52 protein-coding genes, 1 tRNA gene and 2 pseudogenes (2 of these 55 only partly in view) are annotated in these 57139 nt (G+C 58.6%); 25 read left to right on the top strand and 30 right to left on the bottom strand.

The genetic code is table 11. The features are described from left to right. Positions 1–778, top strand: the 3' portion of a protein-coding gene (gene drt3a, locus B9Z47_RS04525; protein WP_108329984.1) for an antiviral reverse transcriptase Drt3a. 467 nt of this gene lie to the left of the window's left edge; 778 of the gene's 1245 nt are visible here — the last part of the coding sequence; the start codon falls outside the window, past its left edge; the stop codon is at positions 776–778. Then, positions 771–2693, top strand: coding sequence for an antiviral reverse transcriptase Drt3b (gene drt3b / locus B9Z47_RS04520; RefSeq protein ID WP_108329983.1), 1923 nt, complete (start codon positions 771–773; stop codon positions 2691–2693). The genes drt3a and drt3b overlap by 8 nt, the downstream gene beginning before the upstream one ends. Positions 2694–2851: 158 nt before the next feature. Here the strand turns inward: drt3b and B9Z47_RS04515 are convergent. From B9Z47_RS04515 to B9Z47_RS04500, 4 genes and pseudogenes are all read right to left on the bottom strand, one after another. Then, positions 2852–3043, bottom strand: a pseudogene (locus tag B9Z47_RS04515) (DUF3418 domain-containing protein); the annotation flags it as partial. Between the two features lie 15 nt (positions 3044–3058). Beyond that, positions 3059–3400: a DNA-binding transcriptional regulator gene (locus tag B9Z47_RS04510; protein ID WP_108329982.1), complete on the bottom strand. Its 342-nt coding sequence runs from the start codon at positions 3398–3400 to the stop codon at positions 3059–3061. Then, on the bottom strand, positions 3390–3767 hold the full coding sequence (locus B9Z47_RS04505) for a type II toxin-antitoxin system RelE/ParE family toxin (protein ID WP_108329981.1): 378 nt from the start codon (positions 3765–3767) through the stop codon (positions 3390–3392). The genes B9Z47_RS04510 and B9Z47_RS04505 overlap by 11 nt, the downstream gene beginning before the upstream one ends. A gap of 41 nt (positions 3768–3808) precedes the next feature. Further along, positions 3809–3967, bottom strand: a pseudogene (locus B9Z47_RS04500) (DUF3418 domain-containing protein); the annotation flags it as partial. A 79-nt stretch (positions 3968–4046) separates the two neighbouring features. Here B9Z47_RS04500 and B9Z47_RS04495 point away from each other — a divergent pair. Continuing rightward, a complete protein-coding gene (locus B9Z47_RS04495; protein WP_108329979.1) occupies positions 4047–4649 on the top strand; it encodes a type IV toxin-antitoxin system AbiEi family antitoxin domain-containing protein in 603 nt (200 codons plus the stop codon). Next, positions 4646–5479 (top strand): nucleotidyl transferase AbiEii/AbiGii toxin family protein, encoded by an 834-nt coding sequence (locus B9Z47_RS04490; protein ID WP_108329978.1) that lies wholly within the window; start codon positions 4646–4648, stop codon positions 5477–5479. The genes B9Z47_RS04495 and B9Z47_RS04490 overlap by 4 nt, the downstream gene beginning before the upstream one ends. Positions 5480–5510: 31 nt before the next feature. On the opposite strand, the gene B9Z47_RS04485 is transcribed toward B9Z47_RS04490, so the two are convergent. Both B9Z47_RS04485 and B9Z47_RS04480 read right to left on the bottom strand, forming a co-directional pair. Beyond that, positions 5511–7664: a 3-hydroxyacyl-CoA dehydrogenase NAD-binding domain-containing protein gene (locus B9Z47_RS04485; protein WP_108330097.1), complete on the bottom strand. Its 2154-nt coding sequence runs from the start codon at positions 7662–7664 to the stop codon at positions 5511–5513. A gap of 31 nt (positions 7665–7695) precedes the next feature. Further along, positions 7696–8958: an acetyl-CoA C-acetyltransferase gene (locus tag B9Z47_RS04480; protein WP_108329977.1), complete on the bottom strand. Its 1263-nt coding sequence runs from the start codon at positions 8956–8958 to the stop codon at positions 7696–7698. Between the two features lie 68 nt (positions 8959–9026). On the opposite strand from B9Z47_RS04480, the gene B9Z47_RS04475 reads away from it, so the two are divergent. The 8 genes from B9Z47_RS04475 to B9Z47_RS04440 all read left to right on the top strand — a co-directional run bounded on the left by B9Z47_RS04475 (position 9027) and on the right by B9Z47_RS04440 (position 19190). After that, a complete protein-coding gene (locus B9Z47_RS04475; RefSeq protein ID WP_108329976.1) occupies positions 9027–10211 on the top strand; it encodes an acyl-CoA dehydrogenase family protein in 1185 nt (394 codons plus the stop codon). A 170-nt stretch (positions 10212–10381) separates the two neighbouring features. Next, positions 10382–11089, top strand: a complete 708-nt coding sequence (locus tag B9Z47_RS04470) for a TetR/AcrR family transcriptional regulator (RefSeq protein ID WP_108330096.1) — start codon at positions 10382–10384, stop codon at positions 11087–11089. Further along, a complete protein-coding gene (locus B9Z47_RS04465) occupies positions 11086–11979 on the top strand; it encodes an SDR family oxidoreductase (protein ID WP_108329975.1) in 894 nt (297 codons plus the stop codon). The genes B9Z47_RS04470 and B9Z47_RS04465 overlap by 4 nt, the downstream gene beginning before the upstream one ends. Continuing rightward, entirely contained in the window at positions 11976–13598 is a 1623-nt protein-coding gene (locus B9Z47_RS04460) for an acyl-CoA carboxylase subunit beta (protein ID WP_199226245.1), read from the top strand. The genes B9Z47_RS04465 and B9Z47_RS04460 overlap by 4 nt, the downstream gene beginning before the upstream one ends. Positions 13599–14024: 426 nt before the next feature. Next, positions 14025–15215, top strand: a complete 1191-nt coding sequence (locus B9Z47_RS04455) for an acyl-CoA dehydrogenase family protein (protein WP_108329973.1) — start codon at positions 14025–14027, stop codon at positions 15213–15215. After that, positions 15212–16021: an enoyl-CoA hydratase/isomerase family protein gene (locus tag B9Z47_RS04450; protein ID WP_108329972.1), complete on the top strand. Its 810-nt coding sequence runs from the start codon at positions 15212–15214 to the stop codon at positions 16019–16021. The genes B9Z47_RS04455 and B9Z47_RS04450 overlap by 4 nt, the downstream gene beginning before the upstream one ends. Next, a complete protein-coding gene (locus B9Z47_RS04445) occupies positions 16018–18033 on the top strand; it encodes a biotin carboxylase N-terminal domain-containing protein (RefSeq protein ID WP_108329971.1) in 2016 nt (671 codons plus the stop codon). Before B9Z47_RS04450 ends, B9Z47_RS04445 begins: the two co-directional genes overlap by 4 nt. Then, positions 18030–19190 (top strand): acyl-CoA dehydrogenase family protein, encoded by a 1161-nt coding sequence (locus B9Z47_RS04440; protein ID WP_108329970.1) that lies wholly within the window; start codon positions 18030–18032, stop codon positions 19188–19190. The genes B9Z47_RS04445 and B9Z47_RS04440 overlap by 4 nt, the downstream gene beginning before the upstream one ends. A gap of 75 nt (positions 19191–19265) precedes the next feature. Here B9Z47_RS04440 and B9Z47_RS04435 read toward each other — a convergent pair whose 3' ends face one another. Further along, complete coding sequence (locus B9Z47_RS04435) at positions 19266–19553, bottom strand: zf-TFIIB domain-containing protein (protein ID WP_108330095.1); 288 nt, start codon at positions 19551–19553, stop codon at positions 19266–19268. Positions 19554–19764: 211 nt separating this feature from the next. On the opposite strand from B9Z47_RS04435, the gene B9Z47_RS04430 reads away from it, so the two are divergent. After that, complete coding sequence (locus tag B9Z47_RS04430; RefSeq protein ID WP_108329969.1) at positions 19765–20658, top strand: LysR family transcriptional regulator; 894 nt, start codon at positions 19765–19767, stop codon at positions 20656–20658. An 83-nt stretch (positions 20659–20741) separates the two neighbouring features. Here the strand turns inward: B9Z47_RS04430 and B9Z47_RS04425 are convergent, their stop codons facing one another. Continuing rightward, positions 20742–21689: a TerC family protein gene (locus B9Z47_RS04425; RefSeq protein ID WP_108329968.1), complete on the bottom strand. Its 948-nt coding sequence runs from the start codon at positions 21687–21689 to the stop codon at positions 20742–20744. A 226-nt stretch (positions 21690–21915) separates the two neighbouring features. On the opposite strand from B9Z47_RS04425, the gene B9Z47_RS04420 reads away from it, so the two are divergent. After that, complete coding sequence (locus tag B9Z47_RS04420; RefSeq protein WP_108329967.1) at positions 21916–22437, top strand: DUF2062 domain-containing protein; 522 nt, start codon at positions 21916–21918, stop codon at positions 22435–22437. A 91-nt stretch (positions 22438–22528) separates the two neighbouring features. On the opposite strand, the gene B9Z47_RS04415 is transcribed toward B9Z47_RS04420, so the two are convergent. The 6 genes from B9Z47_RS04415 to B9Z47_RS04390 are packed head-to-tail and all read right to left on the bottom strand — an operon-like array spanning position 22529 to position 29200. After that, the gene (locus tag B9Z47_RS04415) at positions 22529–23698 is read right to left on the bottom strand and encodes an ABC transporter substrate-binding protein (RefSeq protein ID WP_108329966.1); all 1170 of its coding nucleotides are present in this window, start codon (positions 23696–23698) and stop codon (positions 22529–22531) included. A gap of 35 nt (positions 23699–23733) precedes the next feature. Next, positions 23734–25590 (bottom strand): long-chain fatty acid--CoA ligase, encoded by a 1857-nt coding sequence (locus B9Z47_RS04410; protein WP_108329965.1) that lies wholly within the window; start codon positions 25588–25590, stop codon positions 23734–23736. 3 nt (positions 25591–25593) lie between these two features. After that, the gene (locus tag B9Z47_RS04405; protein ID WP_108329964.1) at positions 25594–26412 is read right to left on the bottom strand and encodes an ABC transporter ATP-binding protein; all 819 of its coding nucleotides are present in this window, start codon (positions 26410–26412) and stop codon (positions 25594–25596) included. Continuing rightward, on the bottom strand, positions 26409–27242 hold the full coding sequence (locus tag B9Z47_RS04400; protein WP_108329963.1) for an ABC transporter ATP-binding protein: 834 nt from the start codon (positions 27240–27242) through the stop codon (positions 26409–26411). Before B9Z47_RS04400 ends, B9Z47_RS04405 begins: the two co-directional genes overlap by 4 nt. Further along, the gene (locus B9Z47_RS04395; RefSeq protein WP_108329962.1) at positions 27239–28315 is read right to left on the bottom strand and encodes a branched-chain amino acid ABC transporter permease; all 1077 of its coding nucleotides are present in this window, start codon (positions 28313–28315) and stop codon (positions 27239–27241) included. The genes B9Z47_RS04400 and B9Z47_RS04395 overlap by 4 nt, the downstream gene beginning before the upstream one ends. Before the next feature lie 9 nt (positions 28316–28324). Continuing rightward, on the bottom strand, positions 28325–29200 hold the full coding sequence (locus tag B9Z47_RS04390) for a branched-chain amino acid ABC transporter permease (protein ID WP_108330094.1): 876 nt from the start codon (positions 29198–29200) through the stop codon (positions 28325–28327). A 178-nt stretch (positions 29201–29378) separates the two neighbouring features. Here B9Z47_RS04390 and B9Z47_RS04385 point away from each other — a divergent pair, with 178 nt between their 5' ends. Both B9Z47_RS04385 and B9Z47_RS04380 read left to right on the top strand, forming a co-directional pair. Next, positions 29379–30770 (top strand): acyclic terpene utilization AtuA family protein, encoded by a 1392-nt coding sequence (locus B9Z47_RS04385; protein ID WP_108329961.1) that lies wholly within the window; start codon positions 29379–29381, stop codon positions 30768–30770. After that, positions 30767–31168, top strand: a complete 402-nt coding sequence (locus B9Z47_RS04380; protein ID WP_108329960.1) for a hypothetical protein — start codon at positions 30767–30769, stop codon at positions 31166–31168. The genes B9Z47_RS04385 and B9Z47_RS04380 overlap by 4 nt, the downstream gene beginning before the upstream one ends. A 15-nt stretch (positions 31169–31183) precedes the next feature. On the opposite strand, the gene pcaF is transcribed toward B9Z47_RS04380, so the two are convergent. Then, a complete protein-coding gene (gene pcaF / locus B9Z47_RS04375; protein ID WP_108329959.1) occupies positions 31184–32386 on the bottom strand; it encodes a 3-oxoadipyl-CoA thiolase in 1203 nt (400 codons plus the stop codon). A gap of 506 nt (positions 32387–32892) precedes the next feature. Here pcaF and B9Z47_RS04370 point away from each other — a divergent pair. Continuing rightward, positions 32893–33327 (top strand): DUF1841 family protein, encoded by a 435-nt coding sequence (locus B9Z47_RS04370; RefSeq protein ID WP_199226259.1) that lies wholly within the window; start codon positions 32893–32895, stop codon positions 33325–33327. A gap of 79 nt (positions 33328–33406) precedes the next feature. Here B9Z47_RS04370 and B9Z47_RS04365 read toward each other — a convergent pair whose 3' ends face one another. Next, positions 33407–34066 (bottom strand): cytochrome c, encoded by a 660-nt coding sequence (locus B9Z47_RS04365; RefSeq protein WP_108329957.1) that lies wholly within the window; start codon positions 34064–34066, stop codon positions 33407–33409. Positions 34067–34172: 106 nt separating this feature from the next. Here B9Z47_RS04365 and B9Z47_RS04360 point away from each other — a divergent pair, with 106 nt between their 5' ends. The 7 genes from B9Z47_RS04360 (at position 34173) to B9Z47_RS04330 (ending at position 44155) form a co-directional block, all read left to right on the top strand. Further along, entirely contained in the window at positions 34173–35015 is an 843-nt protein-coding gene (locus B9Z47_RS04360) for a MoxR family ATPase (protein WP_108329956.1), read from the top strand. Positions 35016–35024: 9 nt separating this feature from the next. Next, complete coding sequence (locus tag B9Z47_RS04355; RefSeq protein ID WP_108329955.1) at positions 35025–35258, top strand: hypothetical protein; 234 nt, start codon at positions 35025–35027, stop codon at positions 35256–35258. Continuing rightward, positions 35255–35884 (top strand): GNAT family N-acetyltransferase, encoded by a 630-nt coding sequence (locus tag B9Z47_RS04350; protein ID WP_108329954.1) that lies wholly within the window; start codon positions 35255–35257, stop codon positions 35882–35884. The genes B9Z47_RS04355 and B9Z47_RS04350 overlap by 4 nt, the downstream gene beginning before the upstream one ends. Further along, entirely contained in the window at positions 35878–37062 is a 1185-nt protein-coding gene (locus B9Z47_RS04345; protein ID WP_108329953.1) for a VWA domain-containing protein, read from the top strand. The genes B9Z47_RS04350 and B9Z47_RS04345 overlap by 7 nt, the downstream gene beginning before the upstream one ends. Further along, positions 37059–38879 carry an autotransporter assembly complex family protein gene (locus B9Z47_RS04340; RefSeq protein WP_108329952.1) on the top strand — a complete coding sequence of 607 codons (1821 nt, stop codon included), beginning with the start codon at positions 37059–37061 and terminating at the stop codon, positions 38877–38879. Before B9Z47_RS04345 ends, B9Z47_RS04340 begins: the two co-directional genes overlap by 4 nt. Then, complete coding sequence (locus tag B9Z47_RS04335; RefSeq protein WP_108329951.1) at positions 38876–42790, top strand: translocation/assembly module TamB domain-containing protein; 3915 nt, start codon at positions 38876–38878, stop codon at positions 42788–42790. The genes B9Z47_RS04340 and B9Z47_RS04335 overlap by 4 nt, the downstream gene beginning before the upstream one ends. Positions 42791–43162: 372 nt before the next feature. Further along, positions 43163–44155, top strand: coding sequence for a hypothetical protein (locus B9Z47_RS04330; RefSeq protein ID WP_146185751.1), 993 nt, complete (start codon positions 43163–43165; stop codon positions 44153–44155). 16 nt (positions 44156–44171) lie between these two features. Here B9Z47_RS04330 and B9Z47_RS04325 read toward each other — a convergent pair whose 3' ends face one another. Then, positions 44172–46190 (bottom strand): ATP-binding protein, encoded by a 2019-nt coding sequence (locus B9Z47_RS04325; RefSeq protein ID WP_158271614.1) that lies wholly within the window; start codon positions 46188–46190, stop codon positions 44172–44174. 205 nt (positions 46191–46395) lie between these two features. On the opposite strand from B9Z47_RS04325, the gene B9Z47_RS04320 reads away from it, so the two are divergent. Next, positions 46396–46470, top strand: a tRNA-Arg gene (locus B9Z47_RS04320). A 23-nt stretch (positions 46471–46493) separates the two neighbouring features. Here B9Z47_RS04320 and B9Z47_RS04315 read toward each other — a convergent pair. The 13 genes from B9Z47_RS04315 to B9Z47_RS04255 form a co-directional block, all read right to left on the bottom strand. Next, entirely contained in the window at positions 46494–46745 is a 252-nt protein-coding gene (locus B9Z47_RS04315) for a hypothetical protein (RefSeq protein WP_146185750.1), read from the bottom strand. Next, the gene (locus tag B9Z47_RS04310; protein ID WP_108329947.1) at positions 46717–47439 is read right to left on the bottom strand and encodes a cyanophycinase; all 723 of its coding nucleotides are present in this window, start codon (positions 47437–47439) and stop codon (positions 46717–46719) included. The genes B9Z47_RS04315 and B9Z47_RS04310 overlap by 29 nt, the downstream gene beginning before the upstream one ends. 49 nt (positions 47440–47488) lie before the next feature. Beyond that, on the bottom strand, positions 47489–48487 hold the full coding sequence (locus B9Z47_RS04305) for an MBL fold metallo-hydrolase (RefSeq protein WP_233253641.1): 999 nt from the start codon (positions 48485–48487) through the stop codon (positions 47489–47491). Between the two features lie 78 nt (positions 48488–48565). Further along, the gene (soxB, locus tag B9Z47_RS04300) at positions 48566–50302 is read right to left on the bottom strand and encodes a thiosulfohydrolase SoxB (protein ID WP_108329945.1); all 1737 of its coding nucleotides are present in this window, start codon (positions 50300–50302) and stop codon (positions 48566–48568) included. 58 nt (positions 50303–50360) lie between these two features. Next, the gene (gene soxX / locus B9Z47_RS04295; protein ID WP_108329944.1) at positions 50361–51017 is read right to left on the bottom strand and encodes a sulfur oxidation c-type cytochrome SoxX; all 657 of its coding nucleotides are present in this window, start codon (positions 51015–51017) and stop codon (positions 50361–50363) included. Between the two features lie 18 nt (positions 51018–51035). Next, positions 51036–51839 carry a sulfur oxidation c-type cytochrome SoxA gene (gene soxA / locus B9Z47_RS04290; protein ID WP_108329943.1) on the bottom strand — a complete coding sequence of 268 codons (804 nt, stop codon included), beginning with the start codon at positions 51837–51839 and terminating at the stop codon, positions 51036–51038. Positions 51840–51918: 79 nt separating this feature from the next. Beyond that, on the bottom strand, positions 51919–52230 hold the full coding sequence (soxZ, locus tag B9Z47_RS04285; RefSeq protein ID WP_199226244.1) for a thiosulfate oxidation carrier complex protein SoxZ: 312 nt from the start codon (positions 52228–52230) through the stop codon (positions 51919–51921). A gap of 52 nt (positions 52231–52282) precedes the next feature. After that, positions 52283–52738 carry a thiosulfate oxidation carrier protein SoxY gene (gene soxY, locus B9Z47_RS04280; protein WP_108329941.1) on the bottom strand — a complete coding sequence of 152 codons (456 nt, stop codon included), beginning with the start codon at positions 52736–52738 and terminating at the stop codon, positions 52283–52285. A 70-nt stretch (positions 52739–52808) separates the two neighbouring features. After that, positions 52809–53891 carry a c-type cytochrome gene (locus B9Z47_RS04275; protein WP_108329940.1) on the bottom strand — a complete coding sequence of 361 codons (1083 nt, stop codon included), beginning with the start codon at positions 53889–53891 and terminating at the stop codon, positions 52809–52811. Further along, the gene (gene soxC / locus B9Z47_RS04270; protein WP_233253640.1) at positions 53875–55239 is read right to left on the bottom strand and encodes a sulfite dehydrogenase; all 1365 of its coding nucleotides are present in this window, start codon (positions 55237–55239) and stop codon (positions 53875–53877) included. The genes B9Z47_RS04275 and soxC overlap by 17 nt, the downstream gene beginning before the upstream one ends. Then, entirely contained in the window at positions 55236–55565 is a 330-nt protein-coding gene (locus tag B9Z47_RS04265) for a helix-turn-helix transcriptional regulator (RefSeq protein ID WP_108329939.1), read from the bottom strand. Before B9Z47_RS04265 ends, soxC begins: the two co-directional genes overlap by 4 nt. A 131-nt stretch (positions 55566–55696) precedes the next feature. Further along, a complete protein-coding gene (locus tag B9Z47_RS04260; RefSeq protein ID WP_199226243.1) occupies positions 55697–57004 on the bottom strand; it encodes an OmpP1/FadL family transporter in 1308 nt (435 codons plus the stop codon). A gap of 25 nt (positions 57005–57029) precedes the next feature. Further along, positions 57030–57139 carry the 3' portion of a DUF302 domain-containing protein gene (locus tag B9Z47_RS04255; protein WP_108329938.1) on the bottom strand. It continues 463 nt past the right edge of the window, so the window shows 110 of its 573 coding nt (coding positions 464–573); the start codon falls outside the window, past its right edge; the stop codon is at positions 57030–57032.

Raw genomic sequence — 57139 nt, 5'->3', positions numbered from 1 at the left:
CACACAAGGACTTCCTCGTGGAATTTCTCTGAGTCCGGTGCTTGCGGAGCTCGCAATGGAAGATTTTGACAAGGCAGTACGTGGATTGCAAGGTGTTTATCGATACTTTAGATATTCCGATGACATTCTTATTTTTTCTTTTAAATCACCAGAGGAAATTGAGCATGAGTTGTTAAGTCTACTTCCAGCCGGGATGCACTTCAATAAAGCAAAGGAAGACCGAATAGACGTTGATTGCAAAGAAAAAGCAGACCAACAAAAAACGGATTTCGAGTATTTAGGTTATAAATACATTTTTTCTAATTTGGCAATTGGAAAAATGCATCGAATTGTTAAGGTAGAGATTGCGGAAAAAAAGATTTTAAAAATAAAAACCAGAATTTTTTGCGCATTAAAAGCTTACGCTAAAGATCGTAAATTTTCACTTTTACACATGCGGCTTAGATTTTTGGCTGGCAACTTTACGGTTTTACGTCATGGGGCAAGCTCGATAAAAACATCTAAAGATGTAAAATCTGGAATTTATTATAACTACAAATTATGTGGTACATACAAGGGAGGCGATCTTATTCAGTATGAAGGTGCTGAACTTAAAGCATTAGATGCATTTTATAATTCTTTGTTAAAAAATACGACTGGAATGCGCGTTAGTCTTAGCGCCTCGCAACTTACACAGCTTCGTGCCATTTCTTTTTTCAAAGGATTTTCATTAAAGTATTCGGAAAAATTTGATGCAATCGAAGTAACAGAAATCAAGAAAGTTTGGCGTAATGTTTAAGAAAATAAAGAATTCATGGCATTACAGACCACTGCTAACGGAGACCTTGCCGTATGAATTGCCAGTGATATTTGGAAACGAAGGCCTTTACTACGGCCGCAGTAAAAAAATTAGTCCAGATGCGACTACTTTATTGGCAAATATTTTCTCAAAAGCTGATAAGGTCACAATTCCCTACAATTATTCGATAAGGAAAGATAGTTCGCGACAAACATTATTAAGTATGATCCATCCGTTGCTTCAGTTAGAGTTTTGTGATTTCTACGCTCAGTATGAAAATGCAATACTTGATCAATGCCGCAGAAGTCAGTTTTCACTTCGACATCCTGCAGCATTAGCAGCAGTTTATGTTGCAAGAGCAAAAAATAATGAAGTAACCCATAAAGTTGGACAAGTTGAAATCAGATCAAATGAAATAGAAATCGAACTGTCGAAATTAGTTTCTTACTTCTCATATGAGAAGTATTCACTACTCAACAAGTTCTATGAATCAAAAGAATTTGTTCGATTAGAAAAACGCTTTTCTCATTTGAGGCAAATTGACATTTCGAAGTGCTTTTATGGGATCTATACGCATTCATTGACCTGGGCTACCAGAAGTAAAGATTTTGCCAAAAATAATCTTGGAACATACTATTTTGAAGCAGCCTATGACACATTGATGCAACGTGCAAATCACAATGAAACAAATGGGATTGTCGTTGGACCTGAAATCTCCCGTATATTTGCAGAAATAATTCTTCAAGGCATAGATGTTGCTGTCCAATCTCAACTCAGGTTGGAATATAAACTTGTTGAAGGACAAGATTATTCAATTAGACGATATGTTGATGATTTTTCGATTTTCTCCAATACAAATGAAAATTTAACAAAGATAGAAAAAGTTATTCGCCATCACCTTAGCAAGTTCAAACTTTATGTAAATGAATCTAAGGTTAGAAGTTTTGAAAGACCATTTGTTACGTCATTGAGTCAAGCACGGACGGCTCTAAGGGCTTCCATAAGTAACGCGAAACGGACGGTGATGGGAGAAAACTGGGAGCAAGGTGAAAAACTATCCTCTGATGAACGCCATACTATTGGGGGATTACTTAATTCTGTACGTTCAATCGTCCATCAATATGATGTGCAAGTTGGTCACGTCAGTGGAAGCTTGCTTGGTGATTTGCGTTCGCTTGTACGTATGACTAACAGGGAGGTTTCCGATAGTAGTGGCGCTTGGGCCGCTAATTGGAATTACACAATTCAAAGAGTTTTGGAGTGTGCTTTTTATGTTGCTGCTGTTGATTTGCGGGTAAGGACAACGTATGGACTGTGCCAGTTGTTGAGTTTGATTTCCGGCATGCGATCGGCAGTATCTAAAGAATACTGGAACCAAATTGAACACCTTGTTTCAGAGGAGTTAGTACTCCTTTGCAAATTAGCATACAAGGAGAGTGATCAGCATTCTCGCCATGACTCAGTGGAGCTTTTCAACGCTTTAATATGCGGCGCACATAATCTAGGCAATGCATTTTTGAAACTGCCAGATGTTGTCAGAATTCTTGATGAAATTACAGATGGTGATATTACTTACTTCAAATACATTTCGTTAAAATTTTGTTTTCTCAAAGACAAACAATTTTTTTCGAGTCAGTTGCAAAAATTAAATGACAAAGCATTGGCTACAAAATTTGATAAAAATTTAATCCGCCAAAATAGCGAGAGTTTCCACTTTTTTTGCGACATCCTCAGTGCACCAGATTTAAGTACAGCACAAAAAAGAGACCTATATAAAAAAATATTTGGTGGAAATCCATCAAACGCCACACTAGATGAAGTGGCTAAAGTGATTGGATTCGTTGATTGGAATGGAGTAGCTATCGAACATACATTGCGCAGAAGGCAACTTCGCCCTGTGTACGCTGTGGCATAGTATGGATTGGGATGCTTGATTTAGGCAAAGATCGTGCGACTGAGTTGCAACGAAGTCACACTTACGGTTACTGATGTAATTTTTCAGTAAGCGAGCTCGAAAGAGCACACACATGTTGACTAAACAAGCATCCCCCTTCGGGGCCTTCGCTCCTTGAATCAATGATTCAAATGTTCCCAAGCCTTCTCCAACCGCTTGATGCTCACCGGCTGCGGGGTGCGCAGTTCTTGCGCGAAGAAGCGCACGCGCAACTCTTGGGTGCCTTTGCGCTTGGCCACCAAGCGCCAGTAGTGTTGCTCGTGCGGTTTCAGCTCGGTCAGGCGCTGGGCATCGCGGGCAGGGTCAGCTCGTTTTCGTCTAGCGAATCACAACAACGCATCCAACCCCTTGCGGTCCAGCAAGTTCAGCAACTTGAGCGACGGGCCGCTGGGATGTTTTTCACCGATCTCCCATTTGCGCACGGTGGACGCACTCGTGTTGAGCACCGAAGCCATCACCGTCTGACTGAGGTTGTGCTGTTCGCGAAGGGCGCGGATTTGGGCGCTGTCATAAGGCGCAATCGGCTCCATGCACAGCGCGTCGAGCTTTTGCATCTTGCGCTTGTCGATAAAACCCAAACGCTCCAGGTCGGCCGCTGTTTCGTAAACCGTTTCCAACACACGGCTGGAGATTTGGGGTTTAGCCTTGGATTTCGCTTTAGTGCTCATGGCAAATCTCCTGTAATGATCCGTCTTGCGCCGCGACTTCAAGCTGAGCACCGGACAAGTCCAGCAGTTGTTTGGCCAGCCACTGCAAAGCTTCCAGCTCGGTGCTGGTCACATTGGCCTTTTCGTTCTTTTCGAACCCGAACACAAAAAACCAACGGCTGGCCTTGCGCGTCGCCACCAATGTGCGGGTGCCGCCCCGCTTGCCGCGACCCGGCAAAGCAACCCGCTTCTTGAGCACATCACCACCCAAATCGGCATCCACCAAGCCACTGACCATCTCGCTCACGGCCAAGCACAAAGTCTCATCCGTCAGATCGTTTTTACGCATCCATTTGGCAAATTGGCGGGTTTTGAAGACGCGGTGGATAATTTAAATTATGCCACTCAGTGACATAGAAAATTTCCCCCTCAATGATTCAACTGCCCCCAAGCCTTCTTCAGCCGCTTGATGCTAACGGGCTGCGGGGTGCGCAGCTCTTGTGCGAAGAAGCTCACGCGCAACTCTTCCAGTAGCCAGCGGAACTCCAGCATGCGGGCGTCTTGGGCACCTTTGCGATCGGCCACCAAACAGGTCATGAATCGACTTGAAATATTGCATATTGCTGGTATTTATTGACAACTACCGACTTTATGAAATAATTTAGCCATGTCACCCACCCCAGCCTCCCTCACCGATCTTGCCCAAGGCAAGACACTGCTGCGCCCCAGCGATGCTGTGGCGCAGGGCCGCTCGCGTCTGTATCTGGCGCAGCTGGCTCGCCGGGGGCTGATTCACAAGGTCAGTCGCGGGCTGTACGCCCTGCCGCAGCGCCAAGCCTCCGAGTTCGCTGGCTTGGCCGAAGTGGCAAGCAAACACCCGCAAGTATTGGTGTGCCTGCTGTCTGCACTGGCCTTCCACGGACTGACCACTCAAGCACCCTTTGAAGTGTGGGTGGCTGTGGACAACAAAGCCCGCGCACCACAGTTCGATTACCCGCCCCTGCGCGTCGCGCGTTTCAGTGGACCAGCGCTGACCGAGGGCGTGGCGCTACACGACATTGAAGGCGTTTCAGTCAAAGTGACGAGCGTGGCCAAAACCATCGCGGACTGCTTCAAGTTCCGAAACAAAATCGGCCTGGACGTGGCACTGGAAGCGCTGAAAGAAGCATGGCACACCAAGCGGGTCACGATGGATGAGCTTTGGCACTACGGGCAAATTTGCCGCGTGCAAAACGTGATGCGGCCTTACCTCGAAGGGCTGACCGCATGATCAACAAGCCTGCATCGGTCAGGGCCAGACTGCTCAACAAGGCCAAAGCCGACCAGCTGGATTTCTCGCTGGTTTTGACCCGCTACGGCTTGGAACGTCTGCTCTACCGATTGAGTATTTCGTCCAATAAAGACCATTTTTTGCTCAAGGGCGCATTGCTGTTTGACATGTGGTTCGATGTTCCGCATCGGCCCACCCGCGACATCGACCTGCTCGGTTTTGGATTGGCAGAAGAACCCGTTGTACATGAGGTGTTTCGCGAAATTTGCGGTATTAAATGCGATGACGCCATTGTGTTTGACTCAGGCAGCATTCAAGTCACCGAGATTCGCAAGGATGCCAATTACTCGGGGTTGCGCGTCACACTGCAAGGTCAGCTCGATGGTGCACGCTGCCCAGTGCAAGTCGACATTGGCTACGGTGATGCCGTCACACCAGCGCCGGAGCTGGCCGACTATCCGGTGATGCTGGCGGACCTGCCTGCGCCCAGGATCAGGGTCTATCCGCGTTACACCGTGGTGGCCGAGAAGTTCGAAGCCATCGTTTCGTTGGGCATGGCCAACACCCGCCTCAAAGACTACTTTGACCTGTGGGTCTTACTCTCGACCCAAGCGCTCGATCCTGAAATGATGCAAACGGCCATCGCAGCCACGCTTGAACGGCGTCAAACACCCATGCCGACATCGACGCCCATTGGTTTTTCACCAGTCTTTGGTCACGATCCGCAGAAAAGCAAGCAATGGCATGCCTTCCTTCAAAAGAACCAGCTTCAGGCGCCACCGCTCAATTCGGTCATTGAACTGTTGCGCGAAAAGCTGGTTTCTAGATAGCCACAACCATGTTTTGACTGGCATCCAGCCTTCAATAAACCGGCTGGTGCTGCTTCAAGCTGTCAATCACTTCCGGCGTCAGCACAAACCCCGCGCCATACAACGCGGCCAGTTCAGCACAACGCTTGGCAAACGCATCCACGCCCTGGCCATAGATGAACTGCAGCGCGCCACCTGTCCAGGCCGGAAAGCCGATGCCGAAGATCGAGCCGATGTTGCCGTCGTGCACCGAGGTCAGCACGCCTTCTTGCAGGCAGCGGGCGGTTTCCACGGCTTGGCGGTACAGCAGGCGGTCTTTGATGTCTTGCTGGCTGTAGGCCACGTCGGCTATTTCAAAGCGGGTTTTGAGTTCTGGCCACAGCACTTTTTTCTGGCCTGCGGGGTAGTCGTAAAAACCACCGCCTGCGGCGCGGCCGGGGCGCTTGAATTCTTTGACCATGCGCTCGACGAACAACTCACCGGGCGTGGCGGTGTGGGTTTTGCCTTCTTTGGCAAAGTCTTCGCGGGTCTGGTCCAGCACATGCACCGACAGCGACAGCGCCGTTTCGTCCAGCACGGCCAGCGGCCCCACCGGCATGCCCACTTGCATGGCCAGGTTCTCGATCACGGGGGCGGGGATGCCCTCGCCCAGCATGGCCGCGCCTTCCATCACAAAGGTGCCAAAGGTGCGGCTGGTATAAAAGCCACGCGAGTCGTTCACCACAATCGGCAATTTGCCCAAGGCTTGCACATAGTCATAAGCTCGGGCGATGGTTTCGTCGTCGGTCTGTGCGCCGCGAATGATCTCCACCAGCTGCATCTTGTCCACAGGGCTGAAGAAGTGGATGCCCACGAATTTCTCGGGCTTGGCGCTGGCCGTGGCCAAGCCGCTGATCGGCAAGGTGGAGGTGTTGCTGGCAAAGAAACCGCCTTCGGCCAACATCGGCTCGGCCTCTTGTGTCACCTTGGCCTTGAGTTCGCGGTTTTCAAACACGGCCTCAATGATCAGGTCGCAGCCTTTGAGGTCTGCAGCGCTGGCCGTGGGCTGGATCAGTGACAACAAGGCCGCTTGTTTGTCCGCCGCCATGCGGCCTTTTTCCACGCGTTTTTGGGTGCGCTTATGGCTGTAGGCCTTGCCTTTTTCAGCGGCCTCTTGACTCACGTCTTTGAGCACCGTGGCGATGCCCCGGCTGGCTTGTGAATACGCAATGCCCGAGCCCATCATGCCTGCGCCCAAGATGCCCACTTTTTGGGGCTTGTAGCGCGGTGCAGCCTTGGGGCGGCTTTGGCCGCCCTTGATGCTGTTCATGTTGAAGAAGAAGGTGTTGATCATGTTGCGCGCCACCTGGCTGGTCATCAGACCTGCGAGGTAACGGCTTTCGATGCGCATGGCGGTGTCAAAGTCCACCATCGCGCCTTCGACCATGGCGGCCAGCGCCGCTTCGGGCGCGGGGTACAGGCCGCGTGTTTTTTGTTTGAGCACGGCAGGGGCCACGCTCAGCATGCCCGCGATCTTGGGGTTGCTGGGCGTGCCGCCGGGCATTTTGTAGTCCTTGCGGTCCCACAGGTGCTGGGCCGCTTCGGGCTGGCCTTGGCTTGCTGCGATGTACGCCATAGCGCGGGGGCGCAGCTCGTCGTCACTGGCCACGATCTCGTGCACCAGGCCGAGCTTTTGTGCTTCTTCGGGGCCAAAGAGTTTGCTCTCCAGCACATAGGGCTGCGCAGCCAACAGGCCCAGTTGGCGCGTCATTTTGGTGATGCCACCGCCACCAGGAATCAAGCCCAGCGTGACTTCGGGCAGACCGAATTGGGTTTTGGGGTTGGCCGTGGCGATGCGGTAATGGCCGATCAATGCCACTTCCCAGCCGCCGCCCAGCGCCGTGCCGTTGAGGCAGCTGACCACCGGCACGCCCAGCGTCTCGATGGTGCGAAAAGCTTTCTTGATGCCTTCGATCTCGACAAAGACACGCGGGCCGTCCGAGGCTTGCGAGCGCATCACGCCCTTGAGGTCAGCCCCTGCAAAAAAGGTCGACTTGGCCGAGGCCAGGATGATCCCTTTTAAAGATGCCTTGTCTTTGGCCACCTGCTCAGCCGCCTGGGTCAGGTCGGCCTGCCATTGCAGACACATGGTGTTGACCGGCGAGCCTTGCTCGTCAAAAGTGATGGTGGCGATACCGTCCGCCAGTTCGTAGCGCAGTGTTTTCAAAATGATGTTGCTCATGGTGTTCTTTCCCCGGTCAAACGCGTTCAACGATGGTGGCAATGCCCATGCCGCCGCCCACACACAAAGTGGCCATGCCGTAACGCAGTTTGCGGCGGTGCAACTCGTCGATCAGGATGCCCAAAATCATCGCGCCCGTGGCCCCCAACGGGTGGCCCATGGCAATCGCGCCGCCATTGACGTTGACCTTGTCGTGCGACACGCCCATCTCTTGCATGAACTTCATGGGCACGGCGGCAAACGCCTCGTTGATCTCAAACAAATCGATCTGGTCAATCGTCAGCCCCGCCTTGGCCAGCGCCTTGCGAGCAGCCGGCATAGGGCCAGTCAGCATGATGGTCGGGTCAGCCCCGGACAAAGCCACCGACACGATGCGCGCACGCGGCGTGAGGCCGTGGATTTTGCCTGCGGCTTCCGAGCCGATCAGCACCGCCGCTGCGCCGTCCACGATGCCCGACGAGTTGCCTGCATGGTGCACATGGTGAATGCGTTCGACCTGTGGGTAGCGCTGCAAGGCCACCGCGTCAAAGCCCATGGCACCGAGTTGTTCAAACGAGGCTTTCAGGCCACCCAGTGTTTCCACCGTGGTGCTGGGTTTGATGAATTCGTCTTGCGCCAGGATGACCTGACCGAGCTTGTCTTTGACCGGCACCACTGAGCCATCGAAGTAGCCCGCTGCACGCGCGGCCGTGGCACGCTTTTGCGACTCGACCGCAAAGGCGTCCACATCGTGACGGCTGAAGCCGCTCATGGTGGCAATCAGGTCAGCGCCAATGCCTTGCGGCACAAACAGGGTGGCGCTGTTGGTTTCGGGGTCTTGTGCCCAAGCACCGCCGTCCGAGCCAATCGGCACGCGGCTCATGCTTTCCAGGCCACCAGCCACGACCAGGTCTTCCCAGCCGCTGCGCACCTTCATGGCGGCCATGTTGACCGCTTCCAGGCCCGAGGCGCAAAAGCGGTTGAGCTGCACGCCCGAGCAGCGCCAGTCCCAACCCGCAGCCAGTGCCGCCACTTTGGGGATGACTGAGCCTTGTTCACCAATCGGCGAGACCACGCCCATGACCACGTCGTCCACCGCAGCGGTGTCGAACTGGTTGCGGCTTTGCAGCTCGCGCAGCACCCCGCTCAGCAAGCTGATGGGTTTCACTTCGTGCAGGCTGCCGTCTTTCTTGCCTTTGCCACGCGGTGTGCGTATGGCGTCATAAACAAATGCTTCGCTCATGCTGTCTGTCTCCTGGGTGTCATCAGGGGGTTTGCCCTGTGTTGTGGGGTTCGGCATTCAGTATAGACTTTTACCAAGCAAACGCTTTGTATAAATAGCAACCCCCAAGTCCTGAAGGTGACACCATGATTGAACGCACACTCTTTTCCGCCGACCACGAAGCTTTTCGCGACAGCTTTCGCCGCTTCATGGACAAAGAAATCGCCCCCCACCACGACGCCTGGGAAGAGCAGGGCTACGTGGACCGCGCCGTGTGGGACAAAGCCGGTGAAAACGGCTTTTTGTGCATGACCCTGCCCGAGGCCTATGGTGGCTCAGACGCCGACAAGCTGTATTCGGTGGTGCAGATGGAAGAACTCTCACGCGCCGGTTTCAGCGGCATCGGCTACGGCCTGCACAGCGAGATCGTGGCCCCTTACATCCTGCATTACGGCACCGAGGCACAAAAGCAAAAATACCTGCCCAAGCTGGCCAGCGGGGAGATGGTGGGCGCGATTGCCATGAGCGAACCGGCTGCGGGTTCGGACCTGCAGGGCGTGAAAACCACCGCCATGTGGCAAGCAGGCCCCTCCGGTAACGAAGCCGATGGCCACTATGTGATCAACGGCAGCAAGACTTTCATCACCAATGGCTGGCACGCCGATCTGGTGATCCTGGTGGCCAAGACCGACCCCGCTGCCGGGGCCAAGGGCACCAGCTTGTTTTTGATCGAGCGCGGCATGCCCGGCTTTGAAAAAGGCAAGCGCTTGAAGAAGCTGGGCCTCAAAGCGCAAGACACTTCCGAGCTGTTCTTTGACAACGTGAAGGTCAGCGCCGACCAGCTGCTGGGCGGCACGGCCATGCAGGGCAAAGGCTTCATTTGCCTGATGGAGCAACTGCCTTGGGAGCGCCTGCAAATTGCGATTGGCGGCATTGCCGCAGCGCAAGCGGCCATCGACTGGACGGTGCAGTACGTGAAAGACCGCAAGGTGTTTGGCCAGGCCGTGGGCAACTACCAAAACACCCGCTACACCCTGGCCGAGTTGCAGACCGAGGTGCAGGTGGCGCGTGTGTTCGTGGACAAGTGCTCTGAACTCTTGTTGCAAGACAAGCTCGACACGGCCACCGCCAGCATGGCCAAGTACTGGTGCTCGGATTTGCAATGCAAGGTGATGGACGAATGCGTGCAGCTGCACGGCGGCTACGGCTACATGTGGGAATACCCCATCACCCGCGCCTATGCCGACGCCCGCGTGCAACGCATCTACGGCGGCACCAACGAGATCATGAAAGAAGTGATCTCGCGCAGCATGGGTTTGGCTGGGCGCTGAAGCGCGTACACCGTGTCCCACCTCTCAGCTGTCACCCGGGGCCTGACTCTTGCCTTTGTCACCCCGGGCTTGACCCGGGGTCCATCTCCATCTGTCACCCCGGGCTTGACCCGGGGTCAATCCCCTTTCACGCATGGATGCCGGATCAAGTCCGGCATGACATCTCAAAAATGATCAGCTCCCCCACCCTCGCTGAACCCAAACGCGCACGCGGCCGCCCCCGCAAGACCGAGGGCGAGCGCGACGACGGCAACCGCCGCCAGGCCCTGATCTCCGCTGCGGCGCAACTGTTTCACCGCAAAGGTTACGACGCCACCAGCACCCGAGAAATCGCAGCGCTGGTGGGCATGCAGCCGGGCTCGCCGTTTTATCACTTCGGCAACAAACAAGACCTGTTGCTGGCGGTGATGGTCGAAGGCATGAAGCAAGCCAGCCAGCGCCAAGAAGCTGCCCGCGCGGGTCTGTCCGATGACCTGCCCCCACGCGAACAATTGCGCGCACTGATCCGCAACCAGTTCGATGTGCTGCTGGGGCCTGACAGCGATTTCATCCCGGTGATGCTGTACGAATGGCGTTCTCTGAGCACGGAGCAGCGCCAAACCATCACGCAAATCAAAGACGACTACGAAGCCGCCTGGACGCCTGTGCTGCAAGCGCTGCATACCAGTGGCCAGTTGCAGGCCCCGGTGCAGCTGGCGCGCTTGATGATTTTTGGCGCGCTCAACTGGGCGGTGCAGTGGTACCAATCGCCAACTCAAACACCTGTCAAACGTTCAGCCAAAGCAGCAACCCAAACAACACCCAAAAGCCCCGCTCGCGCATCGCTGGACGATTTGACCGATGCCGCACTGGCCTTGTTTTTGAGAGACCCGACATGACAACAACCACACCCTACCGTTCGGTCTTTTCCCCCGGCCTGCTGAGCGGCCAAGTCATCCTGGTCACCGGCGGCGGCTCGGGCATTGGCCGCTGCACCGCACACGAATTGGCCAGCCTGGGCGCGCATGTGGTGCTGGTGGGCCGCAACCCCGACAAACTGACCGCCACCGCGCAAGAGATCACCGGTGACGGTGGGCAAGCCACTTGGCACAGCTGCGACATCCGGCGCGAAGACGATGTGAAAGCCATGGTCGCGCAGGTGGTGCAGCAGCACGGGCGCATTCATGGCTTGGTCAACAACGCGGGCGGGCAATACATCTCGGCCCTGGCCAAGACCAGCGCCAAAGGCTGGCAAGCGGTGATCGACACCAACCTCACGGGTGGCTTTTTAGTGGCGCGTGAGTGTTTCAACCAGAGCATGCAAGCGCACGGCGGCGCGGTGGTCAACATCGTGGCCGACATGTGGGGCTCCATGCCCGGCATGGGCCACAGCGGCGCAGCGCGGGCAGGCATGGTCAGCTTTACTGAAACAGCTGCGCTCGAATGGGCCGCGCAAGGCGTGCGCGTCAACGCCGTGGCTCCAGGCTACATCGCCAGCAGCGGCATGGACCATTACCCACCCGAGGCCGGGCCCATGCTGCGCGAAATGCGCAACACGGTGCCGCAAGGCCGTTTTGGCACCGAGGCCGAGACTTCGGCCGCTATCGTTTTCCTGCTCTCGCCAGCCGCCAGCTTCATCAGCGGCACGGTGCTGCGTGTGGACGGTGCCCGCCCGCAAATGCGCATGGGCTGGCAACAAGGTGTGGCCCAAGCCGATGTGCAAACACGCGATGCGGTCAAACCCTTTGACGGCTTTCACCGCGCCGTCACCCCCAAGGTATTCCAATGACGTTTGAATCCACCTGGAACCCGCACAGCCCCGTGGCCCAGCAGCGGCGCGAAGCCGCGCTGGCCCGTCTGGCGCAGTGGCAAGCCTTGCAAAACCGCGCAGCACTTGCCTCGGCCCAGTCCAAACCCGTGTTTGACAAGCGCGGCCAGTTGCTGCCGCGTGAACGCGTGGCCTTGTTGCTCGACCCGGGTGCGCCCTTCTTGCCGCTGTGCGCCTTGGCGGGCTTCGTGCAAGACACGCCCGACCCTACCAAGTCGGTGCCCGGCGGCGGCATGATCGCGGGCATCGGCTTCATCAGCGGCGTGCGCTGCATGGTTGTGGCCAGCGATTCGGGCATCGAGGCCGGGGCCATTCAGGCGCGGGGCCTGGAAAAGATTTTGCGGGTGCAAGAGTTGGCACTCGAAAACAAACTGCCCTTTGTGCACTTGGTCGAAAGCGCCGGGGCCAATTTGATGCAGTACAAGGTCGAAGGCTTTGTGTTGGGTGGCAGCTTGTTTCGCAACCTGGCTCGCCTGTCGGCTGCGGGCTTGCCGGTGCTCACGGTGCAACACGGCTCGGGCACCGCAGGCGGGGCCTACATGCCGGGCTTAAGTGACACGGTGATCATGGTGCGAGGCCGCTCACGGGCTTTTCTGGCGGGGCCACCTTTGCTCAAAGCCGCTACGGGCGAGGTGGCCACCGAAGAAGAACTGGGCGGGGCCGAGATGCACACCAGTGTGTCGGGTCTGGGCGAATACCTGTGCGAAGACGACCGCCATGCGCTGGGCACGGCGCGAGATGTGGTGGCGCGTTGGGACTGGGCTGCGCGCAGCACGCAACACAAAGACAACAACACGTTCAAGCCCCCGCGCTTTGACGCCGAAGAACTGCTGGGCCTGATGCCCGCCCACCACCGCGAACCCATCGACATGCGCGAAGTCATCTTGCGGCTGGTGGACGACTCGGATTTTCTGGAGTTCAAGCCTTTGTTTGGCGCGGCCACGGTGTGTGCGCAGGCGCGCATCGGCGGCCATGCGGTCGGCATCATCAGCAACAACGGGCCGATTGATGTGGCCGGGGCCAACAAGGCCACGCACTTCATCCAGTGGATGTGCCAGCTGGGCCACCCCATCATTTACTTGCAAAACACCACGGGCTACATGGTGGGCAAAGACAGCGAGCAAGGCGGCATGATCAAACACGGCTCCAAGATGATCCAGGCCGTGACCAGCGCCACCGTGCCGCAGATCACCATCCAGTGCGGTGCCTCGTTTGGTGCGGGCAACTACGGCATGTGCGGCCGGGGTTATGCGCCACGCTTTTTGTTCAGCTGGCCGGGGGCCAAAACGGCGGTGATGGGTGGCGAGCAAGCGGCACGCACCATGCAGATCGTGGCCGAGGCCGGCATGGCCCGCAAAGGCATCACACCCGCCCCCGAGAAGATGCAGGCCCAGTTCGACAAGATCGTGGCCTTGTTTGAAGCGCAGGCCGATGCCTTCTACACCAGCGGCCTGGTGCTGGACGACGGCGTGATCGACCCACGCGACACCCGCAGCGTGCTGTCGTTTTGCCTCGACACCTGTGCCGAGAGTGCAGCCCGCCAACCCCGTGCCATGCCGTTTGGTGTGGCACGGATGTGAGTTGTCCGTCATGACATGCACCTGCACATCTTTGCAATCACTGTGTGACTTGTCAGCTGGACTGCCGCGTCGCAAGCTCCTCGCAGTGACGGTGTTTCGTCATGGTGCTCACTCTTACCGTCCTTGCGACACATCTTCTCGCCATTGCGACACCTTTTTCCGTCATTGCGAGGAGCTTGCGACGTGGCAATCCAGCGGACTCATTGGCACAGCCGGTGCCGCCAGAATGACGAATGACACGCTGGATTGCCGTGCTTCGCTCGCAATGACAGGAAGATCTATCGCAATGACGGGAAGATGTATTGCAATGACGAAAGCTTGTGGACTGCCACACCGCAAGCGCTTCGTGATGACGTCATTTGTATGTCACACATGAACACATCAGCAGCCGACTGAGTCTATCTATCACCAAAAAGGAGACACCCCATGCAATACACCCACGAACACCGCGAGATCCAGAACACGCTCAAGCGTTTCATCGAAGCCGAGATCAACCCCCATGTGGACGAGTGGGAAGCGGCTGAGATTTTCCCGGCGCACGAGGTCTTCAAGAAGATGGGCAACTTGGGGCTCTTGGGTCTGACCAAGCCCGAGGCCTTTGGCGGTGCGGGCCTCGACTACTCTTACAGCCTGGCCATGGCCGAAGCGCTGGGACACATTGACTGCGGCGGCATCCCCATGGCCATTGGCGTGCAGACCGACATGGCCACGCCCGCGCTGGCACGGTTTGGCAGCGACGAATTGCGTGCACAATTTTTGGCCCCGGCGATTGCCGGCGACATGGTGGGCTGTATTGGCGTGAGCGAGCCCGGTGCGGGCAGCGATGTGGCAGGTATCAAAACCGTGGCCCGCAAAGACGGCGACGATTACGTGATCAGCGGTCAGAAGATGTGGATAACCAACAGCTTGCAAGCCGACTGGATGTGCATGCTGGTCAACACGGGTGAAGGGCAGAGCGGAGCGGGCAACAATCCGCACAAAAACAAAAGCTTGGTCATGGTTCCGATGCGTGAAAACGGCAAACTGTTGCCCGGTATCGAGGTGGGCAAGAAGATCAAAAAGATCGGCATGAACAGCAGCGACACCGGTTTGATTTATTTTGACGAAGTGCGCGTGCCCCAGCGCTACCGCATCGGGGTCGAGGGCCAGGGCTTCATCTACCAGATGCAGCAGTTCCAGGAGGAGCGCCTGTGGTGCGCGGCCAGCACGCTGCAGTCGCTGACCAATTGCATCCAGTGGACGGTGGAGTGGGCGCAAGAGCGCAAGCTGTTTGGCAGCACCCTGGCCGACCAGCAGTGGGTGCAGTTCAAGCTGGCCGAACTCAAGGCCGAGGTGGAAAGCCTGCGCGCCCTGACCTACCAGGCCTGCGAACACTACATCGCGGGCGAAGACGTGACCGAGTGGGCCACCATGGCCAAGCTCAAAGCCGGACGCCTCAACCGCACCGTACCCGACACCTGCCTGCAATTCTGGGGCGGCATGGGCTTCACTTGGGAAAACAAAGTCTCGCGCATGTACCGCGATGGCCGCTTGGCCTCGATCGGCGGCGGGGCTGACGAGGTGATGCTGGGCATCCTGGCCAAGATGATGGGCATTGCCAAACGGCCCCAAAAATGAACACGCCCCACCTGCTGATCGAGCGCCAGGGTGCAGTCGAAACCTGGACGCTGAACGACCCGACCACCCGCAACGCCCTGAGCGATGCCATCGTGGACGGCTTGCTGAGCGCCTGTGCGCGGTCTTCTCAAGACAGCTCACTGCGCATCGTGGTGCTGACCGGCGCGGGGGGTGCCTTTTGCGCGGGCGGCAGTTTGGGCGGCTTTGCCAGCCTGATCGGTCAGCCCCTGCAAGACGGACAAACCGACCCGCTGCTGGCCATGAACAAAAGTTTTGGTGACCTGTTGCACGCTCTGAGCGCCCTGCCCCAGTTGCTGGTATGCCTGGTGGATGGCGCGGCCATGGGCGGCGGCTTTGGCCTGGTGTGTTGCGCCGACCATGTGGTAGCCACAGCACGCTCTGTGCTGGGCACACCCGAGGTCACGCTGGGCCTGCCGCCTGCGCAGATCGCGCCATTTGTGTGGCAGCGTTTGGGTGAGAGCGCGGCACGCCAATGCCTGCTGCAAGGGCTGAGCTACACCGCTGCGCATGCGCTGCAATTGGGTCTGGTCAATGAAGTGATCGAGCAGGACAGCGATGAAGCATGGCCAAAAATTCTGAGCCGCCTGCTGCGTGCCGCGCCTGGCGCAGTGGCCAGCACCAAAAAACTGTTGCGCAGCTTGCGCGGCCCTGTGCCCGATTTGCGAGATGCCGCAGCACAGGCCTTTGCGCACAGCTTGCGCAGTCCCGAGGCCGCCCAAGGCTTGGCTGCGTTTGCACGCAAACAGCCAGCACCCTGGACTTTGAGCCAAGAGAAAAATCCATGACCTCAACTCTTCCCGCCCAAGTCAGCCGCCTGCTGATCGCCAACCGGGGCGAGATCGCCCGCCGCGTGATCCGCACCGCACAGCGCATGGGCATCCAGACCGTGGCGGTCTTTTCCGACGCCGACCGCAACGCATTGCATGTGCAGGAAGCCGACACCGCTGTCGCTTTGGGCGGCACGCTGTCGGCCGATTCGTATTTGCGCATCGACAAGCTGCTGCAAGCGGCACGTGACAGTGGTACCGATGCAGTGCATCCGGGCTATGGCTTTTTGAGCGAGAACGCCGAGTTTGCCCAAGCGGTCATCGATGCGGGCCTGACCTGGGTTGGCCCACCGCCAGAGGCCATCCGAGCACTGGGCAGCAAGTCGGCCGCCAAAGCGCTGGCCCTGACACAAGGCGTACCCTGCTTGCCGGGCTACTTTGGAGCAGACCAAAGCGATGCCACCTTTGCAGCGCAAGCTGAGCAGTTGGGCTTGCCACTCATGGTCAAAGCCGTGGCCGGGGGCGGCGGGCGCGGCATGCGGCTGGTGACCGACATGGCGCAGCTGCTGCCCGCGCTGCACAGCGCACGCTCTGAAGCGCTGGCCGGTTTTGGCAACGGCGATTTGCTGATGGAGCGCGCCTTGCTGCGCCCCCGCCACATCGAGGTGCAGATCATGGCCGACACGCACGGCCACTGCATCCACCTGGGAGAGCGCGACTGCTCGGTGCAACGCCGCCACCAAAAGATCATCGAAGAATCGCCCAGCCCGGCCGTGAGCGCTGCACTGCGCGAGCAACTCGGTCAAGCGGCCATCACACTCGCCCAATCGGCGGGCTATGTGGGCGCGGGCACGGTGGAGTTTTTGCTGGATGAGGCGCAGGACAACAAACCGTTCTATTTGATGGAGATGAACACCCGCTTGCAGGTGGAGCACCCGGTGACCGAAATGCTCACGGGACTCGATCTGGTCGAGTGGCAGCTGCGCATCGCATGCGGCGAGCCGCTGCCGCTGGCGCAAGCCGATGTGCGCCTGAAAGGCCACGCCATCGAGGTGCGCCTGTGCGCCGAAGACGAACACTTCACCCCGCAAACCGGCACCGTGCAGCACTTTTTGCCCCCCACCGATGCAGGCTTGCGCTTTGACCATGCCCTGCACACCGGGGCCGAAGTCACACCGCATTACGACGCGATGCTGGGCAAGTTGATCGCGCATGCGCCAACTCGCCGTGAAGCCATTGAACGGCTGTGCACTGGCCTGCAACACACCACGGTGCTGGGCCTGCCCTCCAACCGCGCTTTTCTGGCCGCGTGTTTGCAGCACCCTGTGTTTGCGGCGGGCGATGCGCTGATTCCGTTTCTGGCCGAGCAAGCCGATGCTGTGCGCGAGCGCTTGCAAGCCAGCGCCGATGCGCAAACCGTGGCCGCGCTGGCAGTGCTGTTTGCCCAAAACCCGCCCGCGCAGCACATGGCCAGCCCGTTTGCGCGCCCGGTGCGCATGGGCTTTGAAGGGCTGGCACCTGCCTGGCAAGCAGTGGTGCATGAAATGGGGCAAGGCCAGGTACTTGTGCACCAAGGCGATGCCACACATCAAGTGCGGCTTGAACATGCGCCCCCCGCTCACCCAACCCGCGCCAATCACCGCGAGCTGCACATCGCCCTGAACGGTGTGCGCTGGCAAGCGCATGCAGCATGCACTGGCGGCACACCAGAGCGCTGGCATGTGCAACTGCAAGGTCCGCACAACGCAGAGCTTTGGCTGACCGAGCAAAGCCACAGCGCCCCGGCCCATGGCCCCAACGCGCAAGCCGCCACCCTGCTGCGTGCGCCCTTCAATGGCAAGTTGATCGCGCTGCACGTGCGCGAGGGCGACAGCGTCAAACAGGGCGATGCCTTGCTGGTCATTGAGTCCATGAAACTCGAACACACCCTGACCGCCGCACGCGATGCCGTGGTGCACAGCGTGCCGGTATCGGCAGGCCAGCAAGTGGGCCCGGGCCAAGTGCTGGTGCAATGGAAAGATGCCGCATGAACAACACCAACGCTTTCAGCGCTGAAGACCTGCAAAGTCTGCAAACCACGGTTGCGCGCTTTGCCAAGCAGGCCATCGCCCCGCATGTGCCCGCTTGGGAAGAAGCGGGGCAATTCGACCGCAGCCTCTACACCCAAGCCGCACAGCTGGGCCTGCTGGGCCTGGGCTACCCCGAGCATTTAGGCGGCACGCCCGCGCCCTGGCGCGCACGCAACGCCATGTCGCAAACGCTGGCACGCTACGGCGGCAGTGGCGGCGTGATGGCCAGCCTGTTCTCGCTCAACATCGGCTTGCCGCCGGTCATGGCGCACGGCAGCGCCGAGCTGCAGGCCGAAGTGGTACCGCCTGTGTTGCGCGGCGAACGCATCGCGGCGCTGGCCATCACCGAGCCCGGCGGCGGCTCCGATGTGGCCAGCCTGCGCACCACAGCGCGTGCCGATGGCGCGGACTATGTGATCGATGGTGAAAAAGTCTTCATCACCTCGGGCCTGCGCGCCGACTGGATCACGCTGGCCGTGCGCACCGACCCGGCCAGCAAAGGGGCCAGCGGCATCTCCATGGTCGTGGTGCCCGGCGACACCCCCGGCGTCTCGCGCACGCGCCTGCACAAGATGGGCTGGCACAGCTCCGACACCGCACAGCTGCGCTTTGACGGCGTGCGCGTGCCCCAGCGTTATCGCATCGGCGACGAAGGTGCAGGCTTCAAGATGATCATGGGCAACTTCAACGGCGAGCGCCTGGCCATGTCGGCCATGGCGCTGGGTTTTGCGCAGGCTTGCTTTGACGAAGCGCTGAACTGGGCACGCCAGCGCCAGACCTTTGGCTCGGCCCTGATCGAACGGCAGGCGATCCGCCACAAACTGATGGACATGCAGATGCGCATCTCGTCCACTCAGGCTTGGGTAGACGCGGTCACCCAGCAAGCCGATGCAGGCCAGACCGGTGCCGAGTGGGTGGCCCAGGTGTGCCTGCTCAAAAACCACGCCACGCAAACCATGCAGTTTTGCGCCGATACCGCCGTGCAAATGTTGGGCGGCATGGGCTATATGCGCGGCACCGTGAGTGAGCGGGTTTACCGCGAAGTCAAGGTGATGATGATCGGCGGCGGCGCCGAAGAGATCATGAAAGAACTGGCCGCCAAACAAATGGGCATTTGAACGCCCAGCCCACCGCGCCATCGCACAGCCGCCAGCAGACGCCTGTGAAACAACGGGTGGGTGGGGCGTGCAAACTCAGTCGAAAATTTCGTGCAGCCAGGACTTTTTGCGTTTGTAGCCGTCTCGGTCGCCGTAGCCATAACGCCCTTCCCCGTAAGCTTGCGGGCGCTGCATGCCCGGTGCTGGCTGGGCGGGCTGCTGCGGTATTGCGGGCACAGGGGCGGCCGCCGCAGCGCGGTCCAGCAGTTTGTCCAACTCGCCACGGTCCAGCCAGATGCCCCGGCAAGCAGGGCAGTAATCGATTTCGACGCCTTGGCGTTCGGCCATGACGAGGGGGGTATCGGCACAAGTGGGACATTTCATGGTGATTCCTTTGAATTTGGACAAGCGCAACATGTGAATCAAACCTTCATCCATTCCACCGCACCGTCTGGCAACGCACGCGCTTCAGCCGCGGAGGGCAGGCAGACGCTGCAGCCCACGGAATGCAGGTGAAATGTGGGCTGACTTTACGGCTGCCATGAATCCGTTAAAAGCAGATAATCGCTGACTAACCCTCTCAAAAATTCTGTCCATGCGCACCACGTTCAATTACAAGCACCTGTACTACTTCTGGGTTGTGGCCAAAGAAGGTGGCATCACCCGAGCAGCCGACAAGCTCGACATGGCGGTTCAAACCGTGAGCGCCCAAGTGCGGGAGCTGGAGCGTTCGCTGGGCTATGCCCTGCTCAAACCCGCCGGGCGCGGCCTGGCCTTGACCGATGCAGGACTGGCGGCCATGCAGCAGGCCGATCAGATTTTTCAGTTGGGTGAAAACCTGCCGGCCAAGGTGCGCGATGCGGTGAGCTCACCCACCGTGCGGCTGGCCGCAGGCATCTCGGATGGTTTGCCCAAACTGGTGGTGCGCCGCCTGATGCAGCCCGTGATGGGCGAGCCGCATTTGCGCTTGCTCTGCCACGAGGGGGAGTTCGACGACCTGCTGGGCGACCTGGCCCTGCACCGCCTGGACGTGGTGTTATCGGACCGCCCCGCCCCGAGCAACGCCAACATCAAGCTCTACACCCACGCGCTGGGCTCCTCGCCCGTGTCCTGGTATGGCAGCGCGGCCCTGGTCAAGTCGGCCAAGAAGAAATTTCCGGCCAGCTTGGCTGAGGTGCCGGTGCTGCTGCCCACGGGCCACACCGCCGTGCGCACTCGGCTGGACCATTGGTTTGAGCACCATGCCGTTCAGCCGCGCATCGTGGGCGAGTTTGAAGACAGCGCCTTGCTCAAGACCTTTGGCGAAAGCGGCATGGGGGTCTTTCCGGCCGCCGAATGGGTGCACGACGAACTGCTGGCGCACTACGATGTGCAACGCCTCGGACCTTGCGAAGGGGTGAAGGAAAACTTTTTTGCCATCGGCACCGAAAAGAAAGTGCAGCACCCGCTGGTGCAGCAGCTCTTGCAGGCGAGCGACGCGGCCCATTGAGACGTGCTGATGCACCACACCTCCAGATGTGAAAAAGCTTCCAGGGCTTGGGGCCCCGGAGGCTTGATCACGAACGCTGCGTATCAGGCTTTGGCTGAACGCACACTGAGCAGCATGGTCGTGGCCAGGATGCCGACCACCACGGCCAGCGAGATGCCCACCGGGATCTTGAACACATCGATCAGGCACATCTTGGTGCCGATGAACACCAGGATCACGGCCAGGCCGTAGTTGAGCAGGTGGAACTTGTTGGCCACCGCCGCCAGCAGGAAGTACATGGCACGCAAACCCAGGATCGCGAACACGTTGCTGGTCAGCACGATGAAGGGGTCCGAGGTGATCGCGAAAATCGCCGGGATCGAGTCCACCGCAAAGATCACATCGGTCAGCGCGATCAGGCAGATCACCATGAACAGTGGGGTCGCGATTTTCTTGCCGTTCTCTACCGTCCAGAAGTTTTCACCGTCGTAGTTCTTGCTCACAGGCAGCACCTTGCGCAGCAACTTGAGGGCCGGGTTGTCTTCCAGGTCAGGCTCTTTGCCAGCCGCCCACCACATCTTCACACCCGTGAGGATCAGGAAAGCACCAAACACATAGAGCACCCAGTGGAATTCGGCCAGCAGCCACCCACCCACCAAAATCATGATGGTGCGCAAAACGATGGCGCCGATGATGCCGATCATGAGCACACGCTTCTGGAAATTCGTGGGTACCGCAAAGTAGGTGAAGATCATCAGGAAGACAAAAATGTTGTCCACCGCCAATGATTTTTCGATCAGATAGCCGGTCAGGAACTCCAGCGACTTGGTGTTGGCCAGCTCCACCGATCCGGTCGTGTCCTTGATGGCCCACCAGAACAAGCCGTTGAACAGAAAACTCAGCGCGATCCAGATCAAGGACCAGTTGAGCGCTTCCTTGACACCGATGTCATGGGCGCCCTGCTTTTTGAGCACGACAAAGTCCACGAACAGCGACACCAACACAATGGCCACAAATGTGGCCCAGAGCCACAGGGGGGCAATGGTTTCCATGAAATTCCTCTTTTGTTATCGAAAACACCGATCAGCCGGACCGACCTGCCAACTGCCCAGCACATGAATCCGGACACTTGGCCTGCAGGGCCGTTTGAAGGTCTTTATTTTTACTGAATAAAACTATATTTCTTTCCCAAAAAACAAGAATGTCACACTGAAATTTCTTGCTGTTTTACCCAGGGCCACGCAGGCAACATGCGCCCTTCGACACACTGGATGCGTCATGCCTGTCTTCCACACCTTAAGAGCCTCCATACAAAAAGCCTTGCCCACCCGCGAATCCCTGGCGCAACACGGTTGGCTGCGCCCGGTGGCACACCAGCTGCTGCACCCCCAGTTGTGGCGGCTGCAACATGAGTCGGTGGCACGGGGCGTGGCCATTGGCACCTTCTGGGCCTTCGTGATTCCCCTAGGACAAACCTTTGTCGCTGCGGCCCACTGCACTTGGTGGCGCGGCAATATTCCGGCAGCGGCCGTCATGACCATGCTGACCAACCCACTGACTTTCGGCTTCTGGCTGTGGTTGGCCTACCCCGTCGGCAACTTGTTCCTGGGCGCGCCCATGCCCGTAGTCAATTGGCCTGACACGGGCTGGGCAAGCGGCTTGCAAGAAGTGGGAGGCCCGGTGCTGCTGGGCATGGGCGTTTTCGGGGTGGGCGGCGCCGCACTGGCTTATGGGCTGGTCAAACTCGGCTGGCGTGTGCGTGTGGCGTTCAGACGCCATCGCTCCAACGCGGGCAGATGAAAGCCCTTGGGCATTTGAAGCGCTCAAGCAAAAAACCGCCAGACCCTTTCAGGCGCTGGCGGCTTGTTTCATGCAGCGGGCGCTGCAGGCTTTACTTTTTGTCGCTGAAGTAGGCCGAGGTCACTTTCCAGCGGCCATCGGTGATCTGCGACATGCGCGAGGCGTTGCTGCCCAGTCGCTTGGTCGGGCTGAACGTCATCTCGCCAGTGCCAAAGATATCGGGTGGGATCACCATCGTGTCCATGGCCTTGATGATGCTGTCGGTCGTCACGTTGGCGCCGGATTTTTCAATGGCGCGCAGAAACGAATCGATGGCGTTGTAACCATACACCGAGAACACGGTGGGGTCTTCGTTGAACTTGGTCTTGTACTTGTTGGCCCAGAAACGGATGGGCTGCGAAGCCTCGTCCAGATAAGGGTGCTGGGTCGACATGGTGGCGTAAAAGCCGTTCATGGCGGGGCCACCGAGCTTGTGGATCAGGTCGGTGTAAGCCGCGCTTGAACCTAGGAAAGTGGGGTTGAAGCCCAGACGGCGTGCGGTGGCAATGCCGCCAATGGTTTCACGGATGATGGTGCCCATGACCACGAAATCGCACTTGGACGAGGCCAGTTTTTGCATCTGAGATGCAAAGTCGGTCGCGCCGCGCTTGTAGGTGGTGACTTCGGCAAACTGCATGCCCATGGTCTTGAGACCCGCCTCAGCACCACGGAACACTTCCAGACCGAACTCGTCATCCTGGTGCATGGCGCAGATTTGTTTGGCGTTCTTTTCCTTCACCAGGATCGGCACACCCAGGCGCATCTGGTCGTAATAGGTGGCGGCAAAGGAGTACTTGAGCTTGTGGAAAGGCTCGTACATTTCACGCGCAGCCGTGACGGGGAAGAAGTTGATCACGTTCTTCTGGAACTGCACAGGCATGGCGGCCATGTTTTGCGCGGTGCCGATGTGGCCGATCATGGCAAAAATCTTGTCCTGATTGACCAGCTTTTGCGCCGCCAACACGGCGCGGCGCGGGTCATAAGCCGAGTCTTCCACCAGCAGCTTGAACTTGCGGCCGTTGATGCCACCTTGCTCGTTGGCTTCGTCTACGCGCAGCATCATGCCCAAGCGCACCTGCTTGCCAAAGCCGGCCAGTGGGCCCGACAAATCCTGGATCGAGCCCAGCACGATTTCGTTTTTGGACACGCCCTGCGATTGGGCCATGGCCGCGCCAGCGGTCAGGGCCATCGCCGCAGCAACGAGGCTGATTTTGAATTTCATGGTGCAAGTCTCCTGTTGTGATGATGGTGATGAAATCAGCGGTACATCGCCTCGATCTGGGGCGCGTATTTGTTCTCGACCAGTTTGCGCTTAAGCTTCATGGTCGGGGTCAGTTCTTCGTCTTCGGCGCTCAGTTGCGTGTCGAGCAGCCAGAATTTCTTGATCTGCTCGACGCGGGCAAACTTCTTGTTCACACGGTCCAGCTCGGCCTGGATCAGGGACTGCACCTCGGCGCTGTGCGTCAGGCTGGCGTAGTTGGAGAAAGGCACGTCGTTGTCCTGCGCGTATTTCTCCACGTTTTCCTGGTCGATCATGATGATCACCGTCAAGTAAGGCCGCTTGTCGCCAATCACCACCGCATCGGTGACGTAGGGCGAGAATTTCAGTTCGTTTTCCAGCTCGCTCGGGGTGATGTTCTTGCCCCCGGCTGTGATGATGATGTCTTTCATGCGATCGGTGATGCGGAAAAACCCTTCCTCGTCCACCACGCCCACGTCGCCGGTGTGCAGCCAGCCGTCGGCATCGATGGTCTCGGCGGTTTTTTCGGGCAGGTTCAGGTAACCCATGAACACATTGGGGCCACGCACCAGAATCTCGCTGGTCACCGGGTCCAGACGCATTTCGTTGTACTCGGCGGCCGGGCCAATCGAGCCGGGCTTGATGCGGTCAGCGGGCACACCCGTGGCCGCACCGCAGGTCTCGGTCATGCCCCAAACTTCGAGCATGGGCAAGCCCAGTGCCAAATACCAGCGCACCAGATCCGGGGAAATGGGGGCCGCACCCGTGACCAAAAAGCGAGCACGGTGGATACCGATCATCTTGCGCACGTTGTTGAGGGCCAACAAACGCGCCACATGAAAGCGCAGCTTGAGGCTGGCGGGCACCGGTTTTTGTGCCAACACCAAATCGGCCACCTGCTGACCCACGCCAATCGCCCAACCATACACCGCTTGCTGCAAGCCGCCCGCCTCCTTGAGCGCGATCATCACGCCTGAGTAAAACTTTTCCCACACACGGGGCACGGCCGTGAACACGGTGGGTGCGATTTCGCGCACGTTTTCGGGCACCGTCTCGGGGTTCTCGACAAAGTTGAGTTTGGCCCCGGTGTACATCGAGAAATACTCGCCGCCCATGCGCTCGGCGATGTGACACAGCGGCAAGAAGCACATGCACTCGTCACGCTCGTCCCGTGCAATCAGGGTGTTGTAGCCCCGCACGGTGTAGACCAAGCCGTGGTGGCTGTGCATGCCACCTTTGGGTTTGCCGGTGGTGCCCGAGGTGTAGACCAAGATGGCCAGGTCTTCCGGTTGGCACGCCGCGCTGCGCTGCATGAGCATGTCGGGGTGTTGCTGGGCGTGTTCACGGCCCAGGGCTTGCAGCTGTTTGAGGCTGATGACCATCGGGTCATGGAAGTCGCGCAGGCCGTCCATGTCGAACACCACGATCTTTTGCAACAAGGGCAAGGTGTCGCGCACGGCCAGGGCCTTGTCGAGCTGCTCGTCGTCTTCGACAAACAGCACGCGGGTGCCCGAGTCTTCACACAGGTAGTGCACCTGCTCGGCCGCGTCGGTCGGGTAGATGCCGTTGGACACGCCGCCCGAGCTGAGGGTGGCCAAGTCACACAGCACCCATTCGATGTTGGTGTTGGACAGGATGGAGGCGGTGTGCCGCGCCTCAAAACCCAGCGCCATCAGGCCGTGGCCGATCTCTCGCACGGCTTGCGCGGTCTCGTTCCAGGTCCAGCTGCGCCAGATGCCCAGGTCCTTCTGGCGCATCCAGACATTCGGGCCGCGTGCGGCCACCGCGTTCCAGAAAATGGCGGGGATGGTCTCGCCCGCCATGACGATGTTTTTTTGCGGCGTGATGCCGGAGGTGTCCCAGAGTTGGCTCATGTCTTATCTCCAGGTTTTCTTCTTTTTCCAGCGGCGGTCGGCTCGCACGCCTTCTTCCTTCATGCCCAAGTAAAACTCCTTGATGTCGTCCTTTTCACGCAAACGGGCGCAGCTGTCTTCCATGACGATGCGGCCGTTCTCCAGCACATAACCGTAGTCCGAGGCGTTCAGCGCCATGTTGGCGTTTTGCTCGACCAGCAAGATGGTGGTGCCGCGCTCGCGGTTGATGCGCACCACAATTTCAAAAATCTCTTTGGTCAACTTCGGAGAAAGACCTAGGCTGGGTTCGTCCAGCAAGATCAGGTCCGGGTTGGCCATGAGGGCGCGGCTGATGGCCAACATCTGCTGCTGCCCGCCCGAGAGCAAGCCCGCGTCTTGCGCCGCCCGCTCGTGCAGGATGGGGAAGTAGTTGAACACCGCCTCCATGTCACGGGCCACGCCGTCGCGATCCTTGCGGGTAAAGGCGCCCATGAGCAGGTTGTCGCGAATCGACAGCAGCGGGAACACCTCGCGCCCTTCGGGCACATGCATCAAACCACGCTGCACGATGATGGCCGGGTCTTGTGCGGTGATGCTTTGGCCCTTGAACTCGATCGAGCCCTTGCGCGGGTCGATGATGCCGCTGATGGTTTTGAGAATGGTGGTCTTGCCCGCGCCGTTGGAGCCGAGCACGGTGGCGATCTCGCCCCGGCGCACCTGCAGGCTCACGCCTCGAATCGCCTTGATCGGGCCGTAGGCGCTCTCCACGTTGAGCAGCTTGAGCATCACGTTGTCGGCCACAGGCTCAGCCACCGTGTTCAGGCTTGGGGTCGCTGCGCTCATGCGGCACCTCCTGGTCTGTAGTTTTCGCGGCGCAGGCTGGACACATCGTCCACCGTGCCCAGATAGGCCTCGATGACGGCCGGGTCGCTTTGCACCTGACTGGGCGTGCCGGTGGCGAGCTCTTCACCCTGGCTCATGGCCAGCACGCGGTCGGACACTTTGGAGACCAGGCTCATGTCGTGCTCGACCATGAGCACGGTGATGCCCAATTCATTCTTGATGTCCGAGATCCAGAAGGCCATGTCTTCGGTTTCCTCGACGTTCAGGCCCGACGACGGCTCGTCGAGCAGCAGCAGTTTCGGCTCGGTGCACAAGGCACGCGCCAGCTCGACCACCTTGCGCACACCGTAGGGCAGGCCTGCGACCATCGAGTCGCGGTGGTGTTGCAGGTCCAGAAAGTCGATGACCTCTTCCACTTTTTCACGCGCTTCGATCTCGGCCGCACGGGTTTTGGACGAGAAAAACATCTCACTCCACAACCCTGTTTTGCGGTGCGTGTGGCGGCCGATCAACAGGTTTTGCAGCACGGTGGCGTGCTCGAACAACTCGATGTTCTGAAACGTGCGGGCAATGCCCAACCCCGCGATCTGGTGCGGCGGCTGCTCGGTCAGGCGCAAGGTGCCTTGTGGCCCGGCGTAGTCGATCACGCCCGTGGTGGGGGTGTAAATGCGACTGATCAGATTGAACACGGTGGTCTTGCCCGCGCCGTTGGGGCCGATCAGGGTGAAGACTTCGCCGCGCTTGACGTCGAAGCTGACCTTGTTCACGGCCAAGACGCCGCCAAAGCGCACGCTCAGGTCTTGAGCGGATAAAAGAATGTCTGCGTTCATTTCAGGCGGTCCGATTTCTGGAACGATTTCTGGCGCTTGAACAGGCCACGGCGGTAAAACGGGAACAGCTGGAACCAGGTGCGCACCTTGAGCCAGCGGCCATACAGACCCATGGGCTCAAACAACACAAAGGCGATCAGCACCATGCCGTACACCGTGCCCTGCAGTCCGGCAGCGCCACCAATGGCAGCCGGTAAAAAGTCCTTGCCCAAAGAGATCAGCTGCGGCATGACGATGAGGAAAATCGCACCCAGGAAAGCCCCGTGGATCGAGCCCAGGCCGCCGATCACCACCATGAGCAAGAGGTCAATTGACTGGATGATGCTGAACTGTTCGGGCGAGAGGAACTGGATCTTGTGCGCGTACAAAGCGCCGCCAATGCCCGCCAGTGCAGCCGACAAGGCGAAGGACAAGGTCTTGTAACGCGCCAGGTGGATGCCCATGCTTTGCGCCGAAATTTCGGAGTCGCGGATGGCCACAAAAGCGCGGCCCGTGGACGAACGCAGCAGGTTCACGATGGCCAGCGTGGCACCGACCGCCACGACCAAGCACAGGAAATAAAACGACTCGGTGCTGTCCAGCGTCCAGCTGCCAATGGCAGGATAACCCACCGTCAGGCCCGCATTACCGCCCGTGACGCTTTCCCAGCGGGCCATGCCTTCCTCCACAATGAAGCCAAAGGCCAGTGTGGCCATGCCCAGGTAAATGCCTTTGACGCGCAGCGCAGGCAGGCCCACGATGACGCCTGCGATGGCCGAGAACAAACCCGCGCACACCAGCGCCAGCGGGAACGGCACACCGGCATTGACCATGACGGCCTGGGTGTAGGCCCCCACGCCCAGGAAGGCGGCATGCCCCAGCGAGAACAAACCCGTGAAGCCCGCCAGCAGCATCAGGCCCAGGCCCACCACGGCATAGATCAAGACAAAGGTCAGCTGGGCCAACCAGTATTCAGGCACCACCCAAGGCGCGGTCACGAGAAACAAGCCCAGCAGGCTGTACCAGAACACATGGCCGCCGTGCTTGGCCAGCTTGATGTCCTGGTTGTAGTCGGTTTTGAAGATGAAACGCATGCCGGGGCCTCAGACTTTCTTGCGCAGTTGTTCGCCGAACAAGCCATTGGGCTTGAGCACCAGCATGAGCAAGACCACGATGTAGGGTGCGATGTCCTTGAAGCCTTCGGGCAAATAAAACCCCGACAACGATTCGACAATGCCGATGACCAGGCCCCCCACAATCGCGCCGGGCAGACTGCCAAACCCCCCCACCACCGCAGCGGGAAAAGCCTTCAGGCCAATGAAGCCCATGTTGGCGTGCACAAAGGTGATGGGTGCCAGCAGCAAGCCCGCCACCGCCGCCACCGATGCCGCCAGGCCCCAGACCAGGCCGTTGATCTGCTTGACCGGAATGCCCATGTAGTACGCGGCCAACTGGTTTTGCGAAGCCGCCTGCATGGCGATGCCCAGCTTGCTGTACTTGAACATGGCAAACAGGCCCAGACACAGGATGGCCGTGGCACCAATCACCACCATTTGCTCGGCGGCGATCACCAAACCACCCAGGCGCAAAACCTCACCCGCATAGGGCACGGGCATGGTGTGGGTGTCGGTGCCCACATCCGGGATCATGGTGATCAGGCCGCGCAGCACATAGCCCACACCGATGGTCAGCATGACGATGGAGAAAGCGGGTTGTCCAAGGATGGGGCGAATGACCAGACGCTCCAGAAAAGCCCCGAACACACCCATGGCCACAATGGCGGCAGGCACCGCAATCCAGAACGGAAAGCCCAGCAAGCTCATGGCGGCCAGGCCCGAAAAAGCCCCCACCATCATCAGGTCACCCTGGGCAAAGCTCACCGTTTCGGTGGCTTTGTAAATCAGCACGAAACCCAGGGCGATGAGTCCGTAAATACAACCCTGGGCCACACCGCTGATCAGCAGTTGCAGCAATTGCACGCCTGTCTCCTTTTTGTTTTTTCTGTCTTGCCTCTGTTCGCCAGCGGGTCGCCATGTCCAGGGCCCCCCATCTAAAAAGCATTTGCGAACGACCGTGCGATTGTGCATGTCCTACACGAGACTTTCCCTAGGGGTTGTCCCCCATCCGAAGTCACACACAAGGCTTCAATATCCCTTCATGACACATGCCATTCGCATCGGTTCCGGGCTCGGGTTTTACGGGGACAACTGGGAGCCTGTCGCTGCCAGCATCGAGCGCGGCCAAGTGCAATTCATCGCCAGCGACCACCTGGCCGAGTTGACGCTCGCCATCTTGCAAAAAGACCGCCAGCGCGATCCCGCTTTGGGCTATGCCCGTGATGTGGTGCCCATGCTGCTGCGCCTGTGGCCTTTGATGCAGCCGCGTGGCGTGCGCTTTGTTTGCAACGCGGGCGGTCTGAACCCGATGGGTGCAGCGCAGGCGGTGCGCAAGGCTTTGGCCGCTGCAGGCTGGCACCCGCGCATCGCGGTGGTGAGTGGCGATGACGTGCTGCACCTGCTGCAAGACCCTGCAGCACGTTTTGACCACATGATGAACGGTGCCGACGTGGCCGGCGTGCGCGAGCGCCTGGTGTTTGGCAACGCGTACCTGGGCGCACAGCCCATCGTGGATGCACTGGACCAGGGGGCCGACATCGTGATCACCGGGCGCGTGGCCGATGCGGCGCTGTTTCTGGGGCCGCTGGTGCACGCATTGGGCTGGAAGCTCGCCGATGCGAGCACACCCGAAGACTTCCACCGCCTGGCACAAGGCCTGACGGTGGGGCATTTGCTGGAATGTTCAGGCCAGGGCAGCGGCGGCAATTTTGGCAGCCAAGGCAGTTGGCAAAATATCCCTGACTTGGCGCACATCGGCTACCCCATTGCCGAGGTCTGGCCCGACGGCACGGCCTACATCACCAAAGCCCCGGACACAGGTGGTCTGGTCAACTTTGACACCGTGCGCCAGCAACTGCTGTACGAAGTGCACAACCCGCACGCCTATTTTTCGCCCGATGTGGTGCTGGACATGGGCCAGATCCAACTGCACGACGAAGGACAGCACCGCGTGCGTTTGACCGGTGCCCAAGGCCGCGCGCCCACCGATCAGCTCAAGGTGGTTGCAGGCTTCAAGGAAGGGTTCAAGGCCGAGGTCAGCTGGGGCTTTTCCTGGCCCGATGCGTGGGACAAGCTGCAGGCGGCAAAAAGCATGATCCGCAGCCAATTGCAAGAACGCCAAATGCCTTTTGACGAGCTGTTTGTGGAATACCCCGGACTGAACTCGGCACACGGCCCGCTGGCACCTTTGCCGCCTGCGGCCGAGTTGAACGAACGCGCCGAGATCTGGGTGCGCATGGTGCTGCGCACGCCCTCCAAAGCCGTTGCCGATGGCTTTGGCCGATTGTTCCCCTGGATGGCTTTGAGTGGCCCGGCTTACACCTGCGGTTTTCAGGGCATGAACAGCGCCAGCGAATTGCTGGGCATCTGGCCCACCCTGATCCCACGCCACCGGGTACAGGCCCGCCTGGAAATGCTGGAGCCCAACGCATGAATAACGCCGCTCTTGTGAAGATTCCCCTGGCCCGCATCGCTCACGCCCGCAGTGGCGACAAGGCTGACTGGGTGGACTTTGGCGTGTTCGCCTGGAACGAAGCAGGCTATCGCCTCCTGGAGCGCGAGGTCACTGCCGCGAAGGTGCAGGCGCACTTTGCGCCTTGGCTTCCGGGCCAGGTGGACGCCTGGCGTTTGCCCCACATACTGGCCCTGAAGTTCGTGCTGCACGGCGCTTTGCAAGGCGGCGGTGCACGCAACTTGCGCCTCGATAACCTGGGCAAAGCCATGGGCGCGGCGCTGCTGCGCTTGGAAATCGAAGTCAGTGCCGAAGAACTCGAGCAGGCGCAAAAAAGCCCCCGAAGGGGCTGGTGGCCAGAATTGTCACCCCGGACTTGATCCGGGGTCCATGCCTCAAACGCGCTCGATGATCAGCGCAATGCCCTGGCCCACACCAATGCACATGGTGCACAGCGCATAACGGCCAGCCGTTTGCTGCAGGCGGTTGATGGCCGTGGTGGCCAAGCGGGCACCCGAGGCACCCAGCGGGTGACCCAAGGCAATCGCGCCGCCCCAGGCGTTGACGCGGGCATCGTCATCCTTCAAGCCCAACATGCGCATCACGGCCAGGCCTTGCGCAGCAAAGGCTTCGTTCAACTCGATCACGTCCATGTGGTCAATGGTCAGGCCAGTCTGGGCCAACACCTTGAGGGTGGCAGGCGCGGGGCCAATGCCCATGATGCGCGGGGCCACACCGGCGGTGGCCATGCCCACGATGCGGGCTTTGGGGGTCAAGCCGTTTTTAGCGGCGGTAGCTTCGTCGGCCAAGAGCAAGGCGCAAGCACCGTCGTTCACGCCCGAGGCATTGCCTGCGGTCACGGTACCGTCCGGGCGCACCACACCTTTGAGCTTGGCCAGCGCTTCCAGGCTGGTTTCACGCGGGTGTTCGTCGGTGTCCACCAGAACAGCGTCACCCTTTTTCTGGGGAATGCTCACGCCCACAATTTCACGGGCCAGGTGACCGGCCTTGATCGCGGCCACAGCGCGCAGCTGGCTGTTGTAGGCCATCAAATCCTGTGCTTCACGTTCGATCTTGTAGTCGGTGGCCACGTTCTCGGCGGTCTCGGGCATCGAGTCCACGCCGTACTGGGCTTTCATCAGCTTGTTGACAAAGCGCCAGCCAATGGTGGTGTCGTACACGGCGTTGGCGCGGCTGAAGGCGCTTTCGGCCTTAGGCATGACAAACGGGGCGCGGCTCATGCTTTCGACACCGCCAGCAATCATCAAGCCCGCTTCACCGGCCTTGATAGCACGGGCAGCAGTGCCGATGGCATCCAAACCCGAGCCGCACAAGCGGTTGATGGTGGCACCGGGCACATCGATGGGCAAACCGGCCAGCAAGCTGCTCATGTGGGCCACGTTGCGGTTGTCTTCACCAGCCTGGTTGGCGCAGCCGTACAGCACGTCGGTCACGGCAGCCCAGTCCACATTCGGGTTGCGGGCCATCAAGGCGCGCAGAGGCACAGCGCCCAGGTCGTCGGTACGCACGCTGCTCAAAGCGCCGCCGTAACGGCCAAAGGGGGTACGGATGGCGTCGCAAATGTAGGCTTGGTTCATGTGGCTGGTCTCGTGAGGGTGGAATTTGTGCATTATATTGCACGCTCGACAGGTCGTCTATGCATTTTAGGGGTGGTTCATGGGCTTGGGTAAGGGTTTGACGGAGGCGCTGGCCGGGCCCAGAGAACAACTGTTCGGTGACAAACTGCCTGGTGTCTGTCCGCAAGGCGGGACGGCGGCGCTGGCCGGGCTCAGAGGCGCTTCGCTTTGCCACATCGCCCGACCAGCGCCGCCGTCCCGCCTTGCTCGGTCGATGCTAGGTTCGACTTACGGTTTTAACACCCGCATAAAACACCGCCGATGGCGGTGGACCCCGATGTAGTCGTCCGTCGCGAAACGCCCACGTGAGAGGCCGGGGTGCGGGGCCGGGGCGATGTGGCAAAGCGAAGCGCCTCTGAGCTCCGGCCCCGCACCCCGGCCTCTCACTCCCCCAAGCCACAACACCAACACCAAAGCCCAAATACAAAACCAAGCCCACAAACACATAAGAGACAATCCACCCCATGCTGATACAACCCTCACAAGCCGATGTCCGGCGCTTTTTTTGTGGTGTCTACGCCAAAGCCCGCACGACTGCAACGCTCGAACCCATGGAAATGCTGGTGAGCCAGTGGATAGACGAACACCCCGAATACCATGCCGAACTCGCCGACGTTGAGGCAGCGCTGACCCAGATGCACCAAGTGGACCCGAACCGTGAGAACCCGTTCTTACACCTCTCGATGCACCTGTCCATCAGCGAACAATGCAGCATCGACCAGCCCCGCGGCATCCGCCAAGCGGTGGAATTGCTGACCCACAGACTCAATTCCCTGCACGATGCGCACCACCAGGCCATGGATTGCCTGGGCCGAATGGTGCATGAAAGCCAACGCTCGGGCCGAATGCCCGATGGCGAGGCCTACATCGCCTGCGTGCAGCGCAACGCTACACGCGACTGAAACGCCGCAGCCACGGGCATGTGCAGGCAACAAAAAACCCGCCTTGGCGGGTTTTTTGTTGTCGAGGGTGATCGGTGGATCAGCGGAATTTCGACTGTGGCACCACTTTCATGTCGCCATCTAGCGAGCCGATGTAATTGGCCAAAGCCTTCAATTCGGCATTCGAAAACTGCTTGGCGATACCCCCCATGACACCGTTGTTACGCCCCCAAGTGGATTGGTTTTCCACTTTGTAAGACTTCAGCGCAACAAACAGGAAATCCTTGTGCTGGCCTGCGATCTTGGGATAGCTGGGGTCCACAGGCTTGGAGAAGTTGTCGCCGTGGCAGGAGATGCAAGCCCCTTTTTGCAACAAGGCTGCGACTTTGGCGTCAGGTGTCTTGGGGGTTGTGGCCACGGCCTCGGTCTTGCCGTGCTGTTCGTAATAAGCCGCCACATCCGCAATGTCCTGGTCGCTCAGACTGTCGGCAATACCACGCATGGTGGGGTGCTTGCGCTCGCCTTTTTTGTACGCATTGAGTGCCGAAGCGATGTATTTGGCGTTTTGACCGGAAATCATCGGCACGCGATAGACCTCTGGGAAGCTGGCTTGGTAGCCTTTGATGCCGTGGCAGCCGATGCACATGGCAATCTTTTGCTCAGCCGCTTTCGCGTCGCCCTTGACTTCTTGGGCTTGAACAGAAATGGCGGTCACAGAGGCGACAGCCAGGGCAAACATCGAGGTCAACAGCTTGTTCATTTTGCTTACACAATCCATTTGATTGATAAAAATCAACTGCGGATTATATCGGGCTGGCCCTCATAATCCTGACAAGCTGCTTTACTGTTTCAAAGAACTGCCCACCATGAAATTCCAAGGTACTGAAAATTACGTTGCCACCCAGGACCTGATGCTGGCCGTGAACGCCGCCATCACCCTCAAACGCCCATTACTGGTCAAGGGCGAGCCCGGCACCGGCAAAACCATGCTGGCGGAGGAAGTGGCCCAGTCTTTGGGCTTGCCGTTGCTGCAATGGCACATCAAATCGACCACCAAAGCACAACAGGGTCTTTACGAGTACGACGCGGTGAGCCGGCTGCGTGACAGCCAACTGGGCGACGAAAAAGTCAAAGACATCGAGAACTACATCGTCAAAGGTGTGCTTTGGCAGGCGTTCACCTCCGAGACGCCCGTGGCGATCCTGATCGATGAAATTGACAAGGCCGACATCGAGTTCCCGAACGACTTGCTGCGCGAGATCGACCGTATGGAGTTTTATTGCTACGAAACGCGTCAGCTGATCAAGGCCAAGACCCGCCCATTGGTGTTCATCACCTCGAACAACGAAAAAGAGCTGCCCGATGCCTTCCTGCGCCGCTGCTTTTTCCACTACATCAAGTTCCCTGAAGCGGACACCATGCGCCAGATCGTGGATGTGCACTTCCCCACGCTCAAAAAAGACCTGCTGGCCCTGGCCCTCAAGACCTTTTATGACGTGCGCGGCTTGCCCGGCCTGAAGAAAAAGCCCTCGACCAGCGAACTGCTCGACTGGCTGAAATTGCTGGTGGCCGAGGACATCCCACTGGAAGCGCTGCAAAGTGCGGACCAAAAGGTCGCGGTGCCACCGTTGGTGGGTGCCCTGCTCAAGAACGAGCAGGACGTGACCTTGTTTGAAAAGCTGGTCTTCATGAACCAGCGCAACCGCTGAGCGGCCAGCATGTCAGGCAAAAAGCTTCTGCTGGAAGGCCTCTCTGACGCTGTGGGCTTCGTGGGTGGCGCACTGACCGGTTACTGGCTGGGTCAGCTTCTGGGCTGGAACATTTTCAGCTCGGGTTATGACAACGCCAGCATTGGCGCGATTTTGCTGGTGGGCCTGGGCGGCGGCGGAGGTTTGCACCTGGCGCGCTTTTGGCGCGTGCGTCAAAACAAAGACAAAGCACCCAAGCCATGACAGCGTTTGCACTCCCCGTGAACCTGACCGGGCAGCATGTGCACCTGGTCCCACTGGCCCACGGACACCACGACGACCTGGTCCAGGCCGTGCGCGATGGCGAACTGTGGAACCTCTGGTACACCGCCATTCCCACCCCCGATGGCATGGCCACCGAAATTGCGCGCCGACTGGATTTGCAAGCCAAAGGCAGCATGTGTCCATTTGCGGTGATCGATCCAGCGTCGGGCCGGGCCGTGGGCATGACCACCTACATGAACATCGACGGCGCCAACCGGCGCGTGGAAATTGGCTCCACCTGGTACCGCCAAAGCGTGCAACGCGGTCCGCTCAACACCGAAGCCAAGCGCCTGCTGCTGGCGCATGCGTTCGACACCCTGAACTGCATCGCGGTGGAATTGCGCACGCATTTTTTCAACCACCAGAGCCGCCGCGCCATTGAGCGCCTGGGTGCCAAGCTCGATGGCATCTTGCGCAGCCACCAGATCAACACCCATCCTTTGTCTGTTGGCGCACTGCGCGACACTTGCGTGTACAGCATCATGGCCAGCGAGTGGCCCAATGTCCGCACGCATCTGGACTTTCAATTGAGCCGTTCGAGCCCCAAGGACACCCGGTCATGCTGATCGACTTCTTCTACACCCTGCGCGCTGCCAAACTGCCGGTGTCGGTGCGCGAGTACCTGACACTGCTCGAAGCCTTGCAGGCCAATGTGGTCGGCCCGGCCTCCGAGGCCTGCAGCATCGACGATTTTTACCACTTGGCCCGCACCGTGATGGTCAAGGACGAAAAGCATTTCGACAAGTTCGACAAGGCTTTTGGCGCTTACTTCAAGGGCGTCGAGATGCTGACCGACTTCACCAAAGAAATCCCTCTCGATTGGCTGGAAAAAATCCTGCAAAAGGAACTCACGCCCGAGCAAAAAGCCGCCATCGAAAAAATGGGCTGGGACGAACTGATGGAGACTTTGAAGAAGCGCCTCGAAGAACAAAATGAACGCCACGAGGGCGGCAACAAGTGGATTGGCACCGGCGGCACCTCGCCCTTTGGCAACGGCGGTCACAACCCACAGGGCATCCGCATTGGTGGCAAGGGCGGCAACCGCAGTGCGGTCAAAGTCTGGGACCAGCGCGCCTACAAGGATTACGACGACAGCCAGGAGCTGGGCACCCGCAACATCAAGGTGGCGCTGCGCCGCCTGCGCCGCTTTGCCCGCGAAGGCTCGCACGACGAGCTGGACCTGGACGGCACCATCCGCAAAACGGCGGCCAACGCGGGTTACCTCGACATCTTGATGCGGCCCGAGCGCCACAACAATGTGAAGGTGCTGCTGCTCATGGACGTGGGCGGCACCATGGATGACCACATTGCGCGGGTTGAAGAGATGTTTTCTGCCGTCAAAGCAGAATTCAAACACTTGGATTTCTATTATTTCCACAACTGCGTCTATGACTTCATGTGGAAGAACAACAAGCGCCGTTATGCCGAAAAGTTCCCGACCTGGGACATCCTGCGCAAGTACAACAAAGACTACAAGCTGATCTTCATCGGGGATGCGACCATGAGCCCCTACGAGATTTTGCAAAAAGGCGGCAGCGTCGAATACAACAACGAAGAAGCCGGGGCCGAGTGGCTGCAACGCCTGACGCACACTTTCCCCAAATTCGCCTGGATCAACCCCGAACCGCAAGGCGTGTGGCAATACCGTCAAAGCATTTCGATCATCCAACAACTCATGAGTCAGCGCATGTACCCGCTGACCTTGAAGGGGCTTGAGGACGCGATGCGAATGCTCAGCAAATGAACCGCCCTGGCCATCCGCGCCGCCGTTGGGGCTGGGCCATGGCGGGTGGCTTGCTGGCACTGAGCGCCATGCTGTGTGGCACAAGCTTGGCGGCCACTGACACAGATATTTCCAACGCCCCCGTCTTCGAGCTGGTGGTTCGTGCCGACCAAGCGGCCATCGCACCCTTTCTGACGCAGCATTTGGCCCTGCAGCGCTACCGGGCACTGAGTGACCTCGATGAAATCGAGTTGTCGCGCCTGTTGCGTGATGCCGATACACAGGCACGCGAACTTTTGGCGACGTTGGGCTTTTTCAATCCGCAGTTGCGCTGGACACATGACCTCTCTGCGCAGGGACGAGCGTTGGGCCAGGTGCAACTGGACGTGAGCACCGGCCCACCCGCTCGCATTGCCCAGGTGCAATGGCATTGGCAAGGCGATGTGGCAGAAAACCCCATGGCGCAAACCCAACAACAAGACATCGTTCAGCTGTGGGCTTTGCCGCCCGGCGAAACATTCACCCAGACAGCCTGGAACCAGGCCAAAAATCAGGCCCTGCGCCAACTGGTCTCAGAGCGCTACCCCTGGGGTCGGCTGGTCAGCAGCCAGGCGCGCATCGACACAGACAACAACCGGGTACATCTGGATCTGACACTGGACTCAGGCCCCAGCGTGCGCCTGGGCAGCGTGCAAATCACGGGGGCTGACAAGTACGGTGCACAACAAGTCGAACGCCTGGCCCGCTTGCTCCCAGGCAAACTCTATCGACAAAGCGACTTGCTCGAGGCACAGCAACGCTTGGTGGTCAGTGGTTTTTACGACTCCGTTTTTGTCAGCCTTGACCCGGAAGCTGGCGGGGAAGTCGCACCGGTGAAAGTGGAGTTGAAGGAAAGCTTGCGGCAAAAATGGGTACTGGGATTGGGCATGCGCAGCGACAGCGGTGCCCGCGTAACGGCAGAACACACCCACCACAGCATCCCCGGGCTCCATTGGCGAGCCGTCAGCAAAGTGGCACTGGACCGAGACTTGCAAAGCGTTGGCCTTGATTTGTTGGCCCCGCCCGACAGCGATCTTTGGCGCTGGAACACATCGCTCAAGGTCGACCATGAAAAGCGGGTTGGCTTTCAGGTCAACAGCCAACGTTGGCGCGCCGGACGCACCCAACTTGGGGAACGCATCGACAGGTCTTATTTCGCCCAATACGACTCCGCCAACCAGATGGGTGACATTCAGGGACAAAAGGAATCGATCAGCGGCAACTACGCATGGATCTGGCGCGACTTTGACAGCCTGCCTTTTCCCAACCGGGGACTGGGCTTGGGGGTTGAGGTGGGCACGGGCGTGACACTGGGCTCTGATCGCGAACCTTATGCGCGCTGGCTGGTCAGGGGTCTGGCATTCATGCCTCTGGGCAAAACGGCAGGACGATTGGCCTTGCGGGCAGAAATGGGCAGCGTGGTCAGCCGCAACACCGTCAACTTGCCCACCACCCAACTGTTTTTGACGGGCGGTGACAACAGCGTGCGCGGGTATGCACCCAACAGCATCGGTGTGACAGCAGACAACGGACTCATCGTGGCGGGCCGTTACCTGGCGTCGGGCAGCGTGGAATGGCAGCGCCCCATCGTCTGGAACCAGCAACGCACCGATTGGGAAAGTGCCATCTTTGCCGATGCCGGTGCCGTGACCAATGCCATGAGTCAAGTCCGTGCCCAAATCGGCTATGGCGTGGGCGCTCGCTGGCGCAGTCCAGTCGGCCCCGTGCGGATGGACTTGGCCTATGCCCAGTCGCTGCGCAAGCTGCGTCTGCACCTGAGTGTGGGGTTCACCTTTTGAACACACCCGCCGACACGCCTGCCCTGCCCGGACCTGTGCCGCTTCACCGGCGTATCGGCAAACGCTTGCGTTCGTTGTTCGCCCTGGCCTTGTCCGCGCTGTGGGGCCCCTTGCTCCTGTTGAGCATGGCCTGTGCTTTGTGGGTCTGGTCTGGCAGTGCGGGGTCACTGCGCACGGTGCTTCAGGTGCTGGCTTGGTCCTTGCCTGCTGGTCAGCAACTGAGCAGCGCAGATGTGCAAGGCAACTTGCGCGAAGGTGGACAACTGGGTCTGCTGCGCTGGCAAAGTCAGGGTTTGCAGGTCGAAGCGCGTGGTGCCCACATCGCACTCGACTGGTCCTTGCTGTGGCGTCAGCCTTGGCCAGTGCGCAGCATCCACCTGGAAGCGCTGAACATCGAAGACCAGCGGCCACCACAGCACATGACCGCACTCAGCTCGCTCAAGCTGCCCTTGCCAGTCCAAATGTCCTTGCAAATCCAGCAGATGACCTGGAAAGGTGCCACGACGCTGATGTTGTCCCATGTTCAAGCAGACTATGCTTACGATGGTCATGAACACAGTCTGCACGTCAACTCGCTGACGCTGGCCAAGGGTCAGTACACCCTCCAAGCCCGGTTACAAGCAGCAGCCCCGATGGCCTTGAACATCGGCTTGCAAGGACAGGTGCAAACCCCAAGCACTGACCGAAACGCCGCGACACAGCTCGCGCTGCAGTCGACGGTACAAGGCACTTTGTCAGGGATGCAGGCCGAACTCTCGGTCACGGCCCAATTGGCACCGAAATTGGCACCGAGCTTGAAAGAGAGCACATCCACGCGAGCGCAAGACGCCCCCCATCTCGACCTGCAAGCCCTGATTCGGCCCTGGCAAAAACAGCCAGTCGTTCAAGCGCAAGCGCAATGGCAGGCCTTGGATTTGGCACCGCTGTGGCCGGGGGCACCACAGACCCGCCTGAACGGGCAATCCAACGTGAAACCCGAGGGTGACGCCTGGCTGCTCGATGCGCAACTGACCAACCTCACGCCCGGCCCATGGGATCAGGCACGCCTGCCCGTGTCGCAATTGAGGGTGCGTGCGCGTCACCACCTGGGTTTGTGGCAAGTCCAGCAACTGCAAGCCGAATTGGCAAGCGGACAGGTACAGGGGCAAGGTCAGCAAACGCTGCTGGGCTGGACAGGTTTGCTCGATGTCAGCGGATTGGTGCCTGCGCAGATGCACAGCGCCATGGCCGGGCCGCCGATGCAAGGGCGGCTGCAAGCCCAATCAGTCGCCCTGGACCGCATCGCCATACAGGCCGATCTGACCACACAAGACCTGCCAGGCAAGGGGTCGTTCGCATCGAAACGCCCCACCACGACGGCCGGCCGACCGTCATGGGAGCGCTTGCATCTACAAGGGCAATGGCAAGGTGACGAATGGGACATTGCCTCATTGAAAATCGACGCAGCCCAAGCCTCACTGGAGGCGCAATTCAAACTTCACCCCGCCAAGCTTTCTGCGCAAGGCCGTTTTGCCGTGACCTTACCCGGGCTCAAAGCGCATGGCCAAGGCACGCTGGCCCCGCTCAACGGGCAAGGCACATTGGACATGGATGTGCAGGACGCCGCCCAAAGTTTGACCTGGCTGCAAAGCTGGCCCGGTTGGGGCGCCTCACTCAAACCATTCAAAGCCTCCGGGCCAGGGGTCCTGGCTGCGCGATGGGAAGGTGGCTATGCCCAAGCCGATGCGCCACTGACGCTGCAGCTCCAATTGCCCCGCGTCGAATGGCAAAGGCCCCAACAGTCACCCTGGTTCATCACGCAAACTCAGTTGCAACTGCAAGGCACGCCCCGGTCTTTGCAGGCTCAGCTGCAAGCTCGCATCGGCCAGGGCGCTCAAAGCGCAGAACTGCAAACCCACTGGAGCGCCAACCGGGGCGACATGAAAAGCCACGATTGGCAAGGCCAGATCGACCGCCTGAAGCTCACTTCTCAAAATCCCAAAGCCCCCATGCCTGCTGCGCCAGGCACCGAGCCAACCAGCTCCTGGCTTCTCGAATTGAAACAAGCCTGGGCCTGGCAAGCCCACTTGAGCGACTTGGAGCCTCACCTGAGTTGGGGGCCGACCACTTGGCAAGTTCAGGGCCCCACCCCCGGCACCGCCCAGTTGCTGGGCGAAGCGGGTGCCTGGACGGCCCCCGGCCCCGGACGTCCGGCACGCGCGCAAGGGGCCGCCCGCTGGCAGGATCTGCCCCTGAGCTGGCTGACCGTATGGGCCAACACAGACGTTCAAAACGACGTGATGCTGCAAGGCCAAATACAAGTGCAGATGGACCAAGACCTGAGCGTGACCGCATCGGTTCAACGCAGTCGGGGAGATTTGCTGATCCACACCGAGAACGCCGCCGGACAACGCTGGCCTGCAGGTTTACGCGAAGCCCGTGCGCTCTTGCGCATACACAATGAAAACATACAAACCGAACTGAGCTGGGACAGCGAACACCTAGGCCAGATACAGGCCCAACTGCAAAGCAGACTGGCGCAGACGACTGAAGGCTGGCAATGGTCTGAACAGGCTCCCCTCAGCGGCAAGGTTCAAGCCCGCTTGCCCAAGGTGGGTGCATGGTCCGTTCTGGCCCCGCCGGGCTGGCGGGTACAAGGCACACTCGATGCGCAGTTTGACCTGTCCGGTACGCGCACCCAACCTCAATGGCAAGGTCGTCTGCAAGCAGACAACCTGGCGGTTCGATCCGCTGTGCAAGGCATCGAATTCAGCCAAGGACAATTGCAAGCGCGGCTGCAAGCACAGGAGCTGATCTTGGAGCGCCTGAGCTTGCGGGGTGCAGGCGCGCAAGGCGGTGAATTGCAAGCGCGCGGAGAAATCAGTTTTGCCCCTACTGGCCGTGCCACGCCAGGCAGCAGCACAAGCCCTTTGAGTGCAGCCAGAATGACCCTTCAGATGGAGGCCAAAGCGCTGCGCGTGAGCAACCGGGCTGACCGTCGTTTGGCCATTTCCGGGGATGTCACAGCTCAAATTGACAAAGGCCAATTGCTGGTTCGAGGCTTGGTCAAAGCCGACCAAGCCTTGTTCATCTTGCCCGACGACAGCACCCCCAGCCTGGGCAGCGACGTGCTGGTCGTCAGACCAAGCTCTGGAGACATCCCGACGGGAGATGCCGCTTTGAAAGGCCAGGCCCCTGCTTCCTGGCTGGGCGTGCCCGATGTGCGCGTCATGCTCGACCTGGGTCCCGACTTTCTGGTTCGGGGGCAAGGCCTCAACACCCGCCTCGGTGGCCAAGTTCAATTGGTGAGCAACGCAGCCACCCGGGGCCAGCCACGCTTGACAGGGCAAGTGCGCACCGAAGGCGGACGCTACAAAGCTTATGGTCAGCAATTGACCATTGAGACGGGCGTGTTGCGCTTCAACGGTCCATATGACAACCCCAGCCTGGACATCATTGCCTTGCGGCCCAATTTGTCTCAGAGTGTCGGCGTCCAAGTCACGGGAACGGCTTTGCTGCCGCGCATCCGCTTGTACGCAGAGCCCGACATGCCCGATGCGGACAAATTGGCCTGGCTGGTCCTGGGCCGATCGGCCGCCAGTGGCGGTGCAGAGTCGGCAGTGCTGCAGCAAGCGGCCCTGGTTTTGTTGGGCGGCAATGGCAAAACCCTCAGCGGCGAACTGGCCAGCAGCCTCGGACTGGACGAGATTTCCCTGGCCAGCGGTAGCCGCTCGGACACCACCGCAACAGGCGCGGCCATCACCTTGGGAAAGCGCCTGTCCAAGGACTTTTACCTCGCCTACGAAACCAGTCTGAGCGGTACCTTTGGCAGTCTCTACATTTTTTACGACTTGTCGCAACGCCTGACCTTGCGCGCTCAAGCAGGCCAACAAAGCGCACTGGACCTGATCTTCACCATCCGCAAGGACTGAGCGCACCAGCCGCCATTCGGCATGAGTTCAGCAAGCGCGCACAGCTTGTGTGACGGTCCTCGCCATCCACCCTGCCAATTCCTGGCTGCAAGCATTCTGGTCGCCTCAGGGTCTTGATTGGTATGGGTGAAACTCAGGATTTGAATAATCCAAAAGTAACCATAAAATATTCAATCAAGCGCATCGATGTGTGCCTCCAAATTTACAGACTCCAAACTTTCATGCCCTGCGAAGCCTGCCGAACACCCCCCCAGATCAAGATGACACCGTGGTCACCATGGATGCACAAGCTGTCCCCATGACTTGGGCCCGCTTGAATCCGTGCCCGAACATTCCCCAGCCAACCGACAAACCCTGCGAGAACATCCCATCATGATGCACACCCCCATCTGGCGTTCTGAAGATGCACACTTGCTGCGCAACTTGAGAGAAAGTGCCAACCTGGACGATCTGGTGTTCGCTCGCATGAATGCGATTTCCCTGACCCAACTGCATGAGCTCGAAGGCCAAGGGGAAGGCCTGTTTTACAACGAACAGATCAAGGCCAACACCGGTAACAAATTGCTGAAAAAATTGGGGCACGCCATCGTGCAACCCGCGTCTGCACATGAGCAGGCCGCCGAATTGGCCACAGAGATGCCAACGAAATGCGCATCCGCACAGCCGCTGTTGAGCGCACCTCACCTACTCGCCACACCCGCCCCCATGGGCGCGTCATCGTTCTCCTTGCGGCTGTTCAAGGGCAAAGGCCTGAACATCGAACCCAAATGGGCGGGCGCACTTTTGGTGCTTTGCCTTGTGACGTGGACCGTGTCACAGGCACGCTGGTCTGAATTACGCCCTGCGCCGGACGCGGGCGCGCGCACAACAGGGGCTCAACCCCTGCTGAACCTGACACTTGTGGCGCAACAAACTGGACCGGCCCATAACCGCCTGGATACCGTATCAGCGGCAACCATGGCTTCGCTGACTTTGCCGCTGAGTGCTTCACCAGAGGCACTGAAAACGGGCACCCCCAACCCAAGCGGTGCAGCGGCTGGCCAAAATTCAAAAGCAGACTGCGATGTCCAGCAAATTCAAAGCAGTGCCATCCATGAGTCTCATGATCCCATCAAGGCGGGCAATTACATCCATTTTGTGGCCCAGCAAGACGTTGCCCTTTGCGTTCGGGACCATCAAAACAAATTGACCAGGCTGCAACTCGGGGCAGGATCTGCACGCAGCGTCTACGGCGCACCACCTTTTTTGGTGCACAGTGCCAATTGGCCAGGTTTGCAGGTTTTTTTCCAGGGCCGTCGGGTCACCGGTGCGCCCGAACGTTCCGCGCACTGGGTCTTCAAAAGCAAAGAGGTGCCCCATCCATGAACTTCACGGCAAGGGCTCAGGCGTCCTCTTGCAACGAAGTCGATGAAGCCGATGAAGCTGGCAAATGCCGGTTGAGCACTGCCAACAATTTTTTGTAATCGAAAGGCTTGCTCAAATAATCGGTCAGGCCCAAAGCCTTCCATGTGTCCAGATCGCTGGCAAAACCCCCGGCCGTCAAGGCCACAACCGGCAGCTTGTGCAGTGCGGGGATTTGCCGGATCCGGCGGGTCGCCTCCAGCCCCCCCATCACGGGCATTTGCAGGTCCATCAACACCAGGTCATAAGACGCTTTTTGCAGCATCTCCAAGGCGATCAAGCCATTTTCGGCCGTATCTACTTGCACATGGCCCATCTGCAGGAGTTGCCTGACGATGTCCCGAATGGAGCCGTTGTCGTCCACCACCAAAATACGCCGACCAGCCAACACCTCATCACTCACCCCAGAGGACGTCAAACCCGCACCCGGGTGGATGTCATCCGTGCCCACCTGCAAACGCACGGTAAACCAAAAGGACGCGCCCTGCTCCGGCATGGACTCAACGCCGACATCGCCCCCCATCAACCGTGCCAAGCGCTTGCACAAGGTGAGCCCCAGCCCCATGCCCCCAAGTCGCTGGGCTTGTTCGCTGTCCGCTCGCTCAAAGCCCTCAAACACATCGATCTGTATAGCCGGGTCCAGACCGATGCCTGAATCCTGCACCGTGAAGCGCAAACGCTCCCAGTCGGCATCCCTGTCCAGGCGCTCAACCCGCACAAGCACATGCCCCTGATCCGTGAATTTGACCGCATTGCTCACCAAATTCATCAAAGCTTGCGTCAACCTCGATGCGTCCCCCATCCACTTGTCAGGCAAACCCGCCTCAAGCACCACCCGAAAATCCAAGCCCTTGCGAGCACACGCGGGAGCCACCAGGTCACTGACTTGCTGCAACACCGTGCTCAGGTCGAAGACTTGGCGCGCCAACACCAGTTGGCCACTTTCCATCTTGGACAAATCAAGGATGTCGTTGATCATGTCCAGCAAAAGATGGCCCGCATCCTGTGATTGCTGGAGCCATTCCCGCTGTTGAGCATGGATGTCGCTGCGCAACAGCAAGTCGGTCAACGCCATGATGGCGCTCATGGGCGTGCGGATCTCGTGGCTGATGTGGCCCAGAAAACGGGTCTTGGCCATGTTGGCTTTTTCGGCCTGGATGCGCGCCTGACGCAGGCTCTCTTCGTAGTGTTTTCGCTCACTGATATCGCGGGTCACCCCGAGAATTTCAACCAAACCCCCATTGGAATCCATCAATGGAAACGACAAACACTCTGTCCAAAAAGTAGACCCGTCCTTGCGGTAGTATTCCAGTTCACCTTGAAAACTTTGGGGGGTTCGCCCCTGCTGCAAAGCCTGCCCCACTTCCTGAAAGTACTGCATCGATACGGCAGCAGATTCAGGGGTGAGTGTTTCGTTCAGTGGCATTTGCATGGCTTCGGCAGGCGTCACGCCCCGCAGCTTTTCCACGGCCGGACTCACATAGGTGATCTCACCCATCGGACTCATGCTCCAAATGACATCACGGGCACTGTCGGCCAGAACCCGATGCCTCTGCTCACTGACCTGTAAACGGGTTTGCGCCTCCAGTCTGCTGGCAATGTCTTTCACAATCAAGACCCAGAGTGTCGTGTCCTGAGGGCCTTGAACCCGAGTCAAAAAAGACACCTCAACGACAACCTGGCTGCCGTCTGGTGTGGAGAGTTTTTGCACCCAAGCCTCAACAGGCGGCATGCGCAAAGGGTCCCCGTTCCGTTCATCAGCAAAAAGCCGGATCTCGTCGGACAGACCCGTTGCCGCGCCAAGTTGCGACAAGTCCATCCATGAAATGGACAGCAATTGCGCAACCGTTCGCCCCATCAGCTTGGCGAAAACCGTGTTGACGCGTTTGAATTGCCCCGTTTTCGCGTCGACGTGCACCACACCGAAAGGTGAAAACTCAAAGTCTGGAGCCTCTCTCGATTCAGGAAATTTGAGCAAGCTTTGCAGAATTTTGAGCATGAAATGCAGCATTGTGTGATTGTTCCACAAGACAAACACATCGGCATCGGGCAACAAGTATCCTTTGTCCTGTCGTTCGATCACAGCAAACAAGGTGTGAAACCACGGCCACCTGCTGGCATTGGGCTTGAACGTTGCATGCTCATCTGCGAATGTCATTCATCTGGATTTTGGATGCCGCCATTGCCCGTAAAATGCAAGCCTCGCCACCGTAGTTCAATGGATAGAACTCTCCCCTCCTAAGGGAGTGATACAGGTTCGATTCCTGTCGGGGGCACCAAACCTGAATCCGCACACGCAGGATCACCCCCGAATGGGACCCAAAGCCACCAGGCGCAAGATGGCTTGTCGCAAGGCTGCAGAACGTGCACTTTGCCCTACAGATTGCACACTGTACCGATGCCCTGCAGGCAGCAAATGCAACTGAACACCCAGCATTTCAATTTGTTCCAGGGTCTCGAGCTCATCCACATTCGACTGCATCTGAGATGGGTCCACCAAGGTCACGCTGCCTTTGCCAATGACTTCAATGGCCACGCCGTTTTCGATCACCAAGGCGGTGTCTTCGTCGATACCGACCCCCCAACAAATCCGGACGCATGGCCAAGGTTGACAACAACCGGGCCAACCGTCTGCGCTCCGAAAAGTGTTGATCCACCACCGCCTGCGACAGCAAGCCCAGACCGATATCGGTGTCCACGGCCTCTTTGCTGGGTCGAAGCACGGCAGGCCCCTGCGCGATCATGTGGCGTGACATCACAGCAGCGCCAGCACTGGTGCCGCCAATGCAGCATCGGTTCAAGTGAAAGGACTGGTGCAAAGCCTGATAGGCAGGGGTGTCCCACAAAGTGTCCATCAGCTTGGACTGATCCCCCCCACTGATGAAAATGCCATCGGCGTGCATGATTTCGGCATGCAGCCCTGGTGCATGGGCGCTGCCACGGTCATCGATGGCCAGTCGCTGAACATCTTCGACACCCAAGGACCTGAACGCATTTTGGTAACTGGACCAAACCCCCTCGGGGTCTCCACTGGCAGCCGTGATGACGCGGACACGGGCCCTCAGGCCACCACAGTAGTCGACATATTTGCGCAAAATGAGGCGATCCTGCAAACGGTCTTCTGCGCCGCCAACTATGACCAAGCGGGATATTTTGGGATTCTGAGCCCAGGCAGACAAACCTGTCTGTGCGGCCATGCCCCAAGCTGCGATGGCGATGATACGACCCGTTGCGTCTCTTCGATTCATGCGTGCACTCTAACCCATGCCACGTCAGTCAGTTCGTGCGTGAACCTTCTTAAAAAGCCTCATTTTCAGCTTCAAGAAAAGCCAGACTGATGTACTTGCCGATATTGCCGTCAAAGCCCTGCATGGTTTTGGCACGCGCTTGCACACGCGGGTCTTTCAGCACCTGCGTCTTGGCTTGCGCCTCGCCTCGGCCGTCTTTGACGGCTTGCAGGCAAGGCTCCCAAATGCCCGCCATGAATTCGCCGTAGGTTTTCAACAGGTCTTTGCGCGGCTCCCCGTGGCCGGGTGCCCACAACTGATCGCCTGTTGCAGCCGTCAAATCTTTGTAATATTTGAACGTACCCAAATAAGAGCCTTCATCCATGTTGGCGATGCGGTTGGTCATGGCGATGTCGCCCACGGCAGTGAGTTTGTCCTGCACCACCTCCACACACAAATCAGAAGGGGTATGGGCCGTACCGTAATGGTGCATGCGCAAAGTCACGTCGCCAAACTGAATGCGCTGACCATGCTGGACGGCGGTGTTGGGCAACACCACCTCAGTGCCCAGACTGGACTGGTTGGTCCAGCGCTCCATCAGGCTGCGCCACAGATTGCCCTCGGTGCCTTTGAGCTTTTCAATGGTCGAAGGCAAGGCGTAAATGGGCAGTTGCTGACCAAAGGCTTTGACAAAGGCGTGGTTGCCCAGCCAGTGATCGCCGTGGTAGTGGCTGTTGAAAACGGCAACGACCGGCTTGTCGGTGACCTTGCGGATCATGCGGATCGCCATCTGGCCGATTTGCAATGAAGCCCCCGAATCGAGCACCACCACGCCCGCCGAAGTCACCACAAAAATCACGTTGGACATCATGCCGCGGTTTTCGGGTGTGGGGAAACCATCGGGCGAGAAAATCATCCAGACATGCGGCGACAACTGCCGAGCCGGGATATCGGCCACAGCCGGGCCTTCAATGAAGTCCTGCGCCTGTTGCGCCAGCAAGCGCGCTTCTGGCCAAAGCGCTGCACTGGCCAAAGCCGCACCTGTCATCCAAAAATGTCTTCTTTTCATGTGCAATTTTCTCTTTACAACAGCACCAGCAAGCGTGTCAGAACTGCATTTCAAGACGTGCAGGCCGACAGACTCGCCTCATGCGGCATAGCCCTTGTTGGGCAAGCCGCCCAGGATCTTGGGGGCATTGAGCTTGCGCGGCTTGACGCGCCCACCAGGCTGCGTCTTGAGCCATGTCTCCACCACTTCCCAGATTTGCTTGTTGCCCTGGTTGCGGGCCTCTTCGGCCACGGGTGCCCAACCGGCCACTTTGTATTTTTTGCCTGCATCGATCAGCTGGCCATTCAGGCGCATGTCGCCAATCCGGTTGCCGATGGTGCCCACCGGGTTGCAGCTGTAACTCATGCCCCCAACGCGCACCATGTCGCCGCCTTGCTGGTAATAAGGGTCGGGGTTGAAGAGGTTATCGGCCACGTCTTCCAGCACCGTCTTGAGGGTCTCACCGGTCATCTCGGTCACGGTGGCGTACGAATACGTGGTGGCCGTCATGTCGAGCAACCATTCACGCGTGATGGCCTGGCCCGGCAGCAAGGACGTGCCCCAGCGGAAACCGGGAGAGAACGCGATCTCGGCCCCCTGAACATCGAGCAGCGCATCGACCAGCAACTGGTCGCCCGTGCCGTTGAAGTTGCCTCGGCGGTACAGCAGCCCCTCGGAGACACCCAGTTGCTCAGCCAACTTGCTTTCGTAAGGTGCGCGGATCTTGGTGATCAGGGCATCCATCTCCTTGTCGGCGGGCAGCATGTTGGAGAACACGGGCAGCAGCTTGTAGCGGAAATCGCTGACTTTCTTGTCTTTGACATCGAAGTCCAGCACCCCCAGAAACTTGCCGTTCGATCCCGCGTTGGTGACGATGGTCTTGCCGCCTTTGTTGGAGACGATGCTGGCCACCGGCATGCCGTCATGCGTGTGACCGCCCATGATGGCGTCAATGCCGCTGACACGGCTGGCCATCTTGAGGTCCACATCCATGCCGTTGTGGCTGATGACCACCACCACCTGCGCCCCTTTGCCTCGGGCTTCATCGACCATTTTCTGCATGTTCTGGTCCTGGATGCCGAACTCCCAATCGGCCACCATATAGCGCGGGTTGGCGATCGGGGTGTAGGGAAAGGCCTGGCCAATGATGGCGCAAGGCACGCCATTGATCTCGCGGATGACATAGGGCTTGAACACAGGGTCACCAAAGTCATTGGTCTTGACGTTTTGCGCCACGAAATCGACTTTGCCCGCAAAATCTTTCTCGACGATTTCCTTCACGCGCGCCATGCCCAGGGTGAACTCCCAGTGACCGGTCATCACGTCCACGCCCAGCAACTTGCACGCATCGACCATGTCCTGCCCGTTGGTCCACAGGCTGGTGCCCGAACCTTGCCAAGTGTCGCCGCCATCGAGCAACAAGGCCCCGGGGCGGCTGGCCTTCATGCGTTTGACCAACGTGGCCAAGTGTGCAAAGCCCCCCACCTTGCCATAGCGCCGGGCGGCTTTTTCATAATCCAGATAAGTCAAGGCGTGGGCTTCAGCCGTGCCGGGCCGGATCTTGGCCACTTGCAACAAATGCTCGCCCACCAGATGCGGCAAATTGCCCTGCATGGTGCCAATGCCCATGTTGATGCTGGGTTCCCGGAAATAAATGGGTTTGAGCTGCGCATGGCAATCGGTCATGTGCAAAAAGGACACGTTGCCGAATTTGGGAATGTCGTACAGCCCATGGGCTGCTGTGGCCGCACTGGCTTCAGAAAACTTGCCCATGCTCATGCCGGCCATGGTGCCCGCGCCCATGACCTGGATAAATTCGCGTTTGGTGAGGTTCATATTTGCAATCACTGATATATGTTGACCAAAAAAACCCGGACCAGCCGGGTTTTAGAAATCACTGGTTGACGGGTGACTTGGGATCGAGCAACAAGCCCACGATGTGCCGCACCTGCGACTCGTTCAGAATGCCCATGTGGCCAGCACGTGGCATGTTCGAGCAGGCGTTGTAGGCCTTGGCATTCCAGATCTTGCCCCAGGTGTATTCCACAATGGCTTTGCTGGCAGGGCTGGCAGGATCGGACACACCACGGATCTTGCCGTAGTTGTAAAGGCTGGGGCCAATCGTGCCATAGGAGATTTCTTCCTTGCTGATCTGATGGCAGTTATAACAATTGCCGCCATTGGCGGTTTTGGCATCGTCCGTCCAGGTCAGGCCGCGGCCACTTTGGGCAATGGCTTCGCCTTGCTTCCAGTCCCCGATGAATTGGCCGTCCGATGGCCATTTGATGGTTTTCAGGTTGGCCTCTTCCAGCGCCTTGGCCGTCTTTTCATCGAGTGGCTTGCCGGCCACATCGGCTTCGCTGCAAGCGCGGTTGGTTGCATCGGTGGCGGTGATGCGCTCGACTTTGACAGGCCCTTGGTCGCGGAAGGAGGCTTTGACAATCTGGTCGGTCAAGGCATTGAGTTCGGCCACGGAAGGGGCCGAGGCACAACCGGCAGCCACCACAGCGGCGGTCAGGCTGGCCAACACAATTGAAGTCTTTTTGTTCATGAAGGTCTCCTGATCAGATCAACGCTTGATGGCGGGAGCCACCGAAGCCGCGCCCTTGGCATTCACACCCAGGTACGTGGCCAGGGCAATGGTCGCATCACTGGCAAAGCCGGGGTAAGGGAAACGCTGTTGCCGGTAGCAGTCGTTCAGGCGCAGTTGCATGCTCCACATCTGACCGTTGGAAACGCGGTATGCGGGCCAGGCTGCAAAACCCAAACCATCTCCGGGGTTCTTGGTCAGGACGGGCAGATCCTGCAAACGGATGCGTTTGCCTTCTTCGCCATGGCAAGAAGCGCAGGAAAAGTCGTGAGGTCCGCCACGCTGGAAGAACAGGCGCTTGCCCACTTCATAAAACGTTTTTTCTTGCGAATGGGCTTGGGACAGGTTGAACCTGAGCCCCTTGGATTCGGCAGAGATCCAGGTGGCCAAAGCAGTCACATTGGCCATTTCGCCGCGGCCAAACGGCGTCTTGGCGATTTCTGCCGCGTTGAATCCTTGCAAGGTTTCCATGCAGGTCAGCAGGCGCGACTCCAGGTCTTGCACGCGCTGCGTGTCGGCAAAGTAACGAGGCAACTCGACAAAAGCCCCTTTCACAACGCCAGCGCCTTTGCCCAGATCGCACTTTTCAAGCGAAACCTTTTTGGGGCCTCTGGCTTGTTTCCAAAGGTCTTCGCCTTTGGCTTCAAACAGCTCGGCGGGATTACCGTCGGCCAGCATGGCGCGGTATTCGTCAATGCCCTGGCTGGCGGTTTTTTGCGCCATGGCGGGCACAAAAGACCAGGCCAGTGCAGCAGCAATTGAAATGTGAATGGCTTTTCTCATGGTCACCTCAAGGGGGGATGGGTATCAAACGAAAAAGGGTGAAGAACGCAACTTCACCCTGGTTACCGCACCTGCAGGCTCAGGATACGGTGGCTTCGTCGGTACGGGTGTCGCCCTTGTTGTCTTTCCAGGTCACGGCCACCTTGTCACCCGCCTTGGCCCCCTTGATGGCGAACTGCATGAACGGGTTCTTTGACACGGCGGGGCCCCATTCTGCGGCCAGCACGGGCTTGCCATTGAGCGAAGCGGTGACTTCCTGGATGAACCAGGCAGGCACGGTTTTGCCGGAAGCGTCTTTGCGCTGACCGGATTCCATTTCGTGGCTCATGAGCACACGAACGGTTGCTTTGTCGCCAGCGGCTTGGGCACGAATGCGCATTGGATCTGCCATTTTTCTCTCCTAAATCTTTCGGTGAATGTTTTGAAGGCGTTGAAGACCGGGCTTAACCGCCGCAGCCCCCCAATGTGACCTTCACTTCTTTTTTGGCCCACAGTGCCTTGCCGTCGGCCATGATGGCCACAGCGTACACATCCGAAGATTGGCCCATCTTGGCGCGGGTGGCAAAGTTGGCGTCTACTGCATCGCTGACTTGGAACATGGCCACCAAAGCGGCCGGGTTTTTCTCGACCAAGATCAGCAACTGCTTGACACCGGGCAATGAAGTGCTGGCACCCAAAGGCACCACAGCACCGTTTTCTGCGATGTCTGGACCGGTGATGGTGACGTCCTTGCTTTCGGCCAAGCTGGCTGCGCCATAGGCTTTGACAGCGTCTTGCACGGACTTGGCATCAAAAGCCGCCTTGTTGAAAGCGGCATGTGCGAACTGGGGAAAGCCAGCCGAAGCCAGCAAACCGGCCACGACAGCGCTTTGCTTGAGTGTCTCGCGACGTGTTTGCATCTGAAATCTCCTTTGTGATTGAATGATGCTAATGAAACTGGTTCACAAGTTCAACGGGATTATCCCCTTGTCACTTGCTGGCCCCTTTGGAAATCCATTCGGCAATCTTTTTGGCATCTGCATCGGGCAGCCCTTGTGCCGGCATGGGGATCGGCCCCCAAACACCTGAACCACCCGCCTTGATTTTGCCTGCCAGGTAATCCACTTTACCGGCGTGCTTTTTGGCGATTTCATTGAAACCCGGTCCGACAATTTTCTTGTCCACGCCATGGCAGGCGGTGCAGCTGTGCTTGTTCAACAACGCAATGGCGGCTTTGGCTTCGGCGTTTTCTGGCTTGGGCGCTATGGCTGGGGCGGCAGTTTGTGCTGCAGACACCACGGCTCCCGCCTTGGGTTCAGGTCGGGTGGTGTCGGCGCCACGCTGCGGGCCCACGATGCGGTTTTGCTCGGCCAAATTACCGTGGGCATTGCGTGCAAAGTCAGGCAGGAAAGACGCCAGCTTGGGCTCGGGTGTGCAATCTTTCATGCAGATCTTGTTGACAGTATCGGGCTGAACGGTGCCACCAAACTCCTTGCCGGGCCACATGGCGTGCTGTGTGGTCATGCCGTTTCGATTGGGCATGCGTTCTTGCACTTCGGCGATGTTCTGGTCCGACAAGACATAGTTGTCCGGCACGATGTTCGCCAAGTTGAGCAAGAAAGCTGTGACCGCATAGACCTCTTCCGTGCTGAGCGATTTAGGGCTGGTCCAGGGCATGGCGCGGTTGATGTAATCCCACAAGGTGGAGACCGTCGACACTTTCATGATGGTCGTACGGCCAGGATAGTCCGAACGGTTGAGGTTGGCGACACGCCCTGTCTTGATGTCTTGTGCGGTTGTGCCACCAATCAGGGGGCTGAACACCTCACCCGATTCGCCGAACACACCATGACATTGGGCGCATTTTCCCTCCCATACATCCTGACCTTTGGCCACCGAGCCAGAACCTGCTGGCAGGCCCTTGAAGTCTGCACGCACATCAATGTCCCACTTGGCGACTTCTTTGGGTGTGGCAACACGGCCCACACCGGGATAGGGGGTGTTTTGCGCCGAAGCCCAAGTGGCCATCGCCAACAAAGCCGCCGTTAAAAAGGCTTCACGAAACCTGGACATTTTTCACCTCACCGTTTTCCTGCACCAACCACGACTGGATGGCGTTGTTGTGATAAATGGAGCGGGTACCGCGAACGGCGCGCAACTGCTGGTATGTGGGTTGCACATGGCCTGTTTCGTCTTGTGCGCGACTTTGGATGATGGCGGGCTTGCCGTCCCACACCCAGTCGATATTGAAACGGGACAGAGCTTTGGACAAAACGGGGGTTTCCAGCCGCGCCTGACGCCAGTTGCGTCCGCCATCGGTGGACACGTCCACGCGCTTGATCTTGCCCTTGCCCGACCAAGCCAGGCCCGTGATGTTGTAAAAACCTTTGTCCAGCAACACCTGGCCACCAGAAGGTGTGGTGACCACACTCTTGACTTCCTGGATGTTGGTGTATTGGCGGTGCAAGCCACCCGGCTGCAAATCGATGTAGTGAATGGCCTCGTCTTTGGCTGCGTAAGGTTTGTCGCCGACTTCGACACGGCGCAGGTACTTAACCCAGCTCACACCCTGAACGCCTGGCACCACCAGACGCAGCGGGTAGCCGTTTTCCGGACGCAACATTTCGCCGTTTTGGCCGTAGGCCACGATCACTTCTCCCGACGTGATCAAACTCATCGGAATGGTTCGTGTCATGGAGGAACCGTCACCGCCTTCGGCCAGCACAAACTTGCCATTTTTCAGGTCGGCACCGGCCAGCTCGAGCAAGGTGATCAGGGGCACGCCCGTGAACTCGCTGCAAGACAACATGCCGTGCGTGTATTGCACCGTAGGCACCGCCACGTTGCCCCAGTCAACCGCGGTGTTGGCGCCACACTCAATGAAGTGGAAACGCGAAACCGACGGCAAACGCATGATCTCGTCCATGGTGAACACCATGTTCTTTTTGACCATGCCGTTGATCATGAAGCGGTGCTTGGACGGATCGATGTCCCACCAGCCTTGGTGGTGACGCTCGAAATGCAAGCCACTGGGCGTCACGATGCCAAACAGGGACTGCAATGGCGCAAAAGACACCGAGGCTTGGGTGGTTTGCGTCAAGCCCGGGCTTTGACGGCGCTGCAAGTTTGCCTCGAATTTGGAGGGCTTGCCATAACCTTCAACCGCCACACCCTGACCCAGGTTGGTCGCATGCTCTGGCAAATTCAAGATGTTCGGATCGCCGCCCTCGGTCGGCACAGGGTTGCCTTGCGCCAACACCATGGGTGCTGCTGCGCCTGCTGCCGCAGCCGCAAATGCGTTGCGAATGAAATCTCTGCGGCCTTTTTTGCCTTCGGCAAAGACCTCCTTGATCCCATTTTGGGTCAGGAAATTTTCAGGTGCTTTTTGCACCCTTCCTGATTGGATACTGTCTGCGTTCACACAAACTCCTTGTTAATTTGATCCTTTTCAACCACACCGATGGCCAGTTGCGTACAGACCGCACGACAAACCTTCGCTGCAGTTTCGTCTGCAATTCGATAAAACATCTGAGCACCCTGACGGCGCTTGCCCAACACGCCCGAGCGAAACAAAATATTCAAGTGCTGAGACATATTCGGCTGGGGTACGCCAATGTTTTCAAGTAACTGCCCCACGTTCTTTTCCCCCTGGCACAACTGACTGATGATCCGCAAGCGAATCGGTGTCGACATGACAGCAAACAGATCTGCTGCCTTGTCAAATACTTCATCGGTCTCGTCTGCCATGCTGCTATTTTCATTAAATCTTTATATTCGGATGTATGAATATATACGTCAAACGATAAACATGAATCAGGGATTACACCAACCCGAGCATCTGATCAAAAAAGGATGATCAGATGCTTTCCATTACAACCTTAGAACTTCCAGCCGTATTGCACACCCAGCGATTGCTGAGACATGCGCACGGTTTCGGTGATGCCTGATGCGCCGGGCATCATGGCGTTGTACATAGACGCCCCGGTCACCGTGTTTTTGGGTGCATACATGTAAGCCCAGGTGAACTCCGATGCCTTGCTCAATGCGTACGTGCCGCCCAAGGTGTAGTGCTGCTTGATCACACCGGGGGCCAGGATGTTGAAGGTCACGTTCTCGGGTTTGACCGGATTGGTGGACTGGTTATACCCAACACGCAGCAACATGGTCGGTGTGGCTTGCCACTGAACACCCAACTTCAACACATGGACGTCGGACCAGCCAAAACCAGGACCATTGAGCGAACCCATGGGGCTGCCCGCCATCAAATTGCTCATCGCGTTGCCAATGGAAGTCACGCCGCTGTAGTTGATGCGAGAGTAATCAGCGGCCACTGACACGGCTGGCGTGACCTGAACATTGAGACCCAGCGCGTAGTTCTCAGGAATGTCAAAGGAGCCTGCATCCGCAAACAAACCGGCGTACTCGTCGAATTTGCTCATCTTGATCTTGGGTGAATAGGTCACACCCAACTTCAGGGTATCGGTCAACTGTCCCAGATAACCCAAACGGACACCCAGGCCCGTGCTGCGCTCTGTTCCCGTATTGCTGACCTTCGCCGGCGCCATTGAAAAACCAGCAAACGCATCCAAGCCAGTGGCTTTGAATTGCTGCATCACCAACAGAGGAGATACCCCCACCGAATGCTGTGCATCGATTTTGAAGCCGAAAGTTGGAGCAATGATCAGTTGCATCAGGTCAACACCCAGCTTGCCCTGACCGCACAGCAAATTGCCTTGGTAAGGCTGACCCGTGTTGGGGTTCATGCACATGACATTGCCACCCGGGTATTCAGTGTTCATGCCGCCGTTGCCATAGACGGTAACGCCCCAACTTCTGCGATCATCTATTTTTGTGTTGTACGCAAACTCTGGGACAGCAAAGGCACTGCCATCGCTTTTCACATCGCCTTCGAGCATGCCGCCAAAGCCAGGGGCCGAACGCGCCGCGCTGCGCTTAGGACTGAAAACGTCCACTCCAATTTCGGCACGGTGTCCTGCCCACACAGAAGCGGCCGGATTGTTGATGCCAGCAAAGGCGTTGTCGATCACCGCGACTGAGGCCCCGCCCATGCCTTTTGACTTCATCCCAAAACCGTGCGGAAAGTAGCCATCGGTCGCCCAAGCCGCCGAGCCTGCAGCAAAAACAGCGGCCATCACGGTGGCGCGCAGCATGTTGATTTGTTTCATGTCTTTGTCTCCTGGTCGGTTTAAATCAGAATTCACCTTTGTGGCCGCGCTCCATCATTTCCCAGATGGTGTCGCGCACAGCTCGGGCCTCTTCTTTCAATGGAGAAGGCAGCTTGCGCCCCATCTTGACCATCA

The organism is Limnohabitans sp. 2KL-1 (genome assembly GCF_003063435.1).
Lineage (GTDB): Bacteria > Pseudomonadota > Gammaproteobacteria > Burkholderiales > Burkholderiaceae_C > Limnohabitans_A.
This window is presented reverse-complemented; position numbering and strand designations above follow the sequence as displayed.

Bases quoted from the DNA above. Each gene is read 5' to 3' on its own strand.
- B9Z47_RS04460 (WP_199226245.1), top strand. From the start codon at position 11,976: ATGACGTTTGAATCCACCTGGAACCCGCACAGCCCCGTGGCCCAGCAG.
- B9Z47_RS04410 (WP_108329965.1), bottom strand. From the start codon at position 25,590: ATGAGCCAACTCTGGGACACCTCCGGCATCACGCCGCAAAAAAACATC.
- B9Z47_RS04455 (WP_108329973.1), top strand. From the start codon at position 14,025: ATGCAATACACCCACGAACACCGCGAGATCCAGAACACGCTCAAGCGT.
- B9Z47_RS04425 (WP_108329968.1), bottom strand. From the start codon at position 21,689: ATGGAAACCATTGCCCCCCTGTGGCTCTGGGCCACATTTGTGGCCATT.
- B9Z47_RS04430 (WP_108329969.1), top strand. From the start codon at position 19,765: ATGCGCACCACGTTCAATTACAAGCACCTGTACTACTTCTGGGTTGTG.
- B9Z47_RS04490 (WP_108329978.1), top strand. From the start codon at position 4,646: ATGATCAACAAGCCTGCATCGGTCAGGGCCAGACTGCTCAACAAGGCC.
- B9Z47_RS04275 (WP_108329940.1), bottom strand. From the start codon at position 53,891: ATGTCCAGGTTTCGTGAAGCCTTTTTAACGGCGGCTTTGTTGGCGATG.
- B9Z47_RS04480 (WP_108329977.1), bottom strand. From the start codon at position 8,958: ATGCCGAACCCCACAACACAGGGCAAACCCCCTGATGACACCCAGGAG.
- B9Z47_RS04350 (WP_108329954.1), top strand. From the start codon at position 35,255: ATGACAGCGTTTGCACTCCCCGTGAACCTGACCGGGCAGCATGTGCAC.
- B9Z47_RS04465 (WP_108329975.1), top strand. From the start codon at position 11,086: ATGACAACAACCACACCCTACCGTTCGGTCTTTTCCCCCGGCCTGCTG.
- soxY (WP_108329941.1), bottom strand. From the start codon at position 52,738: ATGCAAACACGTCGCGAGACACTCAAGCAAAGCGCTGTCGTGGCCGGT.
- B9Z47_RS04435 (WP_108330095.1), bottom strand. From the start codon at position 19,553: ATGAAATGTCCCACTTGTGCCGATACCCCCCTCGTCATGGCCGAACGC.
- B9Z47_RS04440 (WP_108329970.1), top strand. From the start codon at position 18,030: ATGAACAACACCAACGCTTTCAGCGCTGAAGACCTGCAAAGTCTGCAA.
- B9Z47_RS04310 (WP_108329947.1), bottom strand. From the start codon at position 47,439: ATGAATCGAAGAGACGCAACGGGTCGTATCATCGCCATCGCAGCTTGG.
- B9Z47_RS04510 (WP_108329982.1), bottom strand. From the start codon at position 3,400: ATGAGCACTAAAGCGAAATCCAAGGCTAAACCCCAAATCTCCAGCCGT.
- soxB (WP_108329945.1), bottom strand. From the start codon at position 50,302: ATGAACCTCACCAAACGCGAATTTATCCAGGTCATGGGCGCGGGCACC.
- B9Z47_RS04380 (WP_108329960.1), top strand. From the start codon at position 30,767: ATGAATAACGCCGCTCTTGTGAAGATTCCCCTGGCCCGCATCGCTCAC.
- B9Z47_RS04420 (WP_108329967.1), top strand. From the start codon at position 21,916: ATGCCTGTCTTCCACACCTTAAGAGCCTCCATACAAAAAGCCTTGCCC.
- B9Z47_RS04305 (WP_233253641.1), bottom strand. From the start codon at position 48,487: ATGAAAAGAAGACATTTTTGGATGACAGGTGCGGCTTTGGCCAGTGCA.
- B9Z47_RS04265 (WP_108329939.1), bottom strand. From the start codon at position 55,565: ATGGCAGACGAGACCGATGAAGTATTTGACAAGGCAGCAGATCTGTTT.
- B9Z47_RS04495 (WP_108329979.1), top strand. From the start codon at position 4,047: ATGTCACCCACCCCAGCCTCCCTCACCGATCTTGCCCAAGGCAAGACA.
- B9Z47_RS04400 (WP_108329963.1), bottom strand. From the start codon at position 27,242: ATGAACGCAGACATTCTTTTATCCGCTCAAGACCTGAGCGTGCGCTTT.
- pcaF (WP_108329959.1), bottom strand. From the start codon at position 32,386: ATGAACCAAGCCTACATTTGCGACGCCATCCGTACCCCCTTTGGCCGT.
- B9Z47_RS04330 (WP_146185751.1), top strand. From the start codon at position 43,163: ATGATGCACACCCCCATCTGGCGTTCTGAAGATGCACACTTGCTGCGC.
- B9Z47_RS04355 (WP_108329955.1), top strand. From the start codon at position 35,025: ATGTCAGGCAAAAAGCTTCTGCTGGAAGGCCTCTCTGACGCTGTGGGC.
- B9Z47_RS04340 (WP_108329952.1), top strand. From the start codon at position 37,059: ATGAACCGCCCTGGCCATCCGCGCCGCCGTTGGGGCTGGGCCATGGCG.
- soxX (WP_108329944.1), bottom strand. From the start codon at position 51,017: ATGAACAAAAAGACTTCAATTGTGTTGGCCAGCCTGACCGCCGCTGTG.
- soxA (WP_108329943.1), bottom strand. From the start codon at position 51,839: ATGAGAAAAGCCATTCACATTTCAATTGCTGCTGCACTGGCCTGGTCT.
- B9Z47_RS04445 (WP_108329971.1), top strand. From the start codon at position 16,018: ATGACCTCAACTCTTCCCGCCCAAGTCAGCCGCCTGCTGATCGCCAAC.
- B9Z47_RS04345 (WP_108329953.1), top strand. From the start codon at position 35,878: ATGCTGATCGACTTCTTCTACACCCTGCGCGCTGCCAAACTGCCGGTG.
- B9Z47_RS04415 (WP_108329966.1), bottom strand. From the start codon at position 23,698: ATGAAATTCAAAATCAGCCTCGTTGCTGCGGCGATGGCCCTGACCGCT.
- B9Z47_RS04385 (WP_108329961.1), top strand. From the start codon at position 29,379: ATGACACATGCCATTCGCATCGGTTCCGGGCTCGGGTTTTACGGGGAC.
- B9Z47_RS04395 (WP_108329962.1), bottom strand. From the start codon at position 28,315: ATGCGTTTCATCTTCAAAACCGACTACAACCAGGACATCAAGCTGGCC.
- soxZ (WP_199226244.1), bottom strand. From the start codon at position 52,230: ATGGCAGATCCAATGCGCATTCGTGCCCAAGCCGCTGGCGACAAAGCA.
- B9Z47_RS04365 (WP_108329957.1), bottom strand. From the start codon at position 34,066: ATGAACAAGCTGTTGACCTCGATGTTTGCCCTGGCTGTCGCCTCTGTG.
- B9Z47_RS04360 (WP_108329956.1), top strand. From the start codon at position 34,173: ATGAAATTCCAAGGTACTGAAAATTACGTTGCCACCCAGGACCTGATG.
- B9Z47_RS04475 (WP_108329976.1), top strand. From the start codon at position 9,027: ATGATTGAACGCACACTCTTTTCCGCCGACCACGAAGCTTTTCGCGAC.
- B9Z47_RS04325 (WP_158271614.1), bottom strand. From the start codon at position 46,190: ATGCTCAAAATTCTGCAAAGCTTGCTCAAATTTCCTGAATCGAGAGAG.
- B9Z47_RS04260 (WP_199226243.1), bottom strand. From the start codon at position 57,004: ATGAAACAAATCAACATGCTGCGCGCCACCGTGATGGCCGCTGTTTTT.
- B9Z47_RS04470 (WP_108330096.1), top strand. From the start codon at position 10,382: ATGATCAGCTCCCCCACCCTCGCTGAACCCAAACGCGCACGCGGCCGC.
- drt3b (WP_108329983.1), top strand. From the start codon at position 771: ATGTTTAAGAAAATAAAGAATTCATGGCATTACAGACCACTGCTAACG.
- B9Z47_RS04450 (WP_108329972.1), top strand. From the start codon at position 15,212: ATGAACACGCCCCACCTGCTGATCGAGCGCCAGGGTGCAGTCGAAACC.
- B9Z47_RS04405 (WP_108329964.1), bottom strand. From the start codon at position 26,412: ATGAGCGCAGCGACCCCAAGCCTGAACACGGTGGCTGAGCCTGTGGCC.